50 protein-coding genes and 2 tRNA genes (2 of these 52 running past the window's edge) are annotated in these 57,160 nt (G+C 64.2%); 11 read left to right on the plus strand and 41 right to left on the minus strand.

What is annotated here, in order from left to right; genetic code table 11:
- The 3 genes from KPL81_RS14660 to KPL81_RS14670 all read right to left on the minus strand — a co-directional run.
- Positions 1-265 carry the beginning of an urea carboxylase-associated family protein gene (locus KPL81_RS14660; protein WP_219792809.1) on the minus strand. 659 nt of this gene lie to the left of the window's left edge, so only the first 265 of its 924 coding nucleotides appear in the window; its start codon is at positions 263-265; its stop codon lies off the left edge, out of view.
- 92 nt (positions 266-357) lie between these two features.
- Positions 358-1,653, minus strand: a complete 1,296-nt coding sequence (locus tag KPL81_RS14665; RefSeq protein WP_240549294.1) for an HlyD family type I secretion periplasmic adaptor subunit — start codon at positions 1,651-1,653, stop codon at positions 358-360.
- Between the two features lie 5 nt (positions 1,654-1,658).
- Entirely contained in the window at positions 1,659-3,383 is a 1,725-nt protein-coding gene (locus KPL81_RS14670; protein ID WP_219792811.1) for a type I secretion system permease/ATPase, read from the minus strand.
- A 435-nt stretch (positions 3,384-3,818) separates the two neighbouring features.
- Here KPL81_RS14670 and KPL81_RS14675 point away from each other — a divergent pair, with 435 nt between their 5' ends.
- Positions 3,819-5,690, plus strand: coding sequence for an alginate biosynthesis protein (locus KPL81_RS14675; RefSeq protein ID WP_219792812.1), 1,872 nt, complete (start codon positions 3,819-3,821; stop codon positions 5,688-5,690).
- 78 nt (positions 5,691-5,768) lie between these two features.
- On the opposite strand, the gene sucD is transcribed toward KPL81_RS14675, so the two are convergent.
- The 9 genes from sucD to sdhC form a co-directional block, all read right to left on the minus strand.
- Complete coding sequence (sucD, locus tag KPL81_RS14680; protein ID WP_219792813.1) at positions 5,769-6,641, minus strand: succinate--CoA ligase subunit alpha; 873 nt, start codon at positions 6,639-6,641, stop codon at positions 5,769-5,771.
- Positions 6,641-7,807: an ADP-forming succinate--CoA ligase subunit beta gene (gene sucC / locus KPL81_RS14685; protein ID WP_219792814.1), complete on the minus strand. Its 1,167-nt coding sequence runs from the start codon at positions 7,805-7,807 to the stop codon at positions 6,641-6,643. The genes sucD and sucC overlap by 1 nt, the downstream gene beginning before the upstream one ends.
- Positions 7,808-7,961: 154 nt before the next feature.
- Positions 7,962-9,401 carry a dihydrolipoyl dehydrogenase gene (gene lpdA, locus KPL81_RS14690; RefSeq protein WP_219792815.1) on the minus strand — a complete coding sequence of 480 codons (1,440 nt, stop codon included), beginning with the start codon at positions 9,399-9,401 and terminating at the stop codon, positions 7,962-7,964.
- A gap of 51 nt (positions 9,402-9,452) precedes the next feature.
- Positions 9,453-11,018 carry a 2-oxoglutarate dehydrogenase complex dihydrolipoyllysine-residue succinyltransferase gene (odhB, locus tag KPL81_RS14695; RefSeq protein WP_219792816.1) on the minus strand — a complete coding sequence of 522 codons (1,566 nt, stop codon included), beginning with the start codon at positions 11,016-11,018 and terminating at the stop codon, positions 9,453-9,455.
- 42 nt (positions 11,019-11,060) lie between these two features.
- The gene (locus KPL81_RS14700; protein ID WP_219792817.1) at positions 11,061-13,889 is read right to left on the minus strand and encodes a 2-oxoglutarate dehydrogenase E1 component; all 2,829 of its coding nucleotides are present in this window, start codon (positions 13,887-13,889) and stop codon (positions 11,061-11,063) included.
- A 253-nt stretch (positions 13,890-14,142) separates the two neighbouring features.
- Positions 14,143-14,847 (minus strand): succinate dehydrogenase iron-sulfur subunit, encoded by a 705-nt coding sequence (locus KPL81_RS14705; protein ID WP_209477383.1) that lies wholly within the window; start codon positions 14,845-14,847, stop codon positions 14,143-14,145.
- A 15-nt stretch (positions 14,848-14,862) separates the two neighbouring features.
- Positions 14,863-16,635, minus strand: a complete 1,773-nt coding sequence (sdhA, locus tag KPL81_RS14710; RefSeq protein WP_219792818.1) for a succinate dehydrogenase flavoprotein subunit — start codon at positions 16,633-16,635, stop codon at positions 14,863-14,865.
- A gap of 3 nt (positions 16,636-16,638) precedes the next feature.
- Entirely contained in the window at positions 16,639-16,986 is a 348-nt protein-coding gene (sdhD, locus tag KPL81_RS14715) for a succinate dehydrogenase, hydrophobic membrane anchor protein (protein WP_219792819.1), read from the minus strand.
- Entirely contained in the window at positions 16,980-17,357 is a 378-nt protein-coding gene (gene sdhC, locus KPL81_RS14720) for a succinate dehydrogenase, cytochrome b556 subunit (RefSeq protein ID WP_219792820.1), read from the minus strand. The genes sdhD and sdhC overlap by 7 nt, the downstream gene beginning before the upstream one ends.
- 461 nt (positions 17,358-17,818) lie before the next feature.
- Between sdhC and gltA the strand changes: the two genes are divergently transcribed.
- Entirely contained in the window at positions 17,819-19,102 is a 1,284-nt protein-coding gene (gene gltA, locus KPL81_RS14725; RefSeq protein ID WP_209477376.1) for a citrate synthase, read from the plus strand.
- A gap of 145 nt (positions 19,103-19,247) precedes the next feature.
- On the plus strand, positions 19,248-20,138 hold the full coding sequence (locus tag KPL81_RS14730) for an NAD(P)-dependent oxidoreductase (protein ID WP_219792821.1): 891 nt from the start codon (positions 19,248-19,250) through the stop codon (positions 20,136-20,138).
- Between the two features lie 485 nt (positions 20,139-20,623).
- Here KPL81_RS14730 and KPL81_RS14735 read toward each other — a convergent pair.
- From KPL81_RS14735 to gltX, 3 genes are all read right to left on the minus strand, one after another.
- Positions 20,624-20,699: transfer RNA gene (locus tag KPL81_RS14735), tRNA-Glu, on the minus strand.
- A 29-nt stretch (positions 20,700-20,728) separates the two neighbouring features.
- Positions 20,729-20,804: transfer RNA gene (locus KPL81_RS14740), tRNA-Ala, on the minus strand.
- Between the two features lie 74 nt (positions 20,805-20,878).
- The gene (gene gltX / locus KPL81_RS14745; protein ID WP_219792822.1) at positions 20,879-22,357 is read right to left on the minus strand and encodes a glutamate--tRNA ligase; all 1,479 of its coding nucleotides are present in this window, start codon (positions 22,355-22,357) and stop codon (positions 20,879-20,881) included.
- 242 nt (positions 22,358-22,599) lie between these two features.
- Between gltX and KPL81_RS14750 the strand changes: the two genes are divergently transcribed.
- The gene (locus KPL81_RS14750; protein ID WP_219792823.1) at positions 22,600-23,196 is read left to right on the plus strand and encodes a helix-turn-helix domain-containing protein; all 597 of its coding nucleotides are present in this window, start codon (positions 22,600-22,602) and stop codon (positions 23,194-23,196) included.
- 10 nt (positions 23,197-23,206) lie between these two features.
- On the opposite strand, the gene KPL81_RS14755 is transcribed toward KPL81_RS14750, so the two are convergent.
- The 3 genes from KPL81_RS14755 to KPL81_RS14765 all read right to left on the minus strand — a co-directional run bounded on the left by KPL81_RS14755 (position 23,207) and on the right by KPL81_RS14765 (position 24,963).
- Positions 23,207-23,791, minus strand: coding sequence for a hypothetical protein (locus KPL81_RS14755; RefSeq protein WP_219792824.1), 585 nt, complete (start codon positions 23,789-23,791; stop codon positions 23,207-23,209).
- 71 nt (positions 23,792-23,862) lie between these two features.
- Positions 23,863-24,195 (minus strand): TraR/DksA family transcriptional regulator, encoded by a 333-nt coding sequence (locus tag KPL81_RS14760; RefSeq protein WP_219792825.1) that lies wholly within the window; start codon positions 24,193-24,195, stop codon positions 23,863-23,865.
- 168 nt (positions 24,196-24,363) lie between these two features.
- Positions 24,364-24,963 carry a hypothetical protein gene (locus tag KPL81_RS14765; protein WP_219792826.1) on the minus strand — a complete coding sequence of 200 codons (600 nt, stop codon included), beginning with the start codon at positions 24,961-24,963 and terminating at the stop codon, positions 24,364-24,366.
- A gap of 2,076 nt (positions 24,964-27,039) precedes the next feature.
- Here KPL81_RS14765 and KPL81_RS14770 point away from each other — a divergent pair.
- The 5 genes from KPL81_RS14770 (at position 27,040) to dusA (ending at position 30,721) form a co-directional block, all read left to right on the plus strand.
- Positions 27,040-27,213, plus strand: coding sequence for a YqaE/Pmp3 family membrane protein (locus tag KPL81_RS14770; protein ID WP_209477364.1), 174 nt, complete (start codon positions 27,040-27,042; stop codon positions 27,211-27,213).
- Positions 27,214-27,460: 247 nt separating this feature from the next.
- Entirely contained in the window at positions 27,461-27,901 is a 441-nt protein-coding gene (locus KPL81_RS14775; protein WP_219792827.1) for a LexA family protein, read from the plus strand.
- 2 nt (positions 27,902-27,903) lie between these two features.
- A complete protein-coding gene (locus KPL81_RS14780) occupies positions 27,904-29,184 on the plus strand; it encodes a Y-family DNA polymerase (RefSeq protein WP_219792932.1) in 1,281 nt (426 codons plus the stop codon).
- Between the two features lie 68 nt (positions 29,185-29,252).
- Positions 29,253-29,450 (plus strand): hypothetical protein, encoded by a 198-nt coding sequence (locus tag KPL81_RS14785; protein ID WP_219792828.1) that lies wholly within the window; start codon positions 29,253-29,255, stop codon positions 29,448-29,450.
- A gap of 233 nt (positions 29,451-29,683) precedes the next feature.
- Positions 29,684-30,721, plus strand: coding sequence for a tRNA dihydrouridine(20/20a) synthase DusA (gene dusA, locus KPL81_RS14790; RefSeq protein ID WP_219792829.1), 1,038 nt, complete (start codon positions 29,684-29,686; stop codon positions 30,719-30,721).
- Between the two features lie 21 nt (positions 30,722-30,742).
- On the opposite strand, the gene KPL81_RS14795 is transcribed toward dusA, so the two are convergent.
- A complete protein-coding gene (locus tag KPL81_RS14795; RefSeq protein WP_209477358.1) occupies positions 30,743-31,774 on the minus strand; it encodes a succinylglutamate desuccinylase/aspartoacylase family protein in 1,032 nt (343 codons plus the stop codon).
- Positions 31,775-31,950: 176 nt separating this feature from the next.
- Between KPL81_RS14795 and KPL81_RS14800 the strand changes: the two genes are divergently transcribed.
- Positions 31,951-32,568, plus strand: coding sequence for a TetR family transcriptional regulator (locus KPL81_RS14800; RefSeq protein WP_209477357.1), 618 nt, complete (start codon positions 31,951-31,953; stop codon positions 32,566-32,568).
- A gap of 3 nt (positions 32,569-32,571) precedes the next feature.
- On the opposite strand, the gene KPL81_RS14805 is transcribed toward KPL81_RS14800, so the two are convergent.
- From KPL81_RS14805 to KPL81_RS14835, 7 genes are all read right to left on the minus strand, one after another.
- Positions 32,572-33,264: a hypothetical protein gene (locus KPL81_RS14805; protein ID WP_219792830.1), complete on the minus strand. Its 693-nt coding sequence runs from the start codon at positions 33,262-33,264 to the stop codon at positions 32,572-32,574.
- A 139-nt stretch (positions 33,265-33,403) separates the two neighbouring features.
- On the minus strand, positions 33,404-36,574 hold the full coding sequence (locus KPL81_RS14810) for an efflux RND transporter permease subunit (protein WP_219792831.1): 3,171 nt from the start codon (positions 36,572-36,574) through the stop codon (positions 33,404-33,406).
- Positions 36,571-37,854, minus strand: a complete 1,284-nt coding sequence (locus KPL81_RS14815; RefSeq protein ID WP_219792832.1) for an efflux RND transporter periplasmic adaptor subunit — start codon at positions 37,852-37,854, stop codon at positions 36,571-36,573. The genes KPL81_RS14810 and KPL81_RS14815 overlap by 4 nt, the downstream gene beginning before the upstream one ends.
- An 85-nt stretch (positions 37,855-37,939) precedes the next feature.
- Positions 37,940-38,347, minus strand: a complete 408-nt coding sequence (locus KPL81_RS14820) for a hypothetical protein (protein WP_219792833.1) — start codon at positions 38,345-38,347, stop codon at positions 37,940-37,942.
- Positions 38,348-38,474: 127 nt separating this feature from the next.
- Entirely contained in the window at positions 38,475-39,467 is a 993-nt protein-coding gene (locus KPL81_RS14825) for a lipid A deacylase LpxR family protein (protein WP_219792834.1), read from the minus strand.
- Between the two features lie 115 nt (positions 39,468-39,582).
- Positions 39,583-40,425, minus strand: a complete 843-nt coding sequence (locus tag KPL81_RS14830) for a fructosamine kinase family protein (RefSeq protein ID WP_219792835.1) — start codon at positions 40,423-40,425, stop codon at positions 39,583-39,585.
- A 131-nt stretch (positions 40,426-40,556) separates the two neighbouring features.
- On the minus strand, positions 40,557-41,063 hold the full coding sequence (locus KPL81_RS14835; protein WP_209477344.1) for a fasciclin domain-containing protein: 507 nt from the start codon (positions 41,061-41,063) through the stop codon (positions 40,557-40,559).
- A gap of 239 nt (positions 41,064-41,302) precedes the next feature.
- On the opposite strand from KPL81_RS14835, the gene KPL81_RS14840 reads away from it, so the two are divergent.
- A complete protein-coding gene (locus tag KPL81_RS14840) occupies positions 41,303-41,614 on the plus strand; it encodes a YqfO family protein (RefSeq protein WP_209477342.1) in 312 nt (103 codons plus the stop codon).
- Between the two features lie 52 nt (positions 41,615-41,666).
- Here the strand turns inward: KPL81_RS14840 and KPL81_RS14845 are convergent, their stop codons facing one another.
- The 15 genes from KPL81_RS14845 to KPL81_RS14915 form a co-directional block, all read right to left on the minus strand.
- The gene (locus KPL81_RS14845; protein ID WP_209477340.1) at positions 41,667-42,962 is read right to left on the minus strand and encodes a TRAP transporter large permease; all 1,296 of its coding nucleotides are present in this window, start codon (positions 42,960-42,962) and stop codon (positions 41,667-41,669) included.
- A complete protein-coding gene (locus KPL81_RS14850) occupies positions 42,962-43,489 on the minus strand; it encodes a TRAP transporter small permease (RefSeq protein WP_219792836.1) in 528 nt (175 codons plus the stop codon). Before KPL81_RS14850 ends, KPL81_RS14845 begins: the two co-directional genes overlap by 1 nt.
- Positions 43,490-43,557: 68 nt before the next feature.
- Positions 43,558-44,568, minus strand: coding sequence for a TRAP transporter substrate-binding protein DctP (gene dctP / locus KPL81_RS14855; protein WP_219792837.1), 1,011 nt, complete (start codon positions 44,566-44,568; stop codon positions 43,558-43,560).
- Between the two features lie 309 nt (positions 44,569-44,877).
- Positions 44,878-45,828, minus strand: coding sequence for a transaldolase (gene tal / locus KPL81_RS14860; RefSeq protein ID WP_219792838.1), 951 nt, complete (start codon positions 45,826-45,828; stop codon positions 44,878-44,880).
- 39 nt (positions 45,829-45,867) lie between these two features.
- Entirely contained in the window at positions 45,868-47,352 is a 1,485-nt protein-coding gene (gene xylB, locus KPL81_RS14865) for a xylulokinase (protein ID WP_219792839.1), read from the minus strand.
- The gene (locus tag KPL81_RS14870; protein WP_219792840.1) at positions 47,352-48,845 is read right to left on the minus strand and encodes a mannitol dehydrogenase family protein; all 1,494 of its coding nucleotides are present in this window, start codon (positions 48,843-48,845) and stop codon (positions 47,352-47,354) included. Before KPL81_RS14870 ends, xylB begins: the two co-directional genes overlap by 1 nt.
- Positions 48,846-48,912: 67 nt before the next feature.
- Positions 48,913-49,536: a nucleoside triphosphate hydrolase gene (locus KPL81_RS14875; RefSeq protein WP_219792841.1), complete on the minus strand. Its 624-nt coding sequence runs from the start codon at positions 49,534-49,536 to the stop codon at positions 48,913-48,915.
- Positions 49,537-49,616: 80 nt separating this feature from the next.
- On the minus strand, positions 49,617-50,399 hold the full coding sequence (locus KPL81_RS14880) for an L-iditol 2-dehydrogenase (RefSeq protein ID WP_209477320.1): 783 nt from the start codon (positions 50,397-50,399) through the stop codon (positions 49,617-49,619).
- Entirely contained in the window at positions 50,396-51,115 is a 720-nt protein-coding gene (locus KPL81_RS14885; RefSeq protein WP_219792842.1) for an HAD family hydrolase, read from the minus strand. Before KPL81_RS14885 ends, KPL81_RS14880 begins: the two co-directional genes overlap by 4 nt.
- Before the next feature lie 11 nt (positions 51,116-51,126).
- The gene (locus tag KPL81_RS14890) at positions 51,127-52,269 is read right to left on the minus strand and encodes an ABC transporter ATP-binding protein (RefSeq protein WP_209477316.1); all 1,143 of its coding nucleotides are present in this window, start codon (positions 52,267-52,269) and stop codon (positions 51,127-51,129) included.
- An 11-nt stretch (positions 52,270-52,280) separates the two neighbouring features.
- Complete coding sequence (locus KPL81_RS14895; protein ID WP_240549295.1) at positions 52,281-53,195, minus strand: carbohydrate ABC transporter permease; 915 nt, start codon at positions 53,193-53,195, stop codon at positions 52,281-52,283.
- 16 nt (positions 53,196-53,211) lie between these two features.
- On the minus strand, positions 53,212-54,102 hold the full coding sequence (locus tag KPL81_RS14900) for a carbohydrate ABC transporter permease (protein WP_219792843.1): 891 nt from the start codon (positions 54,100-54,102) through the stop codon (positions 53,212-53,214).
- Positions 54,103-54,165: 63 nt separating this feature from the next.
- The gene (locus KPL81_RS14905) at positions 54,166-55,470 is read right to left on the minus strand and encodes an ABC transporter substrate-binding protein (RefSeq protein ID WP_219792844.1); all 1,305 of its coding nucleotides are present in this window, start codon (positions 55,468-55,470) and stop codon (positions 54,166-54,168) included.
- Between the two features lie 161 nt (positions 55,471-55,631).
- Positions 55,632-56,585 (minus strand): sugar-binding transcriptional regulator, encoded by a 954-nt coding sequence (locus KPL81_RS14910; protein WP_219792845.1) that lies wholly within the window; start codon positions 56,583-56,585, stop codon positions 55,632-55,634.
- Between the two features lie 42 nt (positions 56,586-56,627).
- Positions 56,628-57,160 carry the 3' portion of an NUDIX hydrolase gene (locus KPL81_RS14915; RefSeq protein ID WP_209477309.1) on the minus strand. 25 nt of this gene lie beyond the right edge of the window, so 533 of the gene's 558 nt are visible here — the last part of the coding sequence; the start codon falls outside the window, past its right edge; it ends in the stop codon at positions 56,628-56,630.

Consider the following 57,160-nt stretch of genomic DNA (forward strand, 5'->3'; position numbering starts at 1 on the left):
ACTGGCGGGTGCGCGAGGCCCAGAAGCGCTCGCGCGGATTGTGCAGGTGCCACAGGTTGAAGTCGCCGACCTGGGGCCCTTCGAGGGTCGAGAGCCGCAGCACGTGCCCTGCCGGCACTTTCCAGGCACGGCCGTCGCGAATCGGCACCACCAGCGAATCGACCCGCTCCCGGGCATTCGGCTCTGTCAAGCGAGCATAGAAGTTCCGATCGACGTCGAGTATCGAACCGCGTGTCGCCTGGTAAGCGGCGGGAACCTGGGCCATGGGAGACCTCCTTCGAGAACGTTCCCTTCAGCGTAACCCATGCCGTGCCATTCGCTCACCGTGACGCCCAACGTTCCTCGCGGCAGCTCTTGTTAGTCACGCATGGCCCGCGCCAGCACATCGCTGATCGGCTTGACCAGGTAGCTGGCGAAGGTGCGCTCGCCGGTATGGATCATGACCTCGGCCGGCATGCCGGCCAGCAGCTGCATGTCGGACGTCATCTCCCCGCGCCCTTCCTCGGTGACCCGTACCCGGGCCCGATAGTAGTCCCGCCCGGTGCTCTCATCCTCGAAGCTGTCGGCCGAGACGTGGATCACCTCACCGGCAACGGCATGGGTGAGCCCTTGATTGAAGGCGCTGAAGCGAACCTCAGCCGACTGCCCGACATACAGGCTGTCGACATCGCTGACCGGTACGCGCGCCTCGACCACGAAGCCCTCGTTGCTGGGCACGATCTCCAGGATCGGATCGCCCGCGCCGATCACCGCCCCGAGCGTATGCAACTGCAGACCGACCACGGTTCCCGTCACCGGCGCGGTCACCGTGGTACGCCGCACCTCGTCGGACAGCGCCGTGATCCGCTCCTCGGCATCGCTGATCTGCTCCTGCACCTCGCGCAGCTGCTCACCGGCCTCCGCCTGGAATTCCTGCCGGCGGATCTGCTTCTGCAGCTCGTTCTCGCTGATCTGTGCCGCGATCCGGGCGATGACGGATTCCTGCTGGGCGGTTTCCCCTTCGAGCTCGAGAATATCGCGCTCCAGCTCGCGCAACCGCTGTCTGTCCCCCAGGCCACGCTCGAACAGGCTGCGAAGATCGCTGGCCTCCTCGCGCAATGACGCGATCTGCTGGCGGTTGTACTCCACCAGGGTTTTCAAGCCTTCGCGCTGCTCCTCGTACTGCCGGGTCTGCTGGTCCAGCGTTTCCAGCGTGCTTTGCAGCGACTGTCGACGCGAGAAGAACAGGCCGTGCTGCACCGCCAGCACCTCGCTGACGCGCTGGGACTCGCTCTCGTGCAGCTCCTCGGGAAACGACAGGGTCGCCTCCTCGGCAAGCTCTGCGGCCAGGCGAACCTCGCTGGCCCGGTTGATCAGGTACTGTGTGCGCGCCACCTGCAGCTGCGAGGCGGCTCGGGTATTGTCGAGCATCACCAGCACATCGCCGGCTTCGACATGGTCCCCGTCGGTCACTCGTATCGCTTTGACGATGCCGCCTTCATAGTGCTGCACCGTCTTCTTGAACGAGGCGACCGAGACCTTCCCCGGGGCCACCACGGCAATGGCCAGATCGGCGGATACCGCCCAGCCCCCGAAACCGCCGAAGGCGACCAGCAGGATGGCGAGCCCCAGACGGCGGTAGCCACGACCTTCGGTGGGTAGCGTCGCGGACATCGTCATCACCTCCTGCCTTGACGAGCGGATAGGGGCGACACTCGCCGCTCGCTTGAGCCAGCGAGACGTGCCATGACCTCGTGGGCAGGGCCGAACAGGCGCATGCGCCCGCGATCCAGCACCAGCAGCTTATCGACACCCTCGAGGATGCCGCGTCGGTGGCTGACCACGAACAACGTCACCCCCTCCTCCTTGAGCCTGCGCAGCGTTTGCGCCAGGGCTCGCTCACCGGCGTCGTCGAGATTGGCGTTTGGCTCGTCGAGCACCACCAGCACGGGGTCGCCGTACAGTGCTCGCGCCAGGCCGACACGCTGGCGCTGACCGCGCGACAGGGCGCCATCGGCAACACCAAGACGCGTCTCGTAGCCTTCCGGGAGGCGCAGGATCATCTCGTGTACGTCGGCCCGTCGTGCTGCCGCCACCACCTTCTCATCGTCGACCTCGCCGAAACGGGCAATGTTCTCGGCGACGGTGCCATCGAACAGCTCGATATCCTGCGGCAGGTAGCCGACCCAGGGCCCCAGGGCGTCACGATGCCAGTGTGCCAGGCTCGCCCCATCGAGGCGCACCGTACCGCTGTGCGGTTGCCAGATTCCCAGCAGGGCACGTGCCAGCGCGGTCTTGCCGGCGGCGCTCGGTCCGACGATACCGACATGCTCCCCCTTGGTGACATGCAGATCGATGTCGTGCAGCACCGCCACTTCGCTGCCGGGAGGCACCAGGCTCACGCCTTCGAGGGCGACCTCGCCGCGAGGCGCGGGCAGCTCGAGCCGCTCGGCCTCAACAGGCGACTGCTCGAGCAGCCGGGTGAGTCGCTGGTAGGCGTCACGCGCGCTGACGAAGCCCTTCCAACTGCCGATCATCTGATCGATCGGCGCCAGGGCGCGGCCCATGATGATCGACGCGGCGATCATCATCCCCGGGGTCACGCGCGCCTCGAGTACCAGCAGCGCACCCACACCGAGGATCAACGACTGGGCGAGCACGCGCAGCACCTTCGAGAGGTGTGTCAGGGAGCCGGACCGATCGCTCGCCTGTGACTGCTTGATCAGCGCGGCCAGGTGGCGCTGCGCCCAGCGCCGATGCAGCCCGGGCAGCATGCCCATCGCATGCACGGCCTCAGCATTGCGCAGGTTGCTCGTGAGCAAGGCCTGGGCCTGGATATGCTCATTGCCAGCCTCGGCCAACAGGCGCTTGGTCGCCCACTCATTGGCCAGGGCCAACCCCAGCAGGATGGCGCCGGCCAGCGTGGCAAAGACGCCGAACCAGATGTCGAACAGAAACAGAATGCCCAGATAGAGCGGTACCCAGGGCGCATCGAAGAAGGCGAACAGGCCGTTTCCGGCCAGGAACTGGCGTACGCTCTTCAGATCGTCGAGGGGCTGGGCACTGCTCGGCCCGGGAACGGCGCGCGCGCGTTCGAACACGGCGCGATAAAGCCGAGCGCTCATGCGACTGTCGAGTGAGTTGCCGACCCGCACCAGAAGCCTCGAGCGAACCAGTTCCAGCCCGCCCATGACGATCAGCAGGAACATGACCACGAGGGTCAGCATCAGCAGCGTCTCGCGGCTGCCGGTGGTGATCACGCGATCGTAAACCTGAAGCATGTAGAGCGCCGGAGTCAGCATCAGGAGATTGATGCACAGACTGAAACCGCCAATGGCGAAAAAGGAGGCGCGACACGATTTGAGGACTTGCTGGAGTTCGCTCAACGACTGACTCGACGACATGACACCACACGCTGGAGAATCGGGAAATCGGGCAATGCACTCCCTGTATCGCGCCGGGTGCCTAGACTAGCAAAGCGCCACGCAGTGCCAAGTTATCGTTAAACAGCCTTTTGTTACTTATCTTAGGAATTTGCAACCCAGATCGAACCTCATGCTTTTGCATGAAAGAAGTAATTAATCGAAGGATCAATAATTTAGCTGCCGGTACGACGTAGCCCTCTCGTTAACACGGCGCGAGTCGGCGCGCCGTCCCCGTTGTCTGCCGCTTCGCTTCCTGCGTAGCATCCCCCGCCAGGCCGCGCCAGTGTCCGGTCCAGCCGTTGCTCCAGGGTTCAGGGAGGCATGGCCGTGCGAGCTGCCTGGGGGCTGGACGAAGGGGCGATATCGGCCGGGCAGGGATGCCTTGCGAGTCAGACGAACCCACGGGAGACATGAATGAGTACGACTCATCTGGCATCGGGCATCACTGCCGACGAACTGGAAACCTTGGTCGAAAACGCCGATGCAGGCGATGTCTTCGTCTTTGCCGAAGGCGAGTACCGCTTCGACGATGCCATCACCCTGACACGCTCCGACGTCACCCTGCGCGGTGCCGGTTCCGAGCGTACGACCCTGCGCTTCAGTGACGCGGCCCTGGCCTCCAACGATGCCCATGCCATTCGCGTCGAACCTGACACGTACGATCGCGAACTCGGCCAGCTCGAGGCAGACCTGTCGGCAGGCAGCAGGAGCGTCACGCTCGCCTCGACCGAAGGGCTGGCCCCGGGCGATACGCTGCGCATCTGGCAGGACAACGATACGGCGTTTCTCGATGCGATCGGTGACACCTCCTGGCGCAAGCAGCAGCACGCAGAGCTACGTACCAGTATGGCCAAGGTCGAGGCCGTGGACGGCAACCGCGTCACCCTCGACCGCGGTGCCCATTTCGACTTCACCGCTCACGACGCCTACGCCGAGCGAGTCGACAGCGTCGACAATATTTCGCTGGAAGGGCTGGGCCTGGCATTCGACCTGGGCAACCCCGATAACGCCGACTTTTCGAACGTCGAGAGCGAGCTGAACGGCTATCAGGCAGTGTCGCTGGATGGCACGGTCAACGCCCGCCTCGACGATGTCAGCGTCGTCGACGGCCCCTCCACGGCTTTCCACTTCAGTCGCGCACTGGACTTCGAGGCACAGGATATTTCGGCCCTAGGCAGCTTCAACAAGGGTAGCGGCGGCAATGGCTACGCCTACGAACTGCGGGAGAGCTATGATGGCAGCTTCCAGGGTCTGGCGGACAGTGGCATGCGCCACGGCCTGCTGTTCGCCTCCTGGCGCTCCTCCGTCGGCAACGACGTCGAGGTGGATTTCACCGACCGCGACATCAACTTCCACGGCGGTCGCGACCATGACAACCACGTCCGTGTCGCCCGCTCGATACGCGATAGCGACGCCGATGAACTCTCTCCGGCACTATGGGTGAACGCCGGTGGCGAGAGCTTCGGCGCCATTACCGACCCCGATGCCAACGATGTGCGCTTCGACTACCTCGTCGGCACACGCCGCGACGATGTGGTGCAAGGCTCGGACGATGGCGTCTACCTCAACGGTGGCCTGGGCCACGACGAGCTGACGGGCGGCGACGGCCATGACCTTCTGCAGGGTGGGGTCGGCGACGACTGGTACGACGGCACCAACCGACTCGATGGGGGGGGCGGCATCGACATTGCTCGCTACACCCAGCCACTCGATCGCCATCGCCTCGAGTTCGAAGGCGACACGGTACGCCTTCGCAGCGACAAGGACGCCGACGACACCCTGGTCGACATGGAGTATGTTGTCTTCGGCGACGGCCGGACCCTGCACATTCCCACACGGCGCGTGTTCGAGGGCGAGGCGATCGAGACACCATCGCCCGAGGCGATCCTGGACAACAAGCGCCTTCCCGGCGGCCTCGTCGACGACGGCACCGACCTGGCGGTAAACGCCGGCACGACGACACGCTGGGACGACGGCTATATCAGCGAGGTCTTCGTCGAGAATGTAGGTGACGAGACGATCGAGGACCTGGTCCTGCGCCTCGCTCCCGGGGATGAGTTCGACACGCTGTGGAACGGACACGCCGAGCATGCTGGAGACGACATTCTAGTGCGGGACGACACCCCCTCCTCCCTCGCCCCCGGCGAGAGCTGGCGTTTCGCCTACCGGGCTCAGGGCGAGTCTCCCGAGTCACTCGACATCATTCGGGCTGACAGCGGTGATAACGAGCTCAACGTGGAACTGCTGGGGATCGAAGCCCCGCGCTATGACGAGCTATTCGCCTGAACGCCCTTTTATCGGCTCATACGCAAGGAGGGCGCCCTAAGGCGCCCTCCTTGGCATGTCGGATCGTCGTGGCCACTCTTACCAGCCGGTGACGTCCTTCAGCGCATCGCCGATCTCGGCCAGGGAGCGAACGGTACGCACGCCGGCATCTTCCAGCGCGGCGAACTTCTCGTCGGCAGTGCCCTTGCCACCGGAGATGATGGCACCGGCGTGGCCCATGCGCTTGCCCGGAGGCGCGGTGACACCGGCGATGTAGGACACCACCGGCTTGGTCACGTTGGCCTTGATGAACGCGGCAGCCTCTTCCTCGGCGGTGCCGCCGATCTCACCGATCATCACGATCGCCTCGGTGGCCGGGTCCTTCTCGAACATCGCCAGGATGTCGATGAAGTTGGAGCCCGGGATCGGGTCGCCGCCGATGCCCACGCAGGTGGACTGGCCGAAGCCATGGTCGGTAGTCTGCTTGACCGCTTCATAGGTCAGGGTGCCGGAGCGCGACACGATGCCGACCCGGCCCGGCTTGTGGATATGGCCCGGCATGATGCCGATCTTGCACTCGCCCGGAGTGATCACGCCGGGGCAGTTGGGGCCGATCAGGCGCACGCCCAGCTCGTCGCACTTGACCTTCACGTCGAGCATGTCCAGCGTCGGAATACCCTCGGTGATGCACACGATCAGCTTGATGCCGGCATTGGCGGCCTCGAGGATCGAGTCCTTGCAGAACGGGGCCGGCACGTAGATAACGCTGGCCTCGGCGCCGGTCTTCTCGACCGCTTCCTTGACGGTGTTGAACACCGGCAGGCCCAGGTGCTCCTGGCCGCCCTTGCCCGGGGTGACGCCGCCGACCATCTGGGTGCCGTAGGCAATCGCCTGCTCGGAATGGAAGGTCCCCTGCCCGCCGGTGAAGCCCTGGCAGATGACCTTGGTGTTCTTGTCGATCAGGATGCTCATTACTTGCCCTCCGCTGCCTTGACGACCTGCTGAGCCGCATCGGTGAGGCTCGTGGCAGCGATGATGTTCAGACCGCTGGAAGCCAGCTTTTCGGCACCCAGCTCGGCGTTGTTACCCTCGAGACGCACCACCACAGGCACGTTGACGCCGACCTGCTCGACCGCGCCGATGATGCCTTCGGCGATCATGTCGCAGCGCACGATGCCGCCGAAGATGTTGACCAGCACCGCCTTGACGTTGTCGTCGGAGAGAATCAGCTTGAAGGCCTCGGCCACTCGTTCCTTGGTCGCACCGCCGCCCACGTCGAGGAAGTTGGCCGGCTTGCCGCCGTTGAGGTTGACGATGTCCATGGTGCCCATGGCCAGACCAGCGCCGTTGACCATGCAGCCGATGTTGCCGTCGAGGGCCACGTAGTTGAGGTCCCACTCGGCCGCTTCGGCTTCGCGCTCATCCTCCTGGGAGGGGTCGCGCATCGCCTGCAGGTCCGGATGACGGTACAGGGCGTTGCTGTCCAGGTTGATCTTGGCGTCGAGGCAGTGCAGGTTGCCTTCGTCGGTGATCACCAGGGGGTTGATCTCGAGCAGCGCCAGGTCCTTCTCGTGGAACAGGCGCGACAAGCCCAGGAAGATCTTGGTGAACTGCTTGACCTGGTCGCCCTTCAGGCCCAGGGCGAAGGCCAGCTCACGTGCCTGGTACGGCTGGGCGCCTACCAGCGGGTCGATCTCGGCCTTGAGGATCTTCTCGGGGGTTTCCTCGGCGACCTTCTCGATCTCGACGCCACCCTCGGTGGAGGCCATGAACACCACGCGACGGGTGGTCCGGTCGACCACGGCGCCCAGGTAGAGCTCGCTGGCGATGTCGGTGCAGTTCTCGACCAGGATCTTGGCGACCGGCTGACCGTTGGCATCGGTCTGGTAGGTCACCAGGTTCTTGCCCAGCCACTGCTCGGCGAAGGCCTTGGCCTCTTCCGGACTCTTGATCAGCTTGACGCCGCCGGCCTTGCCGCGGCCACCGGCGTGAACCTGGGCTTTGACGACCCACATCTCGCCGCCGATCTTCTTGCAGGCTTCCGCCGCTTCCTCGGGGGTATCGACCGCAAAGCCCTTGGATACCGGCAGACCATAATCAGCAAACAGCTGCTTGCCTTGATACTCGTGAAGGTTCATCGATTCATGCCATTGGTTGCATGTGACTCGAATGGTAACCGCGAAACACCGCCTGCGACGGTCGTTGTCGGGTCACCCCCGTCCGCCCCCGGTACATCGCCGGGCACGACGCGCCATCCCGCGGGATGGCGCTTGTTGTACTGCATGGGCTGGCTTACTTGCGCTTCTTGCGATTGGCCATGTGGATGGCATGGCCGTCCACCGCCAGCGCCGCCTCGTGGATCGCCTCGGAGGTGCTCGGGTGGGCGTAGCAGGTCAGGGCCAGGTCCTCGGCGCTGGAGCCGAACTCCATGGCGATCACGCCCTGGGCAATGAGCTCGCCGGCATGCTGGCTGACGATGTGCAGGCCCAGAATGCGGTCGGTCTCGGCATCGGCGATGATCTTGGCCATGCCTTCCGGCGCGTTGTTGGCCAGCGCCCGGCCGTTGGCCGAGAACGGGAAGCTACCTGTCTTGACCTCGATGCCCTTGGCCTTGGCCTCCTGCTCGTTCATGCCGACCCAGGCCACTTCCGGCGAGGTGTAGATCACGCTGGGAATGGCGTCGTAGTTCATTTCCGCCTTGTGACCGGCGATGATGTCGGCCACCATCACGCCCTCTTCGGAGGCCTTGTGGGCCAGCATCGGGCCGCGCACGCAGTCGCCGATGGCATAGATGCCCGGCACGCTGGTGCGGCACTGGTCGTCGACATGGATGAAGCCACGCTCGTCCAGGCCCACGCCGACGCCTTCGTCGACCACACCCTGGGTATAGGGGCGGCGACCGACACAGACGATCAGCTTGTCGAAGGTCTGCTCCTGGTCGCCGCTGCCGTCGCTGTACTTGACCACGACCTCGCCGCCCTTGACCTCGGAGCCGGTGACGCGCGCACCGAGCTTGATGTCCAGCCCCTGCTTCTTGAGCAGTTTCTGGGTCTCCTTGGCGATGGCGGTATCGACCATCGGCAGGAAGGTGTCCATGGCCTCGAGCACGGTCACCTCGGCACCGAGGCGGCTCCACACGCTGCCCAGCTCCAGGCCGATGACACCGGCACCGATGACGCCCAGGCGCTGCGGTACTTCGGTGAACTCCAGCGCCCCGGTGGAGGTGACGACAATGTCTTCGTGCAGCGGCGTCGGCGGGATCTCCACCGGCACGGAGCCGGCGGCGATGACGATGTTGTCGGCTTCATAGGTGGTCTTGCCGCCGTCGTGGTCGGTGACCTCGACCTGCTTGGTGCCGGTCACCTTGCCGGTGCCGTCGATGGCCGTCACGCCGTTGGCCTTGAACAGGGCACTGATGCCACCGACGTTCTTGGCAATGACGGAGTTCTTGAACTCCAGCATCTTGGCCACGTTGGGCTTGGGCGGTTCCAGGTCGATGCCGATCTCGGCGAAGTGATCGCGCGCCTCGACGAACTTGTGGGATGTCTCGAGCAGCGCCTTGGAGGGGATGCAGCCCACGTTCAGACAGGTACCGCCATGCACGGTCTTGCCTTCCTTGTTGACCCACTTCTCGACGCAGGCGGTCTTCAGTCCCAACTGGGCGGCACGGATGGCGGCCACGTAGCCCCCGGGGCCCGCACCGATGACGATCACATCAAATTTGTCGGCCATGTGGTTTTCCTGTTGATCGGTTCGCGTTTGAGTCCGTTGATACGGGCGCCGTCAGATATCCAGCAGCAGGCGCGCCGGATCCTCGAGCAGCTCCTTGATGGTAACCAGGAACTGCACCGCATCCTTGCCGTCGATCATACGGTGATCGTATGACAGGGCCAGGTACATCATCGGACGGATCTCGACCTTGCCGTTGACGGCCATCGGACGTTCCTGAATCTTGTGCATGCCCAGGATGGCAGTCTGCGGCGGATTGAGGATCGGCGTCGACATCAGCGAGCCGAAGATGCCGCCGTTGGTGATGGTGAAGGTACCGCCCTGCATCTCGTCGATGCCGAGCTTGCCATCACGCGCCCGCTTGCCGAAGTCGACGATGCCCTTCTCGACGTCGGCGATTTTCATGCTGTCGGTGTCGCGCAGCACCGGCACCACCAGGCCGCGGTCGGTGGAAACCGCCACGCCGATGTCCTGATAGCCGTGATAGACGATGTCGGTGCCGTCGATGGAGGCGTTGACGTCGGGGAAGCGCTTGAGAGCCTCGGAGGCCGCCTTGACGAAGAAGCCCATGAAGCCGAGCTTGACGTCGTGGGCCTTCTGGAAAGTGTCCTTGTACTGCGCCCGCAGCTCCATCACCGCGCCCATATCCACCTCGTTGTAGGTGGTGAGCATGGCGGCGGTCTGCTGGGCCTGGACCAGACGCTTGGCGATGGTCTGGCGCAGGCGGCTCATCGGCACGCGCTTCTCGGGGCGCTCGCCCTCGACGACCGGTGCGGCAGCGGCGGCCTGCTTGGGCGCGGCAGCCGGGGCGCCAGCACTCTTCTTGGCCGTCCCGGCCTGCACGGCGCGCTGCACGTCCTCCTTGAGGATGCGGCCACCCTTGCCGGTGCCGTCGATTTTGCTGACGTCGAGGTCATGCTCGGCGACCAGCTTGCGCGCTGCCGGGGCGAGGATCTTGTCGCCGACCTTCTCGTCGCCGGCGCCGTCGTCGGCGGAAGCCGCCGGGGTCTTGTCGGCCGCCGTGTCGGCAGCGCCACCAGCGGCACCCTCGGTGAAGATCGCCAGTACCGCCTCGGATTCGACCTGGCTACCCTCTTCGGCCTTGATCTCGGCGATGGCGCCGTCGGCCGGTGCCACCACTTCGAGCACCACCTTGTCGGTCTCGATGTCGGCCAGCACCTCGTCGCGCTTGACCGCCTCGCCCACCTTCTTGTGCCAAGTGGCCACGGTGCCTTCCTGGATCGATTCGGGGAAGGTCGGCGCCTTCACCTCGTGGCGCTGGCCGCCGGCGGCCGGGGCCGCCTTGGCTTCGCTCTTCGGCTCGGCCTTGGCATCGGCCTTCTCGTTGCCTTTATCGCTCTTCTGCTCGCCGCCCTTGGCGGCGCCTGCTCCGATCTTGCCCAGCACCTGCTCGGACTGCACGGTGTCGCCCTCCTCGGCCAGCACCTCGGAGAGGGTGCCGGCTTCCGGCGCCACCACCTCGAGCACCACCTTGTCCGTTTCGATCTCGACGATCAGCTCATCGCGCTCGACGCTGTCCCCCGGCTTCTTGTGCCAGGCCGCCACGCTGCCTTCGGCAACGGATTCCGGAAAGGTGGGCGCTTTGATCTCGGTAGCCATGTCGTTTCCCTTGTATGTTCTCTCTCGTCCCGGTGGAGTCGCTCAGACGTTGAAGGCGTCTTCCACCAGCTGGCGCTGCTGTTCGGTATGCACGGACATGTAGCCCGCCGCGGGTGCCGCCGATGCCGGACGACCGGCAAACTTCAGCTCTCCGCCAAGGCCGTTCTTGAGCATCTCGGCCACGGCCCGCATGTGGTGCTGGCTCGAGTACCAGGCGCCCTGGTTGAGCGGCTCCTCCTGGCACCACACCATGCTTTCGAGGTTGACGTAGTCCTTGAGCGCCTCGAAGAGCTCCTCCTTGGGGAAGGGGTAGAGCTGTTCGATACGCACGATGGCCGTGTCGTCGCGCTCGTTCTCGGCACGCCAGGCCGCCAGGTCGTAGTACACCTTGCCGGCGCACATGACGACGCGCTTGACGCGCTGGGCGTCGAGACTGCCCTGGTCCGGCAGCACCATGTGGAAATGGCCGTTGGCCAGATCGTCGAGACTGGACGTCGCCTCCTTGTGACGCAGCAGGCTCTTCGGCGACATCACCACCAGCGGCTTGCGCAGCGGGCGAATCACCTGGCGACGCAGCAGGTGGAAGATCTGCGCCGGGGTGGTCGGCACGCACACCTGCATGTTGTGCTCGGCGCACATCTGCAGGAAGCGCTCGAGGCGCGCGGAGGAGTGCTCGGGCCCCTGCCCCTCGTAACCGTGGGGCAGCAGCATGGTCAGACCGCATAGCCGCCCCCACTTGGTCTCGCCGGAGGATATGAACTGGTCGACCACCACCTGGGCGCCATTGAAGAAGTCGCCGAACTGCGCCTCCCAGATCACCAGGTCGTTGGGTGCCGTAGTGGCGTAGCCGTACTCGAACGCCAGCACCGCTTCCTCGGAGAGGAAGGAGTCGTGGATAGTGAAACGCGGCTGACCGTCGGACATGTGCTGCAGCGGCACGTAGGTGGTGCCATCCTTCTGGTTGTGCACCACCGCATGGCGGTGGGAGAAGGTGCCGCGGCCCACGTCCTGTCCGGTGATACGCACCGGATGGCCCTCGTCGAGCAAAGTGGCGTAGGCCAGGGTCTCGGCGAAGCCCCAGTTAAGGCCCAGTCCGCCGGCCTGCATCTTGCGCCGGTCCTCGTAGATCTTGGCCACCTGGCGTTGCACCTCGACTCCGTCGGGGATCTCGCACATGCGCGCGCCGAGACGCTGCAGGCGCTTCATCTCGACGCCGGTATCGGCGTAGCCGCTCCACTCATGACCGAGGTAGGGCTTCCAATCGACGAACAGCGAGGTATTGGGCTCCTGCACCAGGGCGTTGGCCACGTGGTTGCCGGCCATCAGATCCTCGCGATAGGTCTCGATCATCGCTTGGGCTTCGTCTTCGGACAGCACGCCCTGCTCGACCAGGCGCTGCGCGTAAAGCGTCCGCGCCGAAGGATGCTCCTTGATCTTCTGGTACATCATCGGCTGGGTGCCGGACGGCTCATCGGCCTCGTTGTGACCGCGACGACGGTAGCAGACCAGGTCGATGACCACGTCCTTCTTGAACTGCTGACGGTAGTCCAGTGCCACCTGGGTGGCGTGCAGCACCGCATCGGGATCGTCACCGTTGACGTGGAAAATCGGCGCCTGGACCATCTTGGCGATGTCCGTGCAGTACTCGGTGGAACGCGTGTCCTGCGGATGCGAAGTGGTGAAGCCGACCTGGTTGTTGATGACGATGTGCAGCGTGCCGCCGGTCTTGTAGGCGCGGGTCTGGGACATCTGGAATGTCTCCATGACCACGCCCTGCCCGGCGAAGGCGGCGTCGCCATGCACGTTGATCGGCAATACCTTGGTGCCTTCGAGGTCGTCGCGACGATCCTGGCGGGCGCGCACCGAGCCCTCGACCACCGGCGAGACGATCTCCAGGTGGGACGGGTTGAAGGCCAGTGCCAGGTGAACCTCGCCGCCCGGAGTCATGACGTTGGAACTGAAGCCCTGGTGGTACTTGACGTCACCCGAGCCACGCTCGATCAGCTTCTTGCCGTCGAACTCGTCGATCAGCTCGGAGGGGTTCTTGCCGAGGATGTTGACCAGCAGGTTGAGACGACCACGGTGCGCCATGCCGATGACGACTTCCTTGACCCCGTAGCCACCGCTACGCTGGATCAGCTCGTCCATCATGGGAATGAACGCCTCGCCGCCCTCCAGGCCGAAGCGCTTGGTGCCGGGGTATTTGGAGGCCAGGTAGTTTTCCAGGCCCTCCGCGGCGGTCAGTCGCTCCAGCAGATGCTTGCGCACCTCGTTGCTGTACTTGGGCGCCGAGCGAACCGACTCGAAGCGCTGCTGCAGCCAGCGCTTCTCCTCGGTATCGACGATGTGCATGATCTCGCAGCCGATCGAGCGACAGTAGGTCTGCTCTAGCGCCTCGACGATCTCGCGCAGCGGCGCCTTGTCCATCCCCAGAAAGAAAGAGCCGGTCTGGAAGTCGGTATCCAGATCGGCCGGAGAAAGCTGGTGGAAGGAGAGGTCGAGGTCGGGAACGGGCGTCTGGCTGCGCAGCTTGAGCGGGTCGATATCGGCCTTCTGGTGGCCCCGGAAGCGGTAGGCGTTGATCAGCTGCAACACCTTGACCTGCTTCTTGCTCTCACCGCTGTCGGCGGCGGCCGTCGTGACCCGGCGCGCGCGTGCCAGTTGCTGGAACTGATCGCGTACGGGACTGAGGGGGACGTCATGGGTGGCGCTGCCTTCGACTTTCGGCAGCTGATCGAAGTAGGTCCGCCATTCGTCGGGCACGGAACCTGGGTCGGCGAGGTATTGCTCGTAGAGCGCTTCCACATAGTGAACGTTGCTGCCGCTCACGTGGGAGCTGTTCCACATCAACTCCATTATGCCTTGTTGCATCTCTCGGTCACCCTACACTGATGGGGTGTTGTCGGCGCCGTTGCGGGCCAGCCGCGACGGCTTGGCTGGTGCCCTGCCGGAGGGGCGTCTTCTCTATCCCGGCGGTTCCGGCCGCGAAGCCGGAAACCTTGCGATTCATGCTCAAGAGCCGGCACCTGGGGCACCGGCTCTCCTGCTGTTGTCAGCCAGCCGGCCGCGACATGACGTCGCGGCCGAACTGCGGCCAGTATGATAGCAAGCTACGCGCCACGATTTAAGTGGCATTCGCAAGCAGCATGTCGCGAATCTTGCCGATCGCCCGCGTCGGGTTGAGCCCCTTGGGGCATACCGCGACGCAGTTCATGATGCCGCGACAGCGGAATACGCTGAACGGATCCTCCAGCTCGGCCAGGCGCTCGCGGGTGGCGGTATCGCGCGAGTCGGCCAGGAAGCGGTAGGACTGCAGCAGGCCGGCCGGCCCGACGAACTTGTCCGGGTTCCACCAGAACGACGGGCAGGAGGTCGAGCAGCAGGCGCACAGGATGCACTCGTAGAGGCCGTCCAGCTTGTCGCGATCCTCCGGCGACTGCAGGCGCTCGATGGCCGGCGCCGGCTCGTCGTTCTGCAGGTACGGCTGGATGCGCTCGTACTGCTTGTAGAACAGCCCCATATCGACCACCAGGTCGCGCACCACCGGCAGGCCCGGCAGCGGGCGCAGCACCAGCTTGTTGTCCTTGACCACGTCGGACAGGGAAGTGATGCAGGCCAGGCCGTTCTTGCCGTTCATGTTCATGCCGTCGGAGCCGCACACGCCCTCGCGGCAGCTGCGGCGGAAGGCCAGGGTGGTGTCCTCGGCCTTGAGCATCTCCAGCACATTCAGCACCATCAGGTCGCGGCCCTGGGTGTCGAGCTGGTACTCCTGCATGTAGGGCGCGGAGTCGGTTTCCGGGTTGTAGCGGTAAATGGATACCTGAAGCATCTCGTGACTCCCCCCTTAGTAAGTACGGATTTTCGGCTCGAAGGTGTCGACGGTCTTCGGCTTGAAGTTGACGTCGCGCTTGCCGACCCGCTTCTCGGCCGGGAAGTACATGGAGTGCTTCAGCCAGTTGGTGTCGTCGCGGTCCGGGTAGTCGTAGCGGGAGTGCGCGCCGCGACTCTCCTTGCGCTCCAGCGCCGCGATGGCGGTAGCCTCGGCCACTTCCATCAGGTTGTCGAGCTCGAGTGCCTCGACCCGCGCCGTGTTGAAGGCACCGGACTTGTCGGCCAGGTGCGCCTCGCCGATGCGTCCACGCAGGTCGGCCAGCTGCTTGACGCCCTCCTGCATGTGCTCCTCCTGGCGGAACACGCCGAAGGAGTTCTGCATGATGCTCTGCAGTTCGGTCTTGAGCGCCGCCACCGATTCTCCGCCGGTGGACTCGTTCCAGCGCGTGATGCGCTTCATCGCCGCATCGATGTCGGAGTCGGTGGCACCGAGGTAGTCGATGCCCTCGTTTAGCGCACCTTCGATGAACATGCCGGCCGCACGGCCGAACACCACCAGGTCGAGCAGCGAGTTGCCGCCCAGGCGGTTGGCGCCGTGAACGGAGACGCAGGCCGCCTCGCCGCAGGCGAACAGGCCGTTGATGATACGGTCGTTGCCGTCGGCATCCTGCATGATCGCCTGGCCGTGCACGTTGGTCGGGATCCCGCCCATCATGTAGTGACAGGTCGGCACCACCGGAATCGGCGCATTGACCGGATCGACGTGAGCGAAGATCTTGGACAGCTCGCTGATGCCCGGCAGGCGCTTGTTGAGCACCTCCTCGCCCAGGTGGTCGAGCTTGAGGAAGACGTGGTCGCCCTTCTCGCCGCAGCCGCGGCCCTCGAGAATCTCCATGACCATGGAGCGTGCCACCACGTCGCGGCCGGCAAGGTCCTTGGCGTTGGGCGCATAGCGCTCCATGAAGCGCTCACCGTCCTTGTTGACCAGGTAACCGCCCTCGCCGCGGCAGCCTTCGGTGACCAGCACTCCCGCGCCGTAGATGCCGGTGGGGTGGAACTGCCACATCTCCATATCCTGCATCGGGAAGCCGGCGCGCAGCGCCATGCCGATGCCGTCGCCGGTATTGATCAGGGCATTGGTGGTGGAAGCGTAGATGCGACCCGCACCGCCGGTGGCCATGACGGTGGCCTTGGACTGGACGTGCACCACTTCACCGGTCTCGATGCACATGGCGATGCAGCCCACCACGTCGCCGTTGGCGTTCTTGACCAGATCGACCGCGAACCACTCGTTGAGGAAGGTGGTGTTGTTCTTCAGGTTGTTCTGGTAGAGGGTGTGCAGCAGGGCATGACCGGTACGGTCGGCCGCGGCACAGGTGCGGGCCGCCTGGCCGCCCTCGCCGAAGTTCTTGGACTGACCGCCGAACGGACGCTGATAGATGCGGCCGTTGTCGAAGCGCGAGAACGGCAGCCCCATGTGCTCCAGCTCGAAGACCGCCTTGGGGCCTTCGGAGCACATGTACTCGGCCGCGTCCTGGTCGGTGATGTAGTCGCCGCCCTTGACGGTGTCGTACATGTGCCAGCGCCAGTCGTCGTTGGGGTCGGCTGAAGCGATGGCGCAGGTAATGCCGCCCTGGGCGGAAACGGTGTGCGAACGGGTCGGGAAGACCTTGGACAGCACAGCGGTCTTCTTGCCGGACTTGGCCAGCTCGAGCGCGGCGCGCAGGCCGGAGCCGCCACCGCCGATGATGATGGCATCGTAAGACAAGGTACGCATGTTAGACATGAATCAGGCTCCCCACAGAACTTGGATGCCCCAGACCAGGAACACGAACACGGCCAGGATGATGACGACCTGGGCGACGAGGCGCACGGGCGTGGACTTAAGATAATCGGTGGTCACGGTCCACAAGCCGATCCAGGCGTGCGCGGCGAGAGAGATGAAGGCCAGCAGCGAGAAGATACGCATCCAGGTCTGGGCGAAGAGCTGGCTCCAGGTGACGTAGTCGAGCCCGGGGTTGAACAGCAGGTACGCGACGATGAAAACCGTATAGAGCGCCAGAATGACTGCCGAGACACGCTGAATCAGCCAGTCGGAGAGGCCGCTACGACCCAGATTGGTGATGTTGGTTACCATACCCAGACTCCCGCCAGAATGATCAGGACGGCACTCAGGACCACGGTGGCCTGTGCCTTCTTGACGCCACCTTCCAAGGTCACGCCATAACCGGCGTCCATGAACAGATGCTTGATGCCGGCCACAAAGTGAAACGCCAGGGCGGACAGCAGCCCCCAGGCCACCAGCTTGGCCAGAATGTTATGGGCCAGCGCATCCTTGACGGCCACAAACCCCTCAGGGGATGACAGCGACTTGTCTAGGGCCCAGAAGGCGAAGATGAGGCCAACGAACAGGATGACGCCGGTAATGCGGTGAGCGATGGACGTCAAGGCGGGAAGCGGGAAATGTATCGTGGTGAGATCTAGGTTGACGGGTCGTTTGCTATTCACGGCTCTATACACACTCTCTTGGCTCGCTCTCCAACTGATGGGACCAGGTTCGAGCGGGCGGTGGTTTGAGGTAGGGGGCTCGCCGCTGCCGGGACGGGCATGACAACGAGTACCTGCCAGTCGCGCGGTGTGGATTATAGGGACATGAACCCCCAGTGACAAATGCACACCGCACTGACTCGACCATGGTACAAGCCTGCCGCAGCGCGGGCGCCGAGAGCCGCCTGCGCCATTGACGGCAAACCGGCGGCAAGCTGCGCCCCTCAGTGGTGCAAAGCACCATTTTTTATCCAAGTATTATACAGAACAACCAATATTGTACAAAGTAAAGGTCTCTTTGGCCCAATTGACAATCCCGGGAACGCTTCTATAGTGGGCGAACCTTTTTCGCGGGCCAGCGGTTCAACAGGGTTTGCGAAAGAATGAGTTAACGTTCTATTCGACTTCGAGAGGAGGCCAGAATGGCTGACAGGAAAGCGACACTGACGGTAGACGGCCTGGACAAGACGATCGAACTGCCGGTCTACTCAGGCACCCTGGGCCCTGACGTGGTCGATGTCCGTGGCCTCGGCGCCGATGGCCTGTTCACCTACGACCCCGGCTTCATGGCAACCTCCTCGTGCCAGTCCGCGATCACCTATATCGATGGCGCCAAGGGCGTACTGTTGCATCGCGGCTACCCGATCGACCAGTTGGCCAAAGAGTCCAATTTCGTCGAGCTGTGCTACACCCTGCTATTCGGCGAGCTGCCCAACGACGAGCAGTACGCCGACTTCGAGTCGCGGGTCCGTAACCACACCATGGTCCACGACCAGATCAACAACTTCTTCAAAGGCTTCCGTCGCGACGCCCACCCGATGTCGATCCTGTGCGGCGTAGTCGGCGGTCTGGCGGCCTTCTACCATGACCACATGGACATCACCGACGAGAAGGACCGGGAGATCAGCGCCATCCGCCTGATCGCCAAGATGCCGACCATCGCCGCGATGTCCTACAAGTACAACGTAGGCCAGCCCTTCAACTACCCGCGCAACGACCTGAGCTATGCAGAGAACTTTCTCTACATGATGTTCAGCAACCCGTGCGAGGAGTACAAGGTCAACCCGGTCTATGCCAAGGCCATGGATCGCATCTTCATGCTTCATGCCGACCACGAGCAGAACGCCTCGACCTCTACGGTGCGCCTAGCCGGCTCCACCGGTGCCAACCCGTTCGCCTGTATCAGCGCCGGCATCGCCGCGCTATGGGGACCGGCACACGGCGGCGCCAACGAGGCGGTGCTGAAGATGCTCGACGAGATCGGTGACGAGTCCGAAGAGAACATCCAGCGCTTCATCGACAAGGCCAAGGACAAGGACGATCCGTTCAAGCTGATGGGCTTCGGTCACCGCGTGTACCGCAACTTCGATCCGCGTGCCAAGGTGATGAAGGAGACCTGCGACGAGGTGCTGGCCGAACTCGGCATCGACGACCCCCAGCTCAAGATCGCCAAGCGCCTGGAGCAGATCGCCCTGGAAGACGAGTACTTCGTCGAGCGCAAGCTCTACCCCAACGTCGACTTCTATTCCGGCATCATTCTCAAGGCCATGGGCATCCCGACCAACATGTTCACGGTGATCTTCGCCGTGTCGCGCACCATCGGCTGGATCTCCCACTGGCACGAGATGCTCTCCAGCGATTACAAAATCGGCCGTCCGCGCCAGCTCTACACCGGCCATCCGCAGCGCGACTATCCTGCCAAGTAAGTCGGCTGGATGCGGCCTGGCCGCACACGTACTCAACTACAGAAAGCCGCCTTCGGGCGGCTTTCTGCGTCTCACCATCGCATACGCAGGCCAGGCTAGCCACGACAGGCGCCGGCACTGCCATCCACAAGAGAGGGAGCATTCAATGCCAAACCAGATATCCACTGTCGCTTTCATCGGCCTGGGCGTCATGGGCTACCCCATGGCCGGACACTTGGCCCGCGCCGGACTCAGCGTTCGCGTCTACAACCGCACCGGGGCCAGAGCCGAGTCGTGGTCCGCCGAGTACGGCGGCAGCTGCCATGCCACACCGGCAGAAGCTGCCGAAGGCGCCGATCTGGTGCTGGTCTGCGTCGGCAACGACGACGACGTTCGCCAGGTGACCCTGGAGGAACAAGGCGCACTCTCCGGCATGCAGGCCGGCAGCCTGCTGGTCGACCATACCACCGCCTCGGCCGATCTGGCCGAACAGCTCGATGCCGCCTGCCGCGAGCAAGGCATCGGCTTCATCGACGCACCGGTGTCGGGCGGCCAGCAAGGCGCCGAGAACGGCGTGCTGACGATCATGTGCGGCGGCACGCCGGCAGACTTCGCTCGCACCGAGCCCATACTGAGCCACTACGCACGCGCCGTCAGCCTGATGGGCCCCGCCGGCAGCGGCCAGTTGACCAAGATGGTCAACCAGATCTGCATTGCCGGGCTGGTCCAGGGGCTGGCCGAGGGGCTGCACTTCGCCGAGCAGGCCGGCCTCGACCAGCAGCGTGTGATCGAGGTGATCTCCCAAGGGGCCGCTGGCTCCTGGCAGATGGAGAATCGCCACAAGACTATGATCGCCGACGAATACGAACACGGCTTCGCGGTCAACTGGATGCGCAAGGACCTAGGCATCTGCCTCGAACAGGCGCGACGACTCCAGGCTCGCCTGCCCGTCACCGCCCTCGTCGATCAATTCTACGGCGACGTGCAGGTCATGGGGGGTGGACGCTGGGACACCTCCTCTCTCTTGCGCCGCCTGCGCACCCTCGGGCGTGGCTGATCCGGCTCGCGCAAGCGGCCCGCGAGGAGTGTCCCCTACCCGCGACACTCCTCAGCGGGAAGTACCAGAAAAGTATTAGTCCAAGCTTGACAGCGACGCCATTACACGGAGCAAATCAGGGCCGCACCTGAGCCTGAACGTTTTCCACACTTTCTGTGGATAACCCTGTTCACAACCGCAAGAAAACTCCATCAAATCGGCATGAGAAGGGGCTTGCTGTTAGATTGATCAATTTTTGACCGATCATAAACCACTGATAAATATGGTTTTTTGCACTCGCACACAGAAAAGTCGCTGCCCCGGCGGATTACACACAGGAGCTCGGACAAGACATTGCACAAGTGGACAAGTCAAGCCCCAAACGCCGTAAAAATAGGCGCTTCAATGAGCTTTTCACGCAAGGGAACACGTCGTAACGCAATGACACGCAGAACGGCCAAGTGGCGCCGCATGGCATGAGCCGACAGAGGAAAGCAGAAAGGAAATGGCGTCCCATAGGGGGTTCGAACCCCTGTTCCCGCCGTGAAAGGGCGGTGTCCTGGACCACTAGACGAATGGGACGCAGCGTCATTCACACATCGGCACGAAGGTGGTGGAGCCTAGCGGGATCGAACCGCTGACCTCGACACTGCCAGTGTCGCGCTCTCCCAGCTGAGCTAAGGCCCCACATACGTGTCGTGAAGACGGGGCGTATGTTACTGATCCACCCCATCTTCGTCAAGAGAGAAACGGGGGTTTTATTACAGGTCGCGGTACTCCTTCTCGAAGCGCTTGGCCTGCTTCTTGGAGACCCCGCCGAGCACCTCGATGGCGTGGCGCAGCCGCGCCCGGGTCATGTCGGAGCCAAGGATCGCCATGGCATCCATCACCGAAGTGCTCGCCGTGGAGCCGGTGACGGCAATGAAGACGGGCGCCAGGAACTCCTTCATCTTGAGCTCGAAGCACCCGGCCAGGGCCTTGACCTCGGCGAGCAGCGCCTCCTTGTGCCAGGCCGGTACCGCCTCGAAACGCCACACCAGGAACTGCAGCAGCTTGAGCAGTTCTTCGCGCTCCAGCTTGACCACGTCGAAGTCACTCTCACGCAGCGCGGGCACACCGCCGAAGAAGTGGCCGGCCAGCGGCGCCACCTGGGACAGCGTCTCCACCCGGGTGCGCACCTGCGGCAGGATCTGGCCGACGTATTCCGCATTGAAGGCCCACTCCATCAGCGCCTCGAGGAATGCCTTGTCGTCCAGGTCCTCACGGATATAAAGCCCGTTGAGCCAGGTCAGCTTTTCCAGGTCGAAGACCGGCCCGCCCAGCGACACCCGCTGGATGTCGAAGTGCGTCATCATCTCGTCGAGACTGAACTTCTCACGCTCGTCGGGCATCGACCAGCCCATCCGCCCGAGGTAGTTGATCACTGCCTGCGGCAGGAAGCCCATGCGCCGATAGTAGTTGATCGAAGTGGGGTTCTTGCGCTTGGAAAGCTTCGACTTGTCCGGATTGCGCAGCAACGGCATGTGACACAGCGCCGGCATCTGCCAGCCGAAGTACTCGTACAACAGCTGATGCTTGGGCGCCGAGTTGATCCACTCCTCGCCGCGCAGCACATGGGTGATACCCATCAGGTGATCGTCCACCACATTGGCCAGGTGGTAGGTCGGCATGCCATCCGACTTCAACAGCACCTGAGCGTCGACCTGTGCCCAGTCGACCTCGATGCTGCCACGCAGCATGTCGTCGATCATGCATGTCCCACTGGCCGGCACCTTCATGCGCACCACATAGGGCCAGCCCTCGCGCTCGCGACGCGCCTCCTCCTCTTCCGGCAGCGCCAGATCGGCTGGTTTCAGCGCGAGATGCATTCCGCTCGCCTTGCGCGCCTCCCGCAGCTCATCCAGCTCTTCGCTGGTGCGATAGCACTTGAAGGCATGCCCCGACTCGATCAGCTGGCGCGCGTATTCGGCGTAGATGTCGCCACGCTCGCTCTGGCGGTAGGGCCCATGCGGGCCGCCAACATCAGGCCCCTCATCCCACTCCAGGCCAAGCCAACGCAGCGAGTCGAGAATCATCTGTTCGGACTCCTGCGTGGAACGCACCCGATCCGTGTCCTCGATACGCAGGATGAACTGCCCGCCATGCTGTCTCGCAAAGCAGAGGTTGAACAATGCGATGTAGGCGGTTCCCACGTGCGGATCGCCGGTGGGTGACGGCGCAATGCGAGTACGTACAGTCATGTCATCCTATCCAGTCGGGTAAGCGTATGGCGGCATTATACGCACCTGGATCGACGCAGACAGCCGCGCATCGTCCACACAGGCATGGCTGACGCGACCCGGCAAAGCATAGGATGATTCTTATTATCAGATAACCGCCCTGAAAAAAGTAAATTTATCGTTGACGTGTTAAATTTGCACAGTTAACTCAGATCATTGACTATCGTCATACTTTAATGTCTTACGTCGCCAGGTTGAATGAAATGGATTCATTGGGACAAAGAATCAAGCAGTTACGGTTGCAGGCGAACCTGAACAAGGCCGCACTGGCAAGAAAGGTCGGAGTATCGGACGTTACGATCTCGTATTGGGAATCAGGCGCCATCAAGCAGATCGGCCATGAGAGACTGGTAGCGCTGGCGGACGCTCTGGGCTGCTCGCTGGGGCAACTGCTCGAAGGTGATGCAAACCTGACACCCACCCCCCTCTATCTTCGCGGCCAGCCTCCCGTACCCTGGCTGGATTCCAACGCCAACCAGTTCACGCTATCCAACGAGATATTGGCAGGTGTCGACTGGCAGGGTGAGTGCTACCTCGTCACGCCCGCGCCGGGAGAACGGTTCGATCATCTCGATAGCGGCGACCTTGCCGCCTTTGGTCCGACGGAGAGTTGCGATCAGCCAGGGCACTATCTTATCGAAGGAGCCGGCGGCCTCTACATCGGGCAGCTCGAATATGGCGAGAGCGGCGAACTACTGTGCCGCGGCGGGAAAGATGCCGCGGCGGCGCCCGCTCCACTGGAGACGACCGAGCGGGTCGTGGGAAGGCTATTGGCTCGCTGGCGCAAAGACATCGCCTGAGGCTCCTCCTTCACTCGACCTCCAACACGTCTGCCTGGTCGGTAGCCCTGCGCGGCTCACTGCCGATCAGGTAGCGACGCGAGTAGCTGGCCACCTGCCCCAGGCCATGGCGCCCACTCTGAACCAGCGGCCCTGCGAGATGCTCGCCCTTGTCGCCGATTCGCTCGCGCACGGTGGCGGGTTGAACGCTGGACTCCAGCAGTTTGACGGTCAGGGTGTAGCCACCATCGGGAAGGCCACTACCCGGCCCGAATGGCCCTCCAACGAATCGCCTCTCCGTTACGGAGGTGCGCGATTGCCAGCGTACGCCGCTCAGCTCCCGCTCCACCACGAGCTGAAGTCGCGCGCCGTCAGGCAGGCTGGTCTCTCCTTCGACCATGAGTCGACGGTCGTCGCGAAGGGAAGCCGATACGTCAATCTCGACCGGCAACGGGGCCACGTCTGGGCTAGACGCCCTCGCCTCATCCGGCTCAGTGGAGACGTCAACCGACTGCACCTGTTCGGCTTCCAAGCTGTCACTATCGCCATCGCCACCACAGCCCGACAGCCAAAGCACTGCCAACAACCCCATGCAGGACCGACGCCATACCCTCATGCCTTTCTCCAGACCGAAAGTCGATTCCCCAGACTAGCACTGCGATGGTTGGCACGTCCTGCCTGGGCAGGTCAAGGCTCACCCTCCTGTTCGGCACATTCAAGACAGAGCGTCGCGTAGGGAATCGCCTCGAGGCGTCGGGGATCGATCGGCTCAGCGCAGCGCTCACACAGCTCACCGTTCCCCTCGTCGATACGCTCGAGGGCATGCAGAACCTGCCTCAACTCCTCTTCGGCTTCATCCTCCAGCGCATCGATCACGTCTTCGTTTTCAAGCTCGATGGCCTGCTCCTCCATGTCCCGATCCAACGGGTTCTCCAGGCGCATCTTATGCACCTTGTAGCGATCCACGCGTTCGATGAGCTCATCGCGGAGAGCTTCGAGCAGGGCTTGGCGCTGTTCCATCACCTACCTCCTGAGAAGTCTGCCTTACTTCTAAATAGCACAGGAAGCATGCGCCGACTCGTCCAGCCACCGGTACATCATGCGTGCCCGTCAGCATAAAAACGAAAAAGGCCACGGCTGCTCTTCCGGCAGCCGTGGCCTTGTGGCCCAGTACCCTCTGGCTTGGTGTCAGCTCCGCTCTCGCATCAAGGCTGACTGCCGAATCTCGGCATAAGGCATGCAGCGTGAGGGTCGTTCACCCATCAAGGCCAGCCTCGCGGCTATCTCACTGCACTCACCATGCGCATAGAAAGGCCCGACCGGCTGTATCGTTCCTTGGGTATGCAGCGTGAATCCATGCGGCTCCGTAAGAAATCGCCGGTCGTCTAGCCGATCGTCGTATGCGCCGACCATCCGCGCCGCATCGGTGAAAATGTCGCACAGGGTTGCATAACGCGACACGGGCACCGAGGCCTGCTCCAGCTGTCCCGAGCTCAAATGCTCCAACAGCAGGCAGTAATGGTTTTGGGTATCGAGGATGCTGGGATGGTGCGCCAAGGTATCGCCTTCGAGACGCATGCGCTCAGCCGCGCCATAGGAAACGGGCACAGGCGCCTGCTCGTGTCCCGCAGTCGCAGGCTCCATGCCAACGGCAGTGCTCATGCCAAGATCATGCCCATAGGGCCAGAACAGTACCCACGACATGAAGATGGCAAACAACGCAATAGCGATACTAGGACCTTTGTCGTCAAGAAACCTTGATCCTGCCTTCCATGTTAGCGTGATCATTCTTCTTCTCCTGCGTCAGTGTCCCGAGTTAGGCTTACGTTCAGCCTGATTCAAACTCCTTTCGTATCGGTTCTTATTTCAAAGGCGACAGGACTGGCCAAGCCTGTGGCAGCGACTGCGTGCTCGCATGACAGGGCCACTCCCCGCCAGCCCCAAGGGGCTGGACTACAGTGCCAGCGCAAGAAGTCAAATAAATTAACTTGCGTTAACTTTCTGCGCAGGAAATTTACCGCACACCCTCGGGTGCTTGGGCACCCGCCGGTGCAGGCTGCGCAGGCGCTGCATGACCAACCACCGCCACTGCCGGAAAGCTGACGCTAAAGAAAAGAAAGCCCGGCGCGAGGCCGGGCTTCAATTCTTGGTTCCTTTCCAGCTCACCATGACGACCCTGTCATGCATCCCTGGCCTTATCGAGCCTCCTCTGCTCGGTCTTCCCTATTTCCCGCCTCCTTGCGAGATACTCACCAGCCTAGTGATCAGAAGCGAAACAGGCCAATGAGCATATTACATCGCTCCCCTAGCAGCGAAAGCTTTTGTCAATACCGGGGCTTGCAGAGGCCACATCCTGTCCCGCCGGGCCCAGGTACACTCTCCACTCCAGACCGGCACCTTGCCTCCAGAGAGAAGGCAAGGTAAGCCCGGCCATTCAGCCGGGCTCGGTTCGATTCCTTTCACACTCCCTGGTGTCCTTTCCATCATTCCTTGAGTACCAGACCTTCCTGGTCCCTTCTTCCCTGAAGAGCCTTCCTGGCTCAACCATGGACAGCTTGCCAGACCGATCGAGAAAATAATGCTGCCATCGTCTTCTCGTTCTGTAAGACATCGCCGACAGAGGATGTAATACTCCGACCATTCGCACCAACCCGCAGCACTTTTCTCTCTTTTATAGCCGGCCCTGCGCCATTTAGAGTCTCAACGGGGGAGCACCTGCCGAACCATGCCGAACCACGACCACAGATTCAGGAAATTTCAATTAAAACAGTCACAAAGGAAACAGCCCTCACCGGGAGGCGAGGGCTGTCAGAGGCTTCCTACAGATAAACACCGGGAACTCCCTGGCCAAAGTTGACGTCCTGTCGCTACTGGCCTTCCCTGTTCCTTTCCGTCGGGTTTCCTAACCCAGCAAGGCATCCTGCCTTGAAGAGCATCCATGCCTTTTTGCATCTTCAGAATAGTTCGGCCCCAAGGTTTATCAAGAAGAATTAGGCAATTCTCGGTTTCGAAACGTAACGAAACGAAGCGAAGAGGACGGTCGACTCATCCGCCTAGCTCGCGGATAATGCAGACGCTTGAAGGAAAAAGCCCGGCCAATGGGCCGGGCTGTATTCCTGCCTCCTTGCACCTTTCTCAAGCTTCCTGCTCGAGCGTCCTTGGTACATGAGCCTTCCTTGACTCGGTCTTCCCTGTCGGGCTTTCCCTGCCCTGTACGCACACAATGACAGCTCGCCCGACAGGATTCTTTAACCTGGGATAAGCCATTACATGAGGAGCGTGCCAACATGCATGCCCGACTTGGGAGGAGGTTCTCGCAATGGCATGAAGGCAGCTATGCGAGCAGGGAAGCGCGGCCAATCGTCAATACGGACGAAAAGAGCCCCAGCGATAGCCAGGGCAGGAGCGAAGAGACGCGATATTTTGGCGAACCCTCGAGAACGCGAATCCAAGGCGTCTCTCGCAAGGCAGGCATCTGTCATGAGGAGCCTCGCTACGGCAGCAAGCGCAGCGAAAAAAAGCCCGACCACTGGGGCCGGGCCTTCAATCAACGCTTCCCTATCGACCAACCTTGGGCTCCCTGCCCAAGCATCCTTGGTTCTGAGCGCTCCATCGCTCGGCCTTCCCTGTAGGGCTCTCCCTAGCCCGTTATTCCCCAGCGTAGTTGCTTTAGCCGAGAAGCGGTTTAATCCAAGTTATCAGGCGACGTAAGAAATTCGCTCCGCGTTTGTACGAAATATCTTACATCGCCCTGTTCGTAAGTCTTGTTTGGACTATCGAAACAGAGAGTTAGCCCATGCAGACAACGCCTGAGAATACGCTAGGCTTGATACAGGATCGAGAGCGCTACCCAAGGAGTTGGATATGGCATTTACCGCAACGGACCCCATCAAGATGATCTTTGCCCTCCTGTTACCGCCAGTCGGCGTGTTTCTGGAGGTCGGCCTGAAGGGACATTTCTGGCTCAACATCCTGCTGACGATCCTGGGTTTCATTCCGGGTATCCTTCACGCGTTCTACGTGATTTTGAAGCACTAACCCCTCCTGGCCCTGAAGCCGGAGCGTACACGACTGCCCGGCCGAGCCCGGAAGCCGGGTCTTGCCCCCTAACCAGCCATGGCCTGCCCTCCCCCCGGCGGATCCGGCAGGCCATCTCGCCCCTGTCGCTTCTCGCCTGGCCCTCTTGCACGCCCAGAAGCTAACTTTCATTAGCGTTTGCCTGTTGCCTGAAAGCGACGATGTCGCGAATACTGTATGAAAATACAGAATTTCAAAGGGACTCACCATGACACTGGCAAACCTCATCCCGGCTCACCCCGAACCGCCGTCACTCGCGCTGCCCTACCCCTTGGCAGTCGGCCGAGCCGGCCTCTCAGGCTTCCCCAGCCCAGCGCAGGACTATGAAGGCCGTACGCTCGATTTGAACGAACGACTGGTGAAGCGCCCCTCGGCGACGTTCTTCATGGGCGTGACCGGTGACAGCATGGTGCGCTTTGGCATCTACGATGGCGACCTGCTGCTGGTCGATCGCTCCATCGACCCGCGGCCGGGCCATATCATCGTCGCCATGGTCGACGGCGAGATCACCGTCAAACGCTACGAGCTGCGCGGCCAGGTGCCGTGCCTGTGCTCGGGCAACCCACGCTACGCGCCCATCCCGCTCGTCGACATCGAGTGTCAGGTCTGGGGCGTGGTCCGTTCGGTCATCCATGAGTATCAGGTATGAGCATGATCGGCCTGGTCGACTGCAACTCGTTCTACGTCAGCTGCGAGCGCGTGTTCCAACCGCGGCTGTGCAGCGTTCCGGTAGGCGTGATGTCGAACAACGACGGCTGCGTCATCGCCCTCTCCAACGAGCTGAAAACGCTCGGCATCACCATGGGCACGCCGGCGTTCGAGCTTCAGCACCTGGTGCGCCAGGGCCGCATCCACCTGCTATCGAGCAACTACGAGCTCTACGGCGACATGTCGGCTCGCGTACTGGCGGTACTCGAGGAGTACGCCCCTATCGTCGAGCCCTACTCCATCGACGAGATGTTCGTGCGCTTCGACGGCTTCGAGCGCGACGCACTGCTTGCGCACTCCCAGCAGTTGCACCGCAAGGTGCGACAGTACACCGGCATACCCGTCTGCGTAGGCGTCGCCCCCTCGCGAACGCTGGCCAAGCTGGCCAACCGAGCGGCCAAGAAGATCCCCGCCTATGGCGGCGTATGCATGCTCCAGCCCGGCAGCCGGGAAACGCAGGCTCTGCTCGAAAAATTCGCCTTGGGCGATGTATGGGGCGTGGGACGGCGGCTCGTCGAGCGCCTGGCGCTGATCGGCATCAAGAGCGCCTGGGACCTCGCTCAGGCCGACCCCAAGCGCCTCCGACAGCAGTTCAGCGTCACCCTCGAGCGTACCGCCCTGGAACTCCGGGGTATCAGCTGCATCGAGATGAGCGACTTTCTTGAGCCGCGCCAGCGCATCATGACCAGCCGCAGCTTCGGCAAGCTCACCGACGACCTGGCCGAGATCCGCGAGGCCATGCGCCAGCACGGCCAGCGCGGTGCGGAGAAGCTGCGCCACCAGCGCAGCCTGGCTCGCGCGGTGCTGGTCTTCCTCAAGACCAACCCGTTTCGTACCGACCTGCCCCAGTATTCGCCCAGCCTGGCCATGGAACTTCCCCACCCCACCGACGACAGCCGCGAGATCCTGCATGCCGCCGGTGAGGCCCTGCAGCGGATCTACCGCCAGGGCTACCTGTACCAGAAAGGCGGCGTGATGCTGCTCGACCTGATCGACGCCGACCGCCAGCAGCTCTCGCTGCTGGATACGCCGCAGAGCGACACCGAGCGCCAGCGCAGTGCAAAGTTGATGGGCGTGATGGACGAGCTGAACCACAGGATGGGGCGCGGCACCGTGAAGTTTGGCACGCCCAGCCCCGGGGCCGCCTGGCATTTGCGCTGCGCCCACCGCTCGGCGCGGTGGACCACCCGGTGGGACGAGCTACCTGTGGTGCCCATGGGGTGATGGTCCTCCAGGATCTGGATGACATGCACTACGCTCAACGGTAAAGGGTAACGGCAATGGAGGTCGACATGGACAAGGCCGTCATCGACGCAATTCGGGAGAAAGAGCAGTTGCCTGACAGCATGACGGATAGCGAGATCGCCAAGGAATACAAAGGCACGTACACCGCCGCCAGGGCTGCCGTGAACCTGGAGCACAAGCTACCCGATCAGGTGCTCGCAGACGCCATGCGCAAGGTGTTTCCTTTCATGAGGAAGAGGAAGTAGAACACCAACGCAACGATGCTTCTACTCTGGGCGCGCCGTCCCTTCTTGCGTACAATGGCCGGCCATCTCATTCCTGCTCCCTGGATCTCGTCACGCTGCGCGTCATGCGGCGTCCGGCGAGTCGGTTACGTGTCGATACCTGAGGTTCGTTGTCTCGATGGTACCGAACGCGGGTGCAAGGCGAAACGAGCCGGATCAAACGGTAGCGACGGCAGAACCTCTGGAGGCCATTGATGAGCAACACGACTGGAAACGACCCGCTGGCTCGGGCGCGCCGGTTTTCTGTGGCCCCCATGATGGACTGGACGACGAGGGACCAAAGAGCATTCGCTCGCACCCTGACCCGCCAGGCGCTGCTCTATACCGAGATGGTGACCACCGGCGCGATACTTCACGGCAGCCCGCGCGAGCGCTTTCTCGGCTATGACGAGGTCGAGCATCCGTTGGCGCTGCAGCTGGGCGGTAGCGACCCCGGCGAGCTGGCGGAGTGCGCGGCGATTGCCGAGGCGTGGGGCTATGACGAGGTGAACCTCAACGTCGGCTGCCCCAGCGACCGGGTGCAGAACAACATGATCGGCGCCTGCCTGATGGGCCACCCCGAGAAGGTCGCCGCGGCGGTGCGCGCCATGCGCGCGGCGGTGCGCATTCCGGTGACGGTGAAGTGCCGCATCGGCATCGACGACCAGGACGAGGATGCCGACCTCGAGCGCTTCATCGCCACCGTGGCCGATGCCGGCTGCGAGACGTTCATCGTGCATGCGCGCAAGGCGTGGCTGCAGGGGCTCTCGCCCAAGGAGAACCGCGACATCCCGCCGCTCAACTACCCGCGGGTGCATCGCCTCAAGGCCAGTCGACCGGAGCTGCACATCGGCATCAACGGTGGCATCAAGACGCTGGACGAGTGCCGCGAGCAGCTGGGCCATGTAGACAGCGTGATGGTCGGACGCGAAGCCTACCAGAACCCCTGGCTGCTGGCCGGCGTCGATCAGGCGCTCTACGGCGAACCCGGCCCGGCCATGAGCCGCCATGCCGCCGCGCGGGCGTTCCGCCCTTACATCGCCCGCCGGCTCGAGGAAGGCGCCAAGCTCAACCATGTCACCCGCCACCTGCTGGGCCTGTTCCAGGGCCAGCCGGGCGGGCGCCGCTTCCGTCGCCATCTGTCGGAGAACGGTCACCTCGACGGCGCCTGCCTGCGGGTGTACGACGATGCCCTGAGCCTGGTGCCGGAAAAGAGCGACTACGAAGCCGAGCCCCGTCTCGCCGAAGCCTAGGACTTTTCGTCCATTGCCCCGTCAGTAGAGCGGGTCGGGCGGCGGCTCGAGGCTGGAGTGGAAGTCCTCGATGGCGCTCTCGGCCTCCTCGATGGCATCGAAGCGGGCGATATGAAATAGCGCCTCGCCTTCGTTGGCCAGCGGCAGCCGACTCATGCCGATCACGATGCCGTCGGCCATGGCCTTGACGCCGGCCTCGGCATTGCCGAAGGGGTCGGCCACCTTTCCCAGCACGTCGCCCTTGGTTACCCGTGCGCCGAGGCGCACCTTGGGTCGCAGGATGCCGTCGATGGGCGCCCGCGCCCAGCTCGAGCCGTTGGCCAGCTCCGCCGCCGGCGGCGGCCGGCGGCGATGTTCTCCCGCCAGCATGCCCAGCCGACGCATGACGCGCAGCACGCCTCGCACGCCCGGCGTGATCGCCCACTCGTCGAAGCGCAGCGCCTCGCCGGCCTCGTAGGTCAGTACTGGAATGCCTCGCGTCTGAGCGTAGTGGCGCAGGCTGCCTTCGCGCAGTTCGGCGTTGAGGATGACAGGCGCGCCGAAGGCATTGGCCATGCGCTCGGTCTCGCTACCCCGGCTGAGCTGGGCACGGATCTGCGGCAGGTTGGTACGGTGGATGGCGCCGGTATGGAGGTCGATGATATGCGTCGCGTGATCGACGATCTGCTCGCGAAACAGCGCCGCCACACGGGCCCCCAGCGAGCCCGTCTCGCTGCCGGGGAAGCAGCGGTTGAGATCGCGCCGGTCCGGCAGGTAGCGGCTGTGCTGCATGAAGCCGAAGACATTGACGATGGGCACTGCGATCAGGGTGCCGTTGAGCCCTTGGATCTGCTTCGAACGCATCAGCCGGCGCACAATCTCCACGCTGTTGATCTCGTCGCCATGAATGCCTCCGCAGACCAGCATGACCGGCCCCTGGCGGCGGCCGTGCACCACTTCGACAGGGATGTGCAACGGCGCATGGGTGTAGAGCCGCGCCACCGGCACGTCGACCTGGAGACGGCTGCCGGGTTTGATCTTGACGCCATTGAGCTCGAAAGATGCGCGGGGCATTGACCTTCCCGGAATAGAACAGTGTTCGATCCGTTATACCTTGCCGCTGCGTGGAATACGAGGGATAGGCTGAGATGGCATCATGCGCGAAGCATGACATACATATACGAATGTAAGCGTGTCATCCCTGAGTTAGAATGTCGAAAACATGACAGTGTCGAGGAGAACCGCCCCACATGGCCCGACGTACCAAAGCAGAAGCCGCCGCCACACGCGAAGCCCTGCTCGATGCCGCCGAGGCTGTCTTCCTCGAACGAGGTGTGGCCCGCACCTCACTGGAGCAGATTGCTCGCGAGGCCGGCATGACCCGTGGTGCCGTCTACTGGCACTTCAAGGACAAGGCCGACCTGTTCCAGGCCATGCTGCAACGGGTGCGCATGCCGTTCGAGGAGTTGGTCGAGGAGATCGGCGATCCGGAACTCGCCAACAAGCCGCTGGAAGCCATTCGTCGCGCCTGCCAGAGCGGCTTCGCACGCCTCGAGCAGCCGCGCTATCGACGCGTGCACGCCATCCTGATTCATCATTGCGAAACCTTCGCCGAGATCGACCCCTTGGCGATGCAGAACGAGATGGCCGAGGAGGCTTGTGGCGCCCTGCTCGGCTACTTCACCAGCGCCGCCCGGATGGGCCATCTTCGCCAGGACCTTTCCCCGGAAGTGGCCGCCAGGTTGCTGCAGGCCATTCTCGGCGGCCTGTTTCACGACTGGCTGCGCAACTACGAGCAATTCTCGCTGCGCGAGCGCGGCACGCTGCTCGTCGAAACCCAACTGGAACTGCTGCGCGCCAAGCACTGAGCGTTACAGCGGTGCCTCGGCGCCTCCATGACTCGCCCCGCCACGAACATGCGCGAGCCGCAGCCGGCTCAGGTGCACGCGCGCCTCGCAGTAGCGGCTCTCCGCCACGCTGCGGTAGGCGCCCTCCTTCGCCACGAACTTGACCAGGACCCGGCGCTCCCCCGGATGGGGCAAGTCACCGGGCTTGGCGTGAAGGCGCACCTCACACTCGGGGTCGTCGACCAGCGTGGCCGTGGCCCAGCCCTGCGCATCGGGTGCGGCGCGCACCTGTACGACTTCCCCCAGCAGGCAGCACGGCTGTGACTGTGCCAACCGGTGGAAGCGGCGCTGCAGTGCATGACACAAGCTTGCCGCCAGCGGCGAGGCGAGAACGAAGGCCGCCCATAGCACCACCACGCCCACGGGGATACGAAACAGCCCCAGCGGCAGCCAGCGCAGCACCAGCAGCTCTATCGCCAGGGTCACGGCGCCAGCCAGCGCCAGCAGCACACTCAGCGCAAAGGAGACCGGCACGCCGGCGAAGCCCAGGGCAACCATGGTGCTGGCCAGATGGTCCCCCTTCAGGCTGTCGCGGGCGAACAGCGCCAGCGGCGCCAGGCGCAGCAGCACCAGCAGCCAGTAGAGCAACACCAACGGCAGCAGGACAGTGAAGACGACGACGGGAAAACTCAGGGCAATCTGACGTACGGCTTCCATGGCGGCCTCCTTGCGGTTAGCGCTCGACTCACCTTCAGCCTAGCCCAAGCCGCTTTGGGCAGGGCTCGCTCCAGACCATGAAAAAGGGCGCCACCTTACCGGTGGCGCCCTGTGGCCGCGCAGTGCAATTGCCTGTCGCTCAGGTGTGCTCGTTCGCGGCCTCGTGCCGACCTCTCAGTTGGTAGCGAAGCCAGTCGGAGACACGCGCGATCACGGCGTAGAAACTCGGTACGAACAGGCTGCCGAGCACCGCCACCGAGGCCATGCCCACCGCCACGGTGGTACCGATATGGTGGCTACTGACGTCGCTCGCCCCGCTGGCAAGTGCCAGCGGCAGGGTGCCGAAGATGAACGCCAGCGAGGTCATCACGATCGGCCGGAAGCGCAGCTCCGCCGCGGTGATGGCCGCCTCGCGGATCGACTTGCCCTGCTCCTTGCGCTGCAGTTCGGCGAATTCGACGATCAGGATGGCATTCTTGGCCGCCAGCCCCACCACCACCAGCATGCCGATCTCCACGTAGACGCTGGTATCGAGCCCGCGCAGCACGATGCCGCCGATGCCGCCAAGGAAGGCAAAGGGCGTCGCAGTGAGCACCGCCAGCGGCAGCGACCAGCTCTCGTACTGCGCCGCCAGGATCAGGAACACCATCAGAATGCCGAAGACGATGGCCAGCGTCGCGGTATTGCCCAGTTGGCTCTCCTGGTAGGCGGTGCCGGTCCAGCCCATGCCCCAGCCGCCGCCGAGGGTCTCCTCGACGATCTCCTCCATGGCGGCGATCGCCTGACCGGAGCTGTAGCCCGGCGCGGGGCCGCCCTGGAACTGCGCCCCCAGGTAGACGCCGAAGCGCGACACCACCGCCGGCTTGGCCTGGCGCTCCAGGGTGACGAATTCCGAAAGCGGAATCCGCTCGCCATCGCCGCCACGTACGTAGACGCTGCTGACGTCATCAGGCGTCCTGCGGAACTCGTCCTCGTTCTGCAGGTAGACCTGGAAGTTGCGATTCTGATAGCTGAAGAAATTGACGAAGCCGTTGCCGAAGGTATTCGACAGGGTGGCGTTCAGGTCTTCCAGTGCCACGCCGTAGCTCAGCGCCTTCTGCTGGTCGATCTCGGCGCGATAGCCCGGCACGTTGACGTTGAAAGTAGTGAATACCCGCTGTAGGGCCGGGTGCTGATTGGCTGCCTGCATCACCTTTACCGAGGCCTGGAACAGCTCCTGCGGCGAGGCTCCCTCGAAGGACTGCAGGTAGCCTTCGAAGCCCCCCGTGGTGGAGAGCCCCATGATCGGCGGCACGTTGAACGCCATGGCCGAGCCGCCGGGAATCTGGGCGCCCAGCTGCATCACCCGTCCCACCAGTTCGGTCGCGGTCAGTTCACGTTCGTCCCACGGCTCCATGTTGATGAACATGATCCCCCGCGCGGTGTTGACCGAGCTCGAGAGGATGTCGTAGCCGGCCACGGCGGTGGAATACTGCACCCCGGGCACCTCCTGGATGCGTGAGCTGAGCTCGTCCATGTAACTCTGGGTACGCGCCAGGGAGGCGGAGTCGGGCAGCTGGACGCTGGCCAGCACGATGCCCTGGTCGGTCTCGGGGACCAGGGTCGCCGGTGCAACCTGGTAGAGCCACCAGGAAGCGCCGATGACCAGCCCGGTAAGCAGCAGCGCCAGCCCCCAGAAGCGCACCAGCAGCTTGACCAGCCACATGTAGGCGGCGGTAACGCCGGCAAACAGGCGATCGAACAGCCGCAGCGGCGTGTTGAGCGCCCGCATCAGCTTGGACTGCCCCACTCCCTTGGGCTTGTGCTTGATGAAGATGGCCGAGAGTGCCGGGGTGAAGGTCAACGCCATCAGCGCCGAGAAGGCGACCGAGACGGCGACCGTGATGGCGAACTGCTGGTAGATCTGACCGGTGAAGCCCCCCAGGAAGGCCACCGGCACGAACACCGCCGCCATGATCAGCGACGTGGCGATGACCGGGCCGCCCACCTCCCGCATGGCACGGATGGTGGCCTGGGTCACGGTGATCTCGTCGTCCTCGCTGAGCACGCGCTCGACGTTCTCCACCACCAGGATGGCATCGTCGACCACGATGCCGATGGAGAGCACCAGGGCGAACAGCGTCAACAGGTTGATCGAGAAGCCGAACAGGTAGAAGCCGGCGAAGGTGGCCAGCACCGAGACCGGCACCACCGACATGGCGATCACCGTGAAGCGCCAGTTCTGCAGGAAGATGAACAGGATCACACCGACGATCAGGAAGGCCTCGATGAAGACGTGGGTCACGGTATCCACCGAGGCGCCGATGAACAGCGTGGTGTCGTAGGGCACCACGTATTCAAGCCCGGGAGGGAAACGCGTCTCCAGGTCGGCCATGGTGGCCTGCACCGCCCGCGCCGTCTCCAGCGCATTGGCGCCCGGCTGCTGGTTGATGATGATCGGCGTCATGGTGGCGCCGTTCAGCCGCGCCTGCACGCCGTAGTAGGAGGCCCCCAGTTCGATGCGCGCCACGTCGTCCAGGCGCAACGCCGAGCCGTCGGGGTTGGTGCGCAGGAAGATGTCGCGGAAGTCTTCGACGTCGTTGAGTCGCCCGCCGGCGGTAATGGTGTAGGTGAAGGCACGCGGGTCGCGCTGCGGCGTGGCCGCCAGATTGCCTGCCGGCACCTCGGTATTCTGGGCGCGAATGGCCCGTGCCACTTCGGTGGGGGTCAAGTCGTACTGGGCCAGCTTGTCGGGGTCCATCCACACGCGCATGGCGAACTCGCCGCCGCCCAGCACCGAGGCCTCGCCCACGCCTGGTACTTGGCGCAGCTCGTCGAGGATGTTCAGCGTGGCATAGTTCTGCATGAACACGTTGTTGTAGTCGCCCTGCGGCGAAATCAGCGCCACCAGCATCAGGATCGAGCTGCTGCGCAGCTCCACCGTGACGCCCTGGGCCTGCACCGCCTCGGGCAGACGCGACAGCGCACCCTGCACCCGGTTGTTGACGTTGATGGTGTTGATATCGCCGTCGGTGCCGATGTCGAACGCCACGTTCAGACTCATGGAGCCGTTGTCGGCGCTGGTCGAGGTCATGTAGAGCATGTCCTCGACGCCGTTGATCGCCTCGGCCAGCGGGGCCGCCACCGTCTGGGCGACCGTCTCGGCATCGGCCCCGGGAAACTGCGCCTGCACCGACACCGTGGGCGGCACCACGCTGGGATACTGCTCGATGGGCAGTACCCGCATGCTGACCACCCCCATCACGGTGAGGATGATCGCCAGCACCGTGGCGAAGATCGGCCGCTTGATGAAGAAGTTGGAGAAATTCATGCGTCGTCCTCGCCGCCTTCAGCGGCTTCCCCCTCCGGCATGGCCTCGGCGGCGCCCCCTTCCGGCATGGCCTCGGCGGCCTCCCGCTCTGCCTCGTCCTCGGCCTGCTCGACTTCCTCGACCAGTGCCTGGGCGTTGCCTTCGAAGGGCCGTGGGTCGATGGGCGTGCCGGGTTCGATGCCGGCCGGATCACCCACCACTACCCGCTCACCGGGCTCTAGGCCGCCACGGATGATCTGCCACGGCCCGGCCACTTCGCCCAGCTCCACGGTTCGGGCACGCGCCGTGTCGTCTTCGTCGAGCACGAATACCTGCGGCCCCATCAGGCCCTGAGACACGGCAATCTCGGGTACCGCCAGCACATCGAAACGCTTGAGCCCCTCGAGGCTGACGCGTGCGAACTGGCCGGGCAGCACCTGGGAGTCGGGGTTGGGAAACGTGGCACTGGCCTGCACCGTGCTGGTGCGCTCGTCCACTCGCGAGCCAAGGAAATCGAGCTGGCCCTCCAGGCTCCGGGCGGCCGCACCACTGCCGCCGGGAACGCTCAGCGTGGCGCGAATCGATTCGCCCGACCGGCTCCTCAGCTGCTGACGCAGTTCGAGGGCGTCACGCTGTGGCAACTGGAAGCGCACCTCCAACGGATCCAGCGGCGTGATGGTGGCCAGTACCGAGCCTGGGCTGACCAGGTTGCCGACGTTGATCTGGGCCAGGCCGATCGCGCCCGATACCGGCGCGGTGACCTCGGCGTACTCGAGGTCGATCCGGGAACTCGCCAGCGCCGCCTCGGCCTGGGCCACGGCGGCGCGTGCCACACCCAGCTCCGCGCGCGCCTGGTCGACCTGCTGCTGGCTCACCGAGTTCTGGTTCAGCAGGCGTTCGAAGCGCTGGGCATCGCGCTGGGCGCGGGACAGTTCGGCCTGGGCGCTCTGCAGATTGGCCTCGTTCTGATTGACCGCCGCCTGATAGACATCCGGCTCGATGGAGAAGAGACGCTGACCTCGTTCGACCTGTTCGCCGGGCTCGAAATGGCGCTCCTCCAGGGTTCCCGTGATACGGGCCACGAGGGTGACCTCGTCGTCGCTACGCAGCAGCGACGGGTAGGATTTCTCCAGCGCGATGTCCTGGCGCTCGATCGCCACGACCTCGATGGGGTGCGGTTGACGCTCCGGGGCAGCCTGCTGCTGCGCTTGCGTGTTCTCCTCCTGGCCACAGGCGGCCAGCAACAGACCGGCGGCCAACGCCACCAGGGCGGCCCGGCCGAGACGAGATGTGCTTTTCATGATGTGCGTCGTTTCCGTTGATGCATCAAAGATCGACGAATTTTACATTCATGCATGTATGGATGTAAATCGAATGAAGGAAAGCTCAGTCGCCACGCGGCCGGCTGCGCAGGATACGTCCCTCGGGATGGACCTCGATCCGATCGCCGCTGCCAGAGCCCACTACGTCATCGCGCCACATATTGCCGCGCTCCCGCGGAACCGGCGGTGACGGCCGTGGCGGCGCCGCCGGCGATGACGCATGGCCCCAGTCGTAGTACGGTTCGAACAGCACCCCGGGCAGTTCGATGAGAAACGAGGGATCACGCTGCCTGCGCTGGCGCCAGTGCTCACGATGCCAGGCAAAGGGTTGAAGGACCGGCTGCCAGGCGGGAGACGCCGGCATGTGGCGAGACTCCCCCGGCGCAGCCCAGGCCGGCACATTCACGGCAAGCCACCCCATCAACACGAGTGCGCCACAGCCGACTCGCCGAAGCGCAAACAGGTCGTTCATCGTCTTGCCCTCCCCGCTGATCGTCATGATCGAATACTTTTGACGGCCAGGCTTTCCAGTATAGGCAGGCCAGCGCCAGAGACTGGCCGAGACAGTCGCGAGCGGCCCGCCCGTGCAAGAACTCGGCTCACAGCCGGTAGCTCAGCGACAGCGCGCCGTGCACGGTGCTGTTCTGCTGCTCGTCGAACTCCTTGCTGCGCCACACGTGCGCAAGGCTCACTTCCCACTTTTCCCAGGTCAACGCCAGCCCCAGCACGGCATCGCCGACCCACTCGCGACGCTCGACCGAGTGGCTGTCGCGCACGGTATTGCCGTCCAGTAGCAGGTTATGCGCCACGTAGCGCCCCTGTAGCGCGGCGAACAGGTGCCAGCCACTGCCGGGCGACCTCGAAACCTGCCGGTAGCCACCCTGCTCCACACCCAAGGAGGGCCAACCCATGGCATTGTCCAGTCCTTCTCCGAGGCGCAGGCCGTACCCCGCCCCGGCCTGAACGAGAAGGTTGCCGAGGGAGGCCGAAACCCCGGGACCATGCTGTATCTCCAACTGCCCCAGCGCCTGACGATGCCACCAGTGACGACGATAGGAGGCGTTGAGGATGGGCTCGTTGCCCAACTGATGGGCCCAGCCGCGAGGCCGTTGGCTTTCGACAAAACGATGCACTTCGCGCTGGACGCTGTCGGCTGCCGCGATCGGCCCCACCACGCCGAGGTCGAGCTGCAACGCCTCTTCGCGCTGCCAGGCGCCAGGTAGCGGCTCGCGGCCATATAGGGTCAGGCCGCCCAGCACCAGGCCGGCGTAGGGGCGGTCGTCTTCGATGAGATCACGCCGCGCTACCTCTACCGGCGTATACATGCGATAGCTCAGGTGATAGCTCAACGCATCGACCTGATCCAGCCAGCCGTCCGGAAGCCCCCCGGCGATATGCCGAGACCAGTGCTCGGGGGAAGTCGGTCGCGTCCACATGAGCTGCGCACCGGCCGTATAGTTGTCGTCGTCCCTGCTGACCATGCCGTCGTTGTCTATCTGCAACGTGATGGTACCCGGCGCTGACAGGGCCGGCGGCGTTGCCAGCCAGAGAATGGCGCACACGCCGACGAGACCGCCCATATTTCGGATCATGCCTAAACTCCTCTTCCTTGAGCGAGCTAATGAATAAACATACCCGAGTGTATGTGCTGGGCGGCAAAAGCGCCAAATTTGTGAACGAACATTTGAATGACCCGGCGTGGCCGGATCATCCTCCTTCGACACGAGCAAGCGCCCGCTCGACGCCACTCCGATAACCGCCCCCGAACAACAGGAGGTGATTGAGCAGCGGGTAGAGCTGGAACAGCGCTTCGCGCCGTGGCCAGTCGTGCGGGGTATTGCCATCCCAGTAGGCTTCGAAGAACGCTTCGCCGGGAGAGCCAAACAGCGTCAGCATGGCCAGGTCCACGTCCGGGTAGTGCCGATACACCGCCGGATCGATGACTGCCGGTCCCTGCGGGGTGTACAGCACGTTGCCCGACCACAGGTCTCCGTGCAGCAGGCTCGCCGGTGCCTCGGGCAGCCAGTCCTCCAGGGTTTCCGCCAGCACCTCGATGCGGCTGCGCAGCCGTGCATCCATCAGCCCGCGCTCGTGGCAGGCCTTGGCCAATGGCAACAGGCGGCGCTCGCGCTGAAAGGCACGCCCATCGGCGAGTGGCGCGTTGGACTGGGGCGTGCGACCGCAGGCGTTGTCCCGCGACCAGCCATGTTCGACGGCGGTTTGCGAATGCAGCTGGCGCAGGCCTTCCCCCAGCACCTCTGCGGAACACGACGAGCGGGAGCCAGCCTCGTCGAAGGCCTGCATCACCAGCCAACCGTCGCCCAGCGCCAGCACCTCGGGTACCAGTAGCGAAGTTTCGGCCTCGCGCAGGGCCTGCAGACCATCCGCTTCGCCTGCCAGGCGCTCCGCATCGTCGCGTTTGACGGCCACCGTTCCCTGGGATGTTTCCAGGCGGTAGACGGCAGCGATATCGCCGCCTCCCAGCGGGTGCAGCCCGCCCACGGGGGAGAGTTCCTGAGCTTCCAGCAGTGCGGAGAGTGCTCGGTCCATGGTTTCCTCCTTGGCCGCTCGGACCCGATGACAACCGTCATGGAAACCATGCCATGGCCTGGGGCGTTGCCCAAGCCCACATCAAAAAGCCACCCCGTGGGGTGGCTAGAGGGACACAGCGATGCTGCCTATCACTCGGGTAGCAATACGCTATCGATCACGTGAATCACCCCGTTGCTGGCCTCGATGTCGGCCTGAACCACATTGGCATCATTGATCATCACGCTACCGTCCATGGTAGTGATGCTGATGTCCTGGCCCTGGACGGTCGTGGCGCTATCCAGTCCCATCGCATCCTCGGCCATGACCTTGCCCGCCACCACGTGGTAGGTCAGCACGGCCTGGAGCTGCTCACGGTTCTCGGGCTCGAGCAGGCTCTCCACGGTACCCTCGGGGAGGTTGGCAAAGGCCTCATCGGTGGGGGCAAACACCGTGAAAGGCCCTTCGCCCTTGAGGGTCTCCACCAGGCCCGCCGCCTCCAGCGCAGCCGCCAGGGTCTCGAACTGACCAGCCGCCACGGCGGTGTCGACGATGTCCTTCTGATCACCATGGTGATCGGCCTGTACGGCGCCTGCCAACACGGCACCCAACATGCCTGCTCCCACCCAACTGACGGCTACTCGTTGAAACGTCTTCATTGGTGCATTCCTCGCAGGTGAACGATAGAGGCTCGAGCCCGGTCCGACCCAAACCTTATACAGACATTAATACTTGTATAGATATTGAACAAGTATTTTTTGGGCCAAGTTTCTGCCTGGCCGCTGCCTCGAGACGGGCTGACGCGACTTTCCCGCTATGGCAAAAAGGGAATGCAAGATCGTGAACACCCCCTGCCTGGCGATGCCGGCCAGGCGAGAATCGTGACAGGGAGAAAATGATGTACAAGCTTGCCTTCTACGTTCCGCTCGAAGATGCCGAAGCGGTCAAGGAAGCCGTCTTCGCCAGCGGTGCCGGGCGCATCGGCGACTATGAGGCGTGCTGCTTCGAGACCCGCGGCACCGGCCAGTTTCGCCCGTTGGACGGCGCCAACCCGCATATCGGCGAGGTCGGCGACCTGGAAAAGGTGGAGGAGGTGAAGGTGGAACTGGTGTGCGAGGACGCCCTGATCCACGACGCCCTGGCGGCCCTCAGGCGCGCCCATCCCTACGAGGAGCCGGCCTACGACGTCTGGCGCCTGGCCGACCTATGAATGATGACGCCACGGACCCTGGGCCCGTGGCGTCATTCGCCAGGCGACCGACCTAGAGGAAGCCCAGCAGACGCGGCAGGAACAGCGACAGCTCGGGCACGAAGGTGGTGATCAGCATCACCGGGATACCCACGAAGGCGATCAGCTGCAGCGCCGGCGCGAAGGTCTTGTGGATCGATACCCGACCGATGCGACAGGCCATGTAGAGGATCGGCGCCACCGGCGGGCTGTTGGCACCGATCACCACCGAGCAGGCGACGATGGCGCCGAAGTGCACCGGATGAATGCCGGTATCCACCATCAGCGGCAAAAACAGCGGAGCCACGACCACCGTCACCGAGACGTCGTCGAGGATGGCGCCGGCCACAATCAGGAAGACATTCACCGCGATCAGGATCAGCAAGGGGTTCTGGATCAGGGTGGTGATCAGTTCGGTGAGGTCCTGTGGCACGCGCTCGAAGGCCAGGATGCGGCCGATCATGAAGGAGAACAGCAGGATCAGGATGATCGAGCCGGTGGTCTCCGAGGCGGCAATCACGCTGCGCGAGAAGTGCTTGAGCGACTGGTCGCGGTAGACCAGAAAGCCGATGACGATGGCCGCGAAGGCCGCCACGGCCGCCGCCTCGGTGGGCGTGAAGACGCCGCCGTAGATGCCACCCAGGATAATGAACGGCAGGCTCAGCGCCGGCAACGCCCGCCAGGTGGCCCGCCCCTTGGAGGGTGCCTGGCCGTTGGCCAGTCCCTCGCTGGCAACCTCCTGGAAGAGCCGTCCCGCAGCAAAGCGGTTGGCTAGTATGAGCCCGGCGATCAGCAGCAATGCCGGCCCCACCGTGGCCGCGAACAGCGCCGCCACCGACTGTCGCGTCACCACCGCGAAGAGGATCATGGTGATGGAAGGCGGAATCAGGATGCCCAGCAGCGAGGAGATGCCGAGCAGCGCCGAGGAGTAGCCGCGAGGATAGCCGCGCTGCTCCAGCGGGCCGATCATGATGGTGCCGATGGAGGCCACCGCCGCAGTGGCGGTACCGGCGATGGCCCCGAACACTCCGGAGGCCAGCACCATGGAGGCACCCATTCCCCCACGGCGCTTGCCGACCAAGGTCTCGATGAAGGTCACCAGGCGGCTGGCGATGCCGCCGCTCTGCATCAGGTAACCCGTCAGCACGAACAGCGGCAGGGCGATCAGGATCACCGAATCCACCGAGCGGAAGCCCTGCATCATCAGGGTGTCGAGGTTGGCGTCGTAGGCCATGGCCAGGTAGGCCAGCACCCCGGCAAAGGACCAGGCGACGGGCACGCCCAGTCCCATCAGGAGCAGCAGCAGCAGGATCGCGAACAAGCCTTCCATCACGACTCCTCCCCGGACATCGCATAGCCCGGGCGGGCATCGCGCAGTGCCGCGATCCCCTGCCAGACATCGCGCAGTGCGTAGCAGAAGCAGCCGACGCTGGCGAGCATGATGGCCGCCTGGGAGACCCACAGCGGGATCGACAGCTCGGGGGTGTGCTGGGGCCGCTCGATGCCCCAGGCCAGCATGCGCTGGGCCCAGTAGACAAAGCAGGCGCTGATGATGGCCACGATCACCGCTACCAGGGTCTTATGCAGTGCCTTGAGGCGCACGTCGCGCAGCTGCAGTTCGAGAAAGTCCACCACCAGGTGTTCGCCACGCCGGCTGGCGATCAGCGCACCGGTCATGTAGAGCCACATGCCGGCGAGCATGACCAGCTCCAGGGTGCCGACCAGCGACCAGCCGAAGACGTAGCGTGCCAGGATCAGGAAGAGCATCAGCCCGACGACGAGCAGGCTCGTCACGAAGGCGACGGCGTTGAGCAGCCAGCCGACCTTCTCGTCCAGGGCCTTGAAGAAGGGTTGCATGAGAGGGCCCTCACAACGGTGACGCCGACCCGGGAGACGGGCCGGCGTCAGGGTTCAGCAGGAGAACGTCACAGCGGGGTGGCGTTGGCGCGGATGGTGTCCATGATTTCGGTACCCAGCTCCTCCTCCATGAGCGGCCAGACCTGCTCGCGGGCACGGCGGGCGAAGTCCTCGAGGGTCTCCTCGGGCAGGGCGAAGTACTCCATGCCGTCTTCCTGAGCCTTGGCGATGTAGTGCTCGTCGCGCTCGCGGGCGTCGACGAACTGCTGCTCCATGACCTCGCGGGCCGCCTCGCTGACCACCTGTTGGTGCGCCTCGCTCAGGCGCTCGTAGGAGTCCATGTTCATGGTCAGGATGCCGGTCATGAAGAAGTGCTTGGTGTGGACGTAGTAGTCCAGGGTGTCGTTGAAGTACTCGTAGGGCCAGTAGATGACGTTGCCCGCCTCGCCGTCCACCACGCCGGTCTGCAGGGCGGTGTAGACCTCGCCCCAGTCGATGGCGGCGGTCTGGTAGCCCAGCGCCTGCATGGTCTGCGGAGCCGGGAAGACGGTCATGGTGCGCACCGTCAGGCCATCGGCCTCCTCGACGCTGAGCGCGTACTCGCCCCGGGAGGCCACGCCGTTGAAACCCTCGGGCCAAGGACCGAAGAACTTCAGGCCGATGTCGGCGAAGATGCCGCCGAGCAGCTCGTTGACCCAGCCACCCGGGCCGTAGGCCTCGATGGCCTCGTCCCAGGAAAGCGTCATGTAGGGGGTATAGATGACCCCGATGCGCTTGTCGTAGGAGGTCATCGGCCAACTGAGCATCATGTCGATGCCGCCGGCCACCAGCAGGTCGAAGACCTCCTGCTGGCCGCCCAGCTCGTTCTGGTAATAGACCTCGACCTCGAGCTCTCCGCCCGACTTCTCCTCGATCAGTCGGCTCCACTCGTCGAGGGTATCGCCGGCCGGCGAGCCCTGGGTACCGGAGTCGGTGGCCAGGCGCAGAGTGGCGGCTTCGGCGGCCAGGGCGCTGCCTACCAGGCAGGCCCCGAGAGTCAGAGCGCTAAGGCGTGGCAGGAACTTGCGGGTCGCAAACATCTTGGCTCTCTCGGTTGTTGTGGTTGGCAGGCCAATATGTACCGAGCCGAAAAAAAGCGGTCAATGCGACGCAGCAAGCTAAAAAAAAGCAATAATAACCTGAAATAAGGCCAATTCCCGGAGTTAAAAACCAAAAAACACCGAATACAAGTGACTACTCTCCATGAGATTCTTGCAATGCCCCTAAGTCTTCTTCGAGAGAGTGGTTCGGGCCGTCGCCGGAACCAAGAATAGTGTCGCAAACGGATAGGGTTGCAGCCCGGAAGCCGAAACCCTGATCTAGATCATGGACAAGGGAAAGCGTTGTGATCAGCCCAGCCGCTCCGCAATGCGCCGCTCGAGCTGCTCCTGGTCCTCGGCGAAGCGGCGGATGCCTTCGGCCAGCTTGTCATTGGCCATGGCGTCCTGGTTGTGCTGCCAGCGGAACCCAGGCTCGGTGAGCGGCACAGGGCGCTCGCCGGGGGCCGGAAACACCACCCGCTTCTCGACGTCGCCCTCCTCGTTCGCCAATTCCTCGAGTAGGGTCGGTGAGATAGTCAGCCTATGGCAGCCGGCCAGCGCCAGTACCTGGCCGCTGGTGCGAAAGCTCGCTCCCATCACCACGGTGTCATAGCCGCCACGACCGGCACGCTCGCACACGCTGCGCACGAAAAGCACGCCCGGATCTTCTTCGGCAGCGTACTCCCTGCCGGTCTCCTTCTTGTACCAGTCGGTGACCCGGCCCACGAACGGCGAAATCAAGAAGACACCAGCATCGAAGCAGGCCTGGGCCTGGGCATCGCTGAACAGCAGCGTGAGGTTGCAGTTGATACCCTCCCGCTCGAGTCGCTCGGCGGCGCGTATGCCCTCCCAGGTCGAGGCCAGCTTGATCAGCACACGCTCGCGACCGATGCCGCGCCGCTCGTACAGTTCGATGAGCTCATGGGCCTTGCGCACGCTCGCCTCGCTGTCGAAGGAGAGCTTGGCAGCAACCTCGGTAGAGACCCGGCCGGGGACGAATTTGGTAATCTCCGCACCCTTGGCCACGGCCAGGCGGCCCACGGCGCGCTCGACCCGTGACGACAAGTCGCCGGCTTCGGCCTTGACCGCGGCAAGCTCCTCGTCGATCAGCGCCTGATAGCCCGGCAGGTCGAAAGCCTTGAGCAGCAGCGAGGGGTTGGTGGTGGCATCCTGGGGCCGGTAGCGCCGAATGGCCTCGAGGTCACCGGTGTCGGCGACCACCAGTGAATGGCGCTTGAGGGCGTCGAGTCGTGTCGTCATGGAGAATGCTCCGTAGGCTGTGGTTGCGCATGAAGGGGCTCAGGCCGGAAGGCCGTGCTGGGCCGACAGCGCCTCGCAATAACGGGCGTAGACCGTCTCGTAGGCCCGCACGCTGGTCGCCTTGGGTTCGGCCAGCGAAGCTTCGTCGAGGTGCACCAGGCGTTCGCACAGCGCTGCCAGCGAGAAGTCACGCCGCTCGCACCAGGCCGCCTGCAGCGCCGCACCCAGCGCGGCGGCGTCGGTTACCTGGGGGCAGATCACCTGGGTCGCGGTCACGTCGGCAACCATCTGGCGCCATAAAGGGCTATTGGCGCCGCCGCCGATCAGGCGGATCTGGCTCGCCCCGGCGGCCAGCGGTCCGAGCAGTTCGAGGCCATAGCGCAGGCCGAAGGTGGCGCTCTCCACCACCGCCCGGCACAGGTTGGCCTGGGTCAGGTTGCGGCTGTCGAGCCCCAGGAAGCTGGCCGTGGCGTGCGGCAGTGCCGGCACCCGCTCGCCGTTGAAGAACGGCAGCACCGTCACGCCCTCGGCACCGATCGGCGCAGCGGCCAGGCGCTCGCCGAAGGCGGCCAGGTCGAGAGCGAACAGCTCGCGTACCAGGGTGCTGGCCGAGGTCACGTTCATGGTGCAGATCAGCGGCAGCCAGCCTCCATGGCTGGCGCAGAAGTTAGCGACCATGTCGCTCTCGGCGCGCACCGGGTCGGGCGAATAGGCACACACGGTGCCCGAGGTACCCAAGCTCAGGGTGACGATGCCGGGCGCAATGTTGCCGGTACCGATGGCGCCGAGCATGTTGTCGCCTCCCCCGCTCGCGACCAGCACGCCCTCGCCCAGCCCCAGCTCGAGGGCCACCGCCGGGCGCAGTGTGCCGGCGGGTTCGCGGGAGTCGATCAGACGCGGCAGCACGCGCGCGGGGTCGAGCTCCGGAGCGATCTCGGTGAAAACGTCACGGCACCACTGCCGCGAGCGGGTATCGAAGTAGCCGGTGCCGGAGGCATCGCCCGCCTCCGCCACCCTCTCGCCGGTGAGCCAGTAGTTGAGGTAGTCGTGGGGCAGCAGCACGGTATCGATTCGGCGGTAGGCCTCGGGGTTGGTATCGCGCAACCAGGCGAGCTTGGACGCGGTGTAGCCGGTCTGCAGCACCAGGCCGAGCTTCTCGAGACAACCCGACGCGCCGCCCAGGCGATCGACCAGGGCCGCGTTGTGTGCCGCCGTCTCGGTGTCGCACCACAGCTTGGCGGGATACACCGGGCGCCCAGCGGCATCCAGCGCCACCATGCCGTGCTGCTGGCCGGACACACCGATGGCCCGCACCGTGCGGGGTGCGATACCGGCCCGGCTCACGGCCTCTTCGAAGGCGCCACGGAAGGCCTCGATCCACTCCTCCGGCTGCTGCTCGCGACGCCCGTTCGCTCCCTCCACCAGACGGTGCGGACGACTCGCCTCGGCGAGGATCGCCTCGCCGTCGATGTCGACCACCACCACTTTGGTGCTCTGGGTCCCGCAGTCCACCCCGATGTACATCACTTCGCTCCTTGCCCTTGCTCCCTGGTCAGAGCTTCAAGGGTAGCGCGCGCACCGTATTCGTGCAGGCTACGCAAGGTGCTCAGGTAGGCGTCGCGGAAGCGCTCGTGCTCGACCAGGTCGCCGAACAGCTCACGGTTGTCGATGAAGGCGGTAGGCCGGCTGCGATTCACGGCGGCCAGCGCCATCAGCTCGTCCTTGAGACGGTCGACCACGACTATGGGCTCACGCTGCTCGTCGATGCCCTCGGCGTAGCGCGCCCAGCTCGCCACCACCGCGGCGCTGCGGCGAATCTCGCCGCCCGCTTCGAGCTGCTCGCGTATCACCGGCACCAGCCACTTGGGAATGCGGTCGGAACTCTCGGCGCACAGTCGCGCCAGGGTGTCCTTGATCTCGGGGTTGGCGAAGCGCTCGATCAGGGTCTGGCGGTACTGCTCGAGATCCACGCCGGGCACCGGCGCCAGGGTCGGACTGCCCTCGTGACGCATGTAGCCGAGCAGGAAGTCGACGAACAGCGGATCGCGACACACTTCGTGGGCGTAGCGATAGCCCGCCAGGTAACCGAAGTAGCACAGCGCCTGATGACTGGCGTTGAGCAGACGCAGCTTCATTAGCTCATAGGGCACCACGTCTTCGACCAATTGCACGCCGACCTGCTCGAATGCCGGTCGGCCGCAGGTGAAATGATCCTCCAGCACCCACTGGGTAAAGGGCTCGCACACCACCGGCCAGGCATCCTCGATGCCGAACTCGCTGGCCAGCTCCTCGATATCCGCCGGCTGGGTGACCGGCGTGATGCGATCGACCATGGCATTGGGGAAGGCCACCTTGGCCTCCAGCCACTCGCCCAGCGCCGGATCTCGGGCCCGGGCAAAGGCGGCGAACATGCGCCTGGCCACGTCGCCGTTACCCTGAATGTTGTCGCAGGACATGATCGTGAACGGTGCCAGGCCGCGCTCGCGCCGTCGCACCAAGGCCTCGATCACCAGGCCGAATGCGCTACGCGGTGCCGCGGGATTGGCCAGGTCGTGCTGGACGTCGCGGTTGTCGAGGTCAAACTCGCCGCTGACGGGATGGAAGTTGTAGCCCCCTTCGGTCACGGTCAGCGAGACGATGCGGATGGCGGGATCGGCCATGCGCTCGATGACCGCCTCGGGATCGTCAGGGGCGAACAGGTAGTCGAGCATGGCACCAATCACCCGCGGCTCGCGATCCCCGCCGGGATGCTTCACCACCAAGGTATAGAGATGATCCTGCGCTGCGAGCACCTCGCGCATGCGCCGGTCGCCGGGCATCACGCCGACACCGACGATGCCCCAGTCGAGCGCCTGACCGCGGCGCATGAGCTCGTCGAGGTACATGGCCTGGTGAGCACGATGAAAACCGCCGACGCCGATATGCACGATTCCCGGCTTCAACGCCCGGCGGTCGTAGCGCGGCACGGCCACACGCGGATCGAGGTTAGAGAGCGAGGCGTTGCTGAGAGCAGGCATGAGGGCACTCCTTGCCGCGAGCGGCAATGAACGAAGAAGAATGATCGGCCAACCGTGCGTGTCGCGGTCAGCGCCAGTAGAGGTCCGGGGCGATGGACTCGCGCTTGATCAGTCGGGCATTGAGCATGTCCTTGTTTCGCGCCTTGTCGACGGCGCCTTCCTGCTCCTGGCCCATGCCCAGCCAGCGCTGGATCAGGCGTGCCTCGAGTACTTCGTCGGCCACCTCGAGCAGCAGGGTCATGTCGAACAGCGGGTGGAGTTCGCGCCACGGATCGCGGTCGAGCAGCAGGTAGTTGCCCTCGACGATGACGAGGCGATGCCCGAGGGTGATCAGGCGCCCACCGGCCCGGGCCAGATCCAGCGGGCGGTCGAACACCGGCACCGCCACGCTCCTGTCGGCGCGACGAATGCGCTCCAGGTCATGCTTCAAGCCATCGGGATCGAAGGTCTCCGGCGCGCCCTTGATCGAAAGCTGTCCCAGCGGCTCGAGGATGGCGTTGTCGAGGTGATAGCCGTCCATCGGCACCACCGCGGCGATGCCGGGCACCCGCTCGTTGAGCTCGCGGCACAGCCACTCGGAGAGGAACGACTTGCCCGCCCCCGGCGGCCCGGCCAGGGCGACGATGAAGCGCTGCCGGTTCTCGGCGGCCTCCAGTAAACGCACCGCCATATCGTGAATGTTTGGATTCATTGTTCTTTTCCTACTCAAAGCGCAGGCATCAGGCGTGTTCGGAAAGGCGGCGAGCAAACGCAGCCAGTTTTCGAATACGCCTAGCTCATCCAGTTGCCTCCATCGACGTTTAGGGTTTGAGCGACCACGTACTCACTATCGTCCGAGGCGAGGAATACCGCCGCGCCGGCGTGATCCTCCGGCTTGCCCATGCGCCCGTATGGCACTGCCTCGCCGACCAGACGCTTCTTCTCGCCCAGCGGGCGGTTCTCGTAGCGGGCGAACAGCGCATCCACCTCATCCCACATCGGCGTGTCGACCACCCCGGGGGCGATGCCGTTGACCCGGATGCCGTAGCGAATCAGGTCGAGCGCGCAGGACTGGGTCAGGCTGATCACTGCGGCCTTGGTGGCGCAGTAGGTACTCACCAGTGCCTCGCCACGCCGCCCAGCCTGGGAGGCCATGTTGATGATCGCCCCGCCCTCGCCACGCGCCACCATGTGCCGGGCCACCGCCTGAAGGGTGAAGAACAGACCCTTGGTGTTGACGGCGAACTGACGGTCGAAACTGCCTTCACTGACCTCGAGCACCGGGGCCATGTCGAATACCGCGGCGTTGTTGACCAGGATGTCGATGGCACCGAGGTGCTGGGTGACCGCCTGGACCATCGCCTGGATGGTGTCGACATCGCAGACGTCCAGGCGCACGCCCATGACGCGATCGGCGCCCAGCGGACGCAGGCCGGCCACGGCCTCCTCCACTGCCGCCACGTCGATGTCGGCCACGGCGACCCGTGCGCCTTCGGCGAGATAGCGCTCGGCGATGGCCAGGCCGATGCCGCGCGCGCCGCCGGTGATTACCGCCACCTTGTCCTGCAGTTTCATCTCGGATTTTCCTCGTTGGTTTCGCTGGTGGCTGCCTTCGCTCCGGTGCGTCGTTGCTCGCGCCACTGCTGGATCAAGGCCTCCAGACCGTGCATGGCCGGCAGCACCCGCCACGCCCCGGCCTGATGCAACCGCTCGGCGTGCCCCGCCTCGATATGGCTGGCGCCGGTGAAGCCGATCACCGTCATGCCGGCGGCGTGGGCAGCGGTGACGCCGGAAACGCTGTCCTCGACAACCAAGCAGTCGCCCGGCGCCCGGCCCATCCGACGCGCCGCCAGCAGGTAGAGGTCGGGAGCCGGCTTGGGCCGCTCGACCTCGTCGGCGGTGAACAGCGGCACCTCACCCAGCCGGGCGTCGAGTCCGGTGACGGCCAGCGAGGCGAGCACCCGCCGGCGACGGCTGTTGGAGACGATGGCCAGCGGCAGCTCGATCCGCGCCAGCGTTTCCGCCACCCCCTCGACGGCACGCAGCTCTTCGGCCAGGCGCGCCTCAATGGCACCGTCGATGCGCTCCAGCGCATCCGCCGGCAGCCGATGAACGCTCTGCCGCTCCAGCTGCGCGAGGATTGCCGCGGTGGTCATGCCCAGCGCCTGGCGCACGGCGACGTCCTCGGGAATGTCCGGCAGCAGCTCGCCGAGCTGCTGGACCAGCGTGGCCTCGGCGACGATCTCGCTGTCCACCAGCACGCCATCGCAGTCGAAGATCAGTGTCTCCATGCCCGTTACGCTCATTGGCCGCCCGCCACGGACGGGGCGCGATGATCCTGGCGGTTGAGCCCGGCCAGGGGATGGCGAGACAGGCTGGGCAGAGCCAAGTCCTCGGCATCGAAAAGATGGGCGCAGGCGCGATCGAAGCCGAAGCGCAGGGTGTCGCCGACCCGGCTCTCGACGCCACCGTCGGCGCTCACGGTAACCAGGGTGTCCTGCATGCGCACGTAGAGCGAGGTCACCCCGCCGAGACGCTCGATCACCTCGATGCGCCCCGAGAGCGGTCCTTCGGGCTCGAGCTGCAGGTGTTCGGGACGGATACCGAGCGTCAGCGAATCATCGGTCAGAGCACTGCCGTCGACCGGCACCGTACAGGTCGCTCCGTCGGGCAGACGCACCTCGACGCCATCGGGCCCCGCGTCGACGCGCTCCACCATCAGGAAGTTCATCTTCGGCGAACCGATGAAACCGGCCACGAAGCGGTTGCGCGGATGGTGATAGAGCTCCATTGGCGAGCCCACCTGCTCGACCACGCCGCCCTGCAGCACGACGATCTTGTCGGCCATGGTCATGGCTTCGATCTGGTCGTGGGTGACGTAGATCATGGTGGCGTCGAGCTCTTCGTGCAGGCGCGCCAGCTCGATGCGCATCTGCACCCGCAGCGCCGCATCGAGGTTGGAGAGCGGCTCGTCGAACAGGAAGATGCTGGGATTGCGCACGATGGCGCGGCCGATGGCCACGCGCTGGCGTTGCCCGCCCGAGAGCGCCTTGGGCTTGCGTTCGAGCAGCGGCTCGAGCTGCAGGATCGCGGCCGCCTCGCGCACCTTGCGCCGACGCTCCTCCTTGGGCACCCCGGCGAGCTTCAGGCTGAAGCCCATGTTGTCCTCGACAGTCATGTGCGGGTAAAGCGCATAGCTCTGGAACACCATCGCCAGGCCGCGCTCGGCGGGACCGACCTCGTTGATGCGCTTGCCGTCGATCATGATGTCGCCGCTGGTGGCACTCTCGAGACCGGCGATCATGCGCAGCAGGGTCGACTTGCCGCAACCGGAGGGGCCGACGAAGACCACGAACTCGCGGTCGTTGACCTCCAGGTCGACGCCCTTGATCACCTCGGTGCCTTCGAAGCGCTTGACGATGTTGTGAAGTTGTAGCGTTGCCATGGGATACCTCGTTACTTGACGGCGCCGAAGGTGAGGCCGCGTACCATCTGTTTCTGGGTGAGCCAGCCGAACACCAGGATCGGGGCGATGGCCATGGTGGAGGCCGCGGAGAGCTTGGCCCAGAACAGCCCCTCGGGGCTCGAGAACGACGCGATGTAAGCGGTGAGCGGAGCGGCGCTGGAGGAGGTCAGGTTGAGACTCCAGAACGCCTCGTTCCAGCTCAGGATGACCGACAGCAGCCCGGTGGAGGCGATGCCCGGCAGAGTCAGTGGCAGCAGCAAATAGATCACCTCCTGGAAGGTGCTCGCACCGTCCATGCGCCCCGCTTCGAGAATGTCCCGCGGCAGGTCCTTGAAGAAGGTGTAGAGCATCCACACCACGATCGGCAGGTTCATCAGGGTGTAGACGATGATCAGCCCGGTACGCGTATCAAGCAGGCCGAAATCGCGGAACAGCAGGTAGATCGGCACCAATACACCAACCGGCGGCAGCATCTTGGTGGAGAGCATCCACAGCAGCGTACCCTTGGTGCGCTTGGTGGGCAGGAAGGCCATGGCATAGGCCGAGGGAATGGCAATGGCGAGCGCCAGCAGGGTCGAGCCGAAGGCCACCACCACGCTGTTGAGGGCGAACTTGAAGTAGTCCGCCCGCGCCTGCACGGCGACATAGCTCTCCAGCGTCGGGGTAAAGATCAGACTGGGATCGGCGATCGCCTCGGCCTCGCTCTTGAAGCCGGTCAGCACCATCCACAGGATGGGAAAGAAGATGATCAGCGCAATGCCCCAGCCAAGCAGCGTCAGCCAGACCCGCCGTGCACCGACGCTGGGCACCAGCGGCGTGTGTCGGGCGCGCGTCTCACCGGCGGCGTTAGTACTGGCCAGATGGCCTTCGGCCGGCAGGGCCTGCTTGGTCTTGTAAGTGGTCATGAGTACCTCCCTAGCCTCAATGTTCCAGGTTCCTGGCCACCAGCCGGACCAGGAAGATGGCGACGATGTTGGCCAGGATGATGGCGACCACCCCGCCCGCGGAGGCCAGGCCGACGTCGAAGTCGAGCAATGCCTGGATGTAGATCAGGAAGGCAAGGTTGGTGGTGGCGAGCCCCGGCCCACCGGAGGTGGTGACATAGATCTCGGCGAAGATCGTCAGCAGGAAGATCATCTCGATCATTATCACCACGCTGATGGCCCGCTTGAGGTGCGGCAGCGTGATGTAGAAGAAGATGGACAGCGGCCCCGCCCCGTCCATGCGTGCCGCCTCGACCTGATCCTCGTCGAGAGACTGCATGGCGGTGAGCAGGATCAGCAGCGCGAACGGCAACCACTGCCAGGCTACGATGATGATGATCGAGGTCAGCGGCAGCGCCGAGAACCAGTCCACCGCCGGCAGGCCGAACACGCCGGCTAACCATGCCAGCACCCCATTGGAGGGATGCATCATCATGTTCTTCCACACCAGTGCGCTGACCGTAGGCATGACGAAGAACGGCGAAATGGCCAGCACCCGGGCAATACCGCGGCCGGGAAACTCCTGCTGGAACAGCACCGCCAGCAGCACCCCGCCGACCACGGTGATCACCAGCACCGAGCCCACCAGCAGCAGGGTATTGCCCATGGCCCGCCACAGCGCCGGATCGGTGAACAGGAATTCGTAATTCTCCAGGCCGGCGAAACCCTCCATGCCGGGCATCAGCAGGTTGTAGCGCTGCAGCGAGAACCAGACGGTCATGCCCAGCGGGACCAGCATCCACAGCAGCAGCAGCGTGACCGCGGGCGCCTGTAGCGACAGCGAGCGCAGGCCACCGACGGTACGCCCGGAGGCGCGTGTCTTGCTCATGACATCACCACGTACGTTGGATTGACCGCCGAGGGACTCCCCGGCGGCGAGTCGAATGCCGGATCAATACCCGGCACGTTGCATGGTGCGCTCGGTGGCGCGCTGGGCCGTCTGCAGCGCCTGCTCGACGCTGGTATCGCCGGTCAACGCCGACGCGATGGTCTGGCCCACCTGAGTTCCTATCGACTGGAACTCGGGGATGCCGACGAACTGCACGCCGACATAGGGACTCGGCTCCAGCGTCGAGTCGGTAGGATCGGCGCTGTTAATGGCGTCGAGCACGAAGCCGGCGAACGGCGCCTCGCGCTGGTAGTTCTCGTTGGCGTAGGTCGACTCTCGCGTGCCGGGCGGCACGCTGGTCCAGCCCTCGCTCTCGCCGACCAGTTCGATGTACTCCTGCGACGTGGCCCAGGTCAGGAAGGCCTGGGCGGCGTCCTGCTTCTCCGAGGAGGCGGGAATGGCCAATGCCCACGACCACAGCCAGTGCGCCCCCTTAGGCGTCTCGGCCACCGGCGCCGGCGCGAAGCCGAGGCGATCGGCGACCTGCGACTCGGCCGGATTGTAGAGCTTGCCGGCAGCGGAGGTGGCATCGACCCACATGGCGCAGTTGCCGCGCGAGAACAGCGCCAGGTTCTCGTTGAAGCCGTTGGAACTGGCCCCCGGCGGGCCATAGTTGCCGAGCAGGTCGACGTAGAAGCCGATCGCCTCCTGCCAGGCCTGGGAGTCGAGCTCCGGGTTCCACTCCTCGTCGAACCAGCGCCCGCCGAAGGTATTCACCAGAGTGGAGACGAAAGCCATGTTCTCGCCCCAGCCCGGCTTGCCACGCAGACAGATGCCGGCCAACCCATTGTCGGGGTCGTGCAGTTCGGCCGCCCAGTCTCGTACCTCCTCCCAGCTCGGCTGCTCGGGCATCTCGATGCCGGCCTCTTCGAACAGGTCGGTGCGGTAGTAAAGCATCGAACTCTCGGCATAGAACGGCAGCGCGTAGAGTTTGCCCTCGTGACTCAGGCCGTCGCGCACCGGCTTGAGCAGGTCGTCCTCGCGGTACGCCTCGGGCAGATCCTCGAGGGCGACCAGCCAGCCGCGCTCGGCCCAGATCGGCGCCTCGTAGGTACCGATGGTCATGACGTCGAACTGGCCGCCTTCGGTGGCGATGTCGGTGGTCAGGCGCTGGCGCAGCACGTTCTCCTCGAGCACTACCCAGTTGACCTCGATATCCGGATGGGCCTCCTCGAAGGCCTCGGTCAGGCTCTGCATGATGACCATGTCGTTGTTGTTGACGGTGGCCACGGTGATGGTCTCGGCCTGGGCCGCGCTGGCGACGGCAACGGCCAGGCCGGCCAGGGGAAAGGCGTGAGCGAGCTTCATGTCGTGCTCCTGTGCTGGGCTTGCCCCGTGGGGCGTTGTTGTTGGAAGCCGGATATTGTTATGAACAATTACTCATTCATCGATCAAATGATCGAATACGCAGAGCAAAAAGGCAAAGACGAACCCCTTAGACTTTAGGCTATAAAGAGGTAAGCGACTGACTAGCTTTCGTTTTCAAGGATATAGCGAGCAGCGTTCTCGTCGGTGACGAGCCCCTTGAGCCAGCCGCCACGCAAGGCGGCAAGGAGGGCAGGTCCCTTGTCGCGACCGCCGGCAAGCGCAACTAGGGTCTGGTTGCGAAACATCGTCAGCGGGAGACTGGTGACGCGCCGAGTGATCGAGCACTCGATGACGGCGCCGTTGCGGTCGAGGGGCCAGCCGAGCAACTCGCCCACGGCATTGCGCGAGAGCAACTCGTCGAGCTCGGCTTCACTGATGAAGTGATCTTGGAACAGGGTGGCCTGGCGATCGATGCGCCCTACCCCGATGTAGGCCGCCTCGGCATCCTTGGCGACCTCGACGATGGCCTGGAACAGGCGCTGACCGAGCATTGCCTCCTTCTCCTCCACCGAGCCAGCCACCACCGGCGCTGGCAGCAGGAAGCGCTCGCCGCCGGTCTTGTCGGCCAGCACCATCACCCCGTCGTAGCGGTTGGCGGATCCGTCGCGGGCAACGTTGCCCACCAGCGAGACGAAGCGGTGCTGGGGTCGCTCGATGCGGCTGAGCGCCTCCACCGTAGCCCGCACCGAGCGCCCGGTGCCCAAGGACAGGGTCAAGGGTTCGGAGCGCTCGATCAGCCGGGCCAGCCGCTCCGCCCCTGCCACTGCCAGGTAGTGGGCGCTGCTCTCGAGGGCTTCCGGGTCGGCCGGCACCACGTCGCAGAACTCGAGTCCGAAGCGCTTGAGGAGGCTATCCGACATGACCATGCAATTGGCCAGCGGATGATCGATGTGCACCTTGACCAGCCCCTCCTGACGCGCCAGGGCCAACAGCCGCTGCACACCGGGGCGCGACACCCCGAGCTGGGTGGCGATCTCGTCCTGGGTCCGCCCCCCCACGTAGGAGAGCCAGGCCGCACGCGCCGCCTGATCCAGCTTCAGCTCGAACTTGTCCATGTTACCCGTCCCTCATCGATTGCCCATCAGGCCGAGCCACGATCATGCCGAACCAAAGTAGCGTTCGCGATCTTCGGCAGTAATATCGCTGATATGCAGGGGATAGTGGCCGTCGCCGCGGTCGGCATAGAAATGGCGCAGGGTGCGCTCGATGGTGGGAAAGGCCAACTCGTCCCAGGGGATCTCGTGCTCCTCGAACAGCGCCACCTCCAGGCTCTCGGGGCCGGCGGAGAAGCTGCCGGCGAGGTCGGCGCGAAAGATCATGTAGACCTGGTTGATGTGCGGCAGGTTGATCAGGGTATAGAGCCCATGGATTTCGACCTCGGCGCAAGCCTCCTCGCGAGTTTCACGAGCAGCGGCCTCGATGGTGGTCTCGGCGTTCTCCATGAACCCCGCCGGCAGGGTCCAGAAGCCCTTGCGCGGTGAGATTGCCCGGCGGCAGAGCAGGATCCGCGAGCCGCTCACCGGCAGAGTGCCCGCCACGATGCGCGGGTTCTGATAGTGGATCGAGCCGCAGGCGTCGCACAGGTACCTGGGCCGGTCGTCCCCTGCCGGGATCGCGAAGCGCACGGGTT

The sequence above is a fragment of the Billgrantia antri genome (assembly GCF_019430905.1).
GTDB lineage: Bacteria > Pseudomonadota > Gammaproteobacteria > Pseudomonadales > Halomonadaceae > Halomonas > Halomonas antri.

Bases quoted from the DNA above. Each gene is read 5' to 3' on its own strand.
- KPL81_RS14665 (WP_240549294.1), bottom strand. From the start codon at position 1,653: ATGTCCGCGACGCTACCCACCGAAGGTCGTGGCTACCGCCGTCTGGGG.
- KPL81_RS14670 (WP_219792811.1), bottom strand. From the start codon at position 3,383: ATGTCGTCGAGTCAGTCGTTGAGCGAACTCCAGCAAGTCCTCAAATCG.
- KPL81_RS14675 (WP_219792812.1), top strand. From the start codon at position 3,819: ATGAGTACGACTCATCTGGCATCGGGCATCACTGCCGACGAACTGGAA.
- sucD (WP_219792813.1), bottom strand. From the start codon at position 6,641: ATGAGCATCCTGATCGACAAGAACACCAAGGTCATCTGCCAGGGCTTC.
- sucC (WP_219792814.1), bottom strand. From the start codon at position 7,807: ATGAACCTTCACGAGTATCAAGGCAAGCAGCTGTTTGCTGATTATGGT.
- lpdA (WP_219792815.1), bottom strand. From the start codon at position 9,401: ATGGCCGACAAATTTGATGTGATCGTCATCGGTGCGGGCCCCGGGGGC.
- odhB (WP_219792816.1), bottom strand. From the start codon at position 11,018: ATGGCTACCGAGATCAAAGCGCCCACCTTTCCGGAATCCGTTGCCGAA.
- KPL81_RS14700 (WP_219792817.1), bottom strand. From the start codon at position 13,889: ATGCAACAAGGCATAATGGAGTTGATGTGGAACAGCTCCCACGTGAGC.
- KPL81_RS14705 (WP_209477383.1), bottom strand. From the start codon at position 14,847: ATGCTTCAGGTATCCATTTACCGCTACAACCCGGAAACCGACTCCGCG.
- sdhA (WP_219792818.1), bottom strand. From the start codon at position 16,635: ATGTCTAACATGCGTACCTTGTCTTACGATGCCATCATCATCGGCGGT.
- sdhD (WP_219792819.1), bottom strand. From the start codon at position 16,986: ATGGTAACCAACATCACCAATCTGGGTCGTAGCGGCCTCTCCGACTGG.
- gltA (WP_209477376.1), top strand. From the start codon at position 17,819: ATGGCTGACAGGAAAGCGACACTGACGGTAGACGGCCTGGACAAGACG.
- KPL81_RS14730 (WP_219792821.1), top strand. From the start codon at position 19,248: ATGCCAAACCAGATATCCACTGTCGCTTTCATCGGCCTGGGCGTCATG.
- gltX (WP_219792822.1), bottom strand. From the start codon at position 22,357: ATGACTGTACGTACTCGCATTGCGCCGTCACCCACCGGCGATCCGCAC.
- KPL81_RS14750 (WP_219792823.1), top strand. From the start codon at position 22,600: ATGGATTCATTGGGACAAAGAATCAAGCAGTTACGGTTGCAGGCGAAC.
- KPL81_RS14755 (WP_219792824.1), bottom strand. From the start codon at position 23,791: ATGAGGGTATGGCGTCGGTCCTGCATGGGGTTGTTGGCAGTGCTTTGG.
- KPL81_RS14760 (WP_219792825.1), bottom strand. From the start codon at position 24,195: ATGGAACAGCGCCAAGCCCTGCTCGAAGCTCTCCGCGATGAGCTCATC.
- KPL81_RS14765 (WP_219792826.1), bottom strand. From the start codon at position 24,963: ATGATCACGCTAACATGGAAGGCAGGATCAAGGTTTCTTGACGACAAA.
- KPL81_RS14770 (WP_209477364.1), top strand. From the start codon at position 27,040: ATGGCATTTACCGCAACGGACCCCATCAAGATGATCTTTGCCCTCCTG.
- KPL81_RS14775 (WP_219792827.1), top strand. From the start codon at position 27,461: ATGACACTGGCAAACCTCATCCCGGCTCACCCCGAACCGCCGTCACTC.
- KPL81_RS14780 (WP_219792932.1), top strand. From the start codon at position 27,904: ATGATCGGCCTGGTCGACTGCAACTCGTTCTACGTCAGCTGCGAGCGC.
- KPL81_RS14785 (WP_219792828.1), top strand. From the start codon at position 29,253: ATGGACAAGGCCGTCATCGACGCAATTCGGGAGAAAGAGCAGTTGCCT.
- dusA (WP_219792829.1), top strand. From the start codon at position 29,684: ATGAGCAACACGACTGGAAACGACCCGCTGGCTCGGGCGCGCCGGTTT.
- KPL81_RS14795 (WP_209477358.1), bottom strand. From the start codon at position 31,774: ATGCCCCGCGCATCTTTCGAGCTCAATGGCGTCAAGATCAAACCCGGC.
- KPL81_RS14800 (WP_209477357.1), top strand. From the start codon at position 31,951: ATGGCCCGACGTACCAAAGCAGAAGCCGCCGCCACACGCGAAGCCCTG.
- KPL81_RS14805 (WP_219792830.1), bottom strand. From the start codon at position 33,264: ATGGAAGCCGTACGTCAGATTGCCCTGAGTTTTCCCGTCGTCGTCTTC.
- KPL81_RS14810 (WP_219792831.1), bottom strand. From the start codon at position 36,574: ATGAATTTCTCCAACTTCTTCATCAAGCGGCCGATCTTCGCCACGGTG.
- KPL81_RS14815 (WP_219792832.1), bottom strand. From the start codon at position 37,854: ATGAAAAGCACATCTCGTCTCGGCCGGGCCGCCCTGGTGGCGTTGGCC.
- KPL81_RS14820 (WP_219792833.1), bottom strand. From the start codon at position 38,347: ATGAACGACCTGTTTGCGCTTCGGCGAGTCGGCTGTGGCGCACTCGTG.
- KPL81_RS14825 (WP_219792834.1), bottom strand. From the start codon at position 39,467: ATGATCCGAAATATGGGCGGTCTCGTCGGCGTGTGCGCCATTCTCTGG.
- KPL81_RS14830 (WP_219792835.1), bottom strand. From the start codon at position 40,425: ATGGACCGAGCACTCTCCGCACTGCTGGAAGCTCAGGAACTCTCCCCC.
- KPL81_RS14835 (WP_209477344.1), bottom strand. From the start codon at position 41,063: ATGAAGACGTTTCAACGAGTAGCCGTCAGTTGGGTGGGAGCAGGCATG.
- KPL81_RS14840 (WP_209477342.1), top strand. From the start codon at position 41,303: ATGTACAAGCTTGCCTTCTACGTTCCGCTCGAAGATGCCGAAGCGGTC.
- KPL81_RS14845 (WP_209477340.1), bottom strand. From the start codon at position 42,962: ATGGAAGGCTTGTTCGCGATCCTGCTGCTGCTGCTCCTGATGGGACTG.
- KPL81_RS14850 (WP_219792836.1), bottom strand. From the start codon at position 43,489: ATGCAACCCTTCTTCAAGGCCCTGGACGAGAAGGTCGGCTGGCTGCTC.
- dctP (WP_219792837.1), bottom strand. From the start codon at position 44,568: ATGTTTGCGACCCGCAAGTTCCTGCCACGCCTTAGCGCTCTGACTCTC.
- tal (WP_219792838.1), bottom strand. From the start codon at position 45,828: ATGACGACACGACTCGACGCCCTCAAGCGCCATTCACTGGTGGTCGCC.
- xylB (WP_219792839.1), bottom strand. From the start codon at position 47,352: ATGTACATCGGGGTGGACTGCGGGACCCAGAGCACCAAAGTGGTGGTG.
- KPL81_RS14870 (WP_219792840.1), bottom strand. From the start codon at position 48,845: ATGCCTGCTCTCAGCAACGCCTCGCTCTCTAACCTCGATCCGCGTGTG.
- KPL81_RS14875 (WP_219792841.1), bottom strand. From the start codon at position 49,536: ATGAATCCAAACATTCACGATATGGCGGTGCGTTTACTGGAGGCCGCC.
- KPL81_RS14880 (WP_209477320.1), bottom strand. From the start codon at position 50,399: ATGAAACTGCAGGACAAGGTGGCGGTAATCACCGGCGGCGCGCGCGGC.
- KPL81_RS14885 (WP_219792842.1), bottom strand. From the start codon at position 51,115: ATGGAGACACTGATCTTCGACTGCGATGGCGTGCTGGTGGACAGCGAG.
- KPL81_RS14890 (WP_209477316.1), bottom strand. From the start codon at position 52,269: ATGGCAACGCTACAACTTCACAACATCGTCAAGCGCTTCGAAGGCACC.
- KPL81_RS14895 (WP_240549295.1), bottom strand. From the start codon at position 53,195: ATGACCACTTACAAGACCAAGCAGGCCCTGCCGGCCGAAGGCCATCTG.
- KPL81_RS14900 (WP_219792843.1), bottom strand. From the start codon at position 54,102: ATGAGCAAGACACGCGCCTCCGGGCGTACCGTCGGTGGCCTGCGCTCG.
- KPL81_RS14905 (WP_219792844.1), bottom strand. From the start codon at position 55,470: ATGAAGCTCGCTCACGCCTTTCCCCTGGCCGGCCTGGCCGTTGCCGTC.
- KPL81_RS14910 (WP_219792845.1), bottom strand. From the start codon at position 56,585: ATGGACAAGTTCGAGCTGAAGCTGGATCAGGCGGCGCGTGCGGCCTGG.